Here is a 56445-nt window from a genome sequence, read left to right on the forward strand (position 1 = left end):
TGCTTCTCGCTTTAGTTCTTCTGTATATTTTTGAAATGATTGTCCTTTTCTTGCCATAAAAAAATCCCCTCCAGATAAAACAGTATTGAGTCCATCATATCAGATGGACTCTTTTTTTACTGTCTACCTATAGGGGATAATACCAGTTCCCTCTTTTTTTATAAAGTAAAACTTTAATTAGTGGAGGAGGGCATCACCCACTAATTATTAGCCCACACCAATCGGGATAAAAGTAAGGAGAATGAGAGATGGCTATATACTTATTAATCGTCACGTTACTTGCGATCACAATTGTTATTTTAGGGGTATCATGGTGGAAATGGCATGCATTTATTAGTTTAACAGTTGCGAGTTTATTTTTAGCTATTATGTCTGGACTGAACTTAACGAAAATAGTGGCTGCCTATGAAACTGGTGTTGGTAGTGTACTAGGACATTTAGTTGGTATTTTGGCACTTGGAACTATACTCGGGAAAATGATGTCTGATTCAGGAGCAGGCATGCAAGTTGCAGATTTCTTTATTCGATTTTTCGGCGTAAAAAAATTACCTTGGGCTATGTTATTTGCAGGGTTTGTTATAGGGATTCCCGTCTTTTTTGAAGTAGGTATTGTCATTTTATTACCACTTGTTATTTCAATTCGAAAAACGACGAAGCAAAACATATTATTAATTGCTTTACCTGTTATTGCGGGATTATCTATCGTACATGGGCTAGTACCTCCGCATCCAGGTGCCATGACTGCAATCGGTATTTATAACGCGAACTTAGGAAAGGTGCTTTTATATTCATTAATTATCGCGTTACCAACGGCTATTATAGCAGGTCCAATATTTGCAAAGTGGGTACATAAGAGGGTTATACCTGAAAATGAACCGGAGCTTGTTCGAGTTACGACAGTATCAACTGATTTGCCAAGTCGTAAAGTTTCATTCTTTATTATTTTATTACCAGTTGTATTGATGATTTTATCAGTAGTTGCACCATATATTTCATTACCGAAAAAATTGACTGAATTTTTCGTGTTTATAGGAAGTCCAGTAATCGCCTTACTTATTTCATGTTTCGCAGCATTTTATTTACTTGGTATCAAACAAGGTATTAATAAAAAGATGATTAAAAAATTAACAGATGAAAGTTTATTGCCTGTCGGTTCTATTATTTTAATAATTGGTGCAGGCGGTGGATTTAAACAAATATTAATTGAAAGCGGCGTTGGAACAGCTATTGCACAAATGGCAGAACATATTTCGTTATCACCAATCGTATTAGCTTTCATGGTAGCTGGTTTAATTCGAATTGCAACAGGTTCAGCTACAGTAGCATTAACGACAGCAGCAGGGATTGTTTCACCAGTTATTCAGCACATGTCTGGTGTGAATTTAGAGCTTCTCGTTATTGCAACCGGTGCAGGTTCATTAATGTTTTCTCACGTAAATGATGCAGGGTTCTGGCTTGTAAAAGAGTATTTAGGTTTGACGGTGAAGGAAACATTTAAAACGTGGACGGTGCTGGAAACATTGTTATCATTTATTGCATTTGGTTTTGCTCTTTTGTTGAATATGTTTCTTTAAAGGATACCTGAATAGGTATCTTTTTTTTTGATTAAGCCCAATTCCTAAAACAAGCCCGTTTTTAGGTAAGCCAAGCTTCCTATTCGCCCTGAAAACATAATATAAATGGAATCCCCTCATTTAGAGCAAGGTGAACTTGTTATGAATGATACTAAAGGAGGAATAGGGTAATGAGCGAAAAGTGTGAACACAGACATGATGATTGTAACCGCAGACATGGTTGCGGAGGCGGTTTTGCGCTTCTAATCGTATTGTTTATTTTATTAATTATCATCGGTGCTAGCTGCTTCGGCGGAGGCGGCGGTTGTGGCTATGGTGGTTACGGCGGTTACGCAGGCGGCTACGGTGGATATTGCTGCTAATTATTAAAAACTATTGAAAATAGCCTTGTGCATATTGCACAAGGCTATTTTATTCATATTTTTATATGCTGTGATAATTTATTAATGTACAGAGAACGGATTAAGAAGAAGAAAATGATCTCGATAACCCCGAAAAAGGTGAGTACGATACATGTCTCTTTTAGTAAGGAGAAAGAAAACATGCTTTGTAAAAACTTAACCGCAAATAATGTGTGAACACCAGCAACGATGTAAGGAACGAAAAATAAAATTCCTAATTGAATCGTTGCAGAGCGAAACATTTCTGATTCAGTTAAGCCAAGCTTTGTAATCGTAATATACTTTTGTCTTTCAGTTGTTAAGTCATTATACATACGGAAATATAAAACACTAGCTGCTCCGATAAAGAAAATAAAGCCGAGAAATGCCCAAATAAAGAATTGAGCGACTGCATTTCCTTTACTATGAACGAGTTCATCCGTAGCTGTATAAATATAAAATGGTTTAATGAAATTTTCTTCATTTTTATGTGCTTCATACAAAATTTCTGCATCATGATCTAAGCTTTTTAATATATTTTTTGTTGGGACAATTGCATTTTCCCAATTTTCCACGAAGTAGTTATAGACTGTAATTGTTTCAATATGAGGAATCATATTTTCAATTACTTCATCTTGCATCACAATTAAGTGAGGTAATGCAAAGGGAGGCTCAATTCCTCTATTAATAAAACCTTTAATTTGAAATTCCTTTTTATTAGAGCCAAGTGTAATTGTGTTCTGCTTCGCAAATGGGTTAGACACGAGATTTAATAACGCTGGTGAATAGCGAGAAATATTATAAACTTGTGAAGAATCGAGAGTGATTTCTGGTCTGTTTAATTGCTGTGCTATTGCGTTATAATCACTCATTTTCATAATGGCAATTGACTCTTTTGAAGCTGTATCTTTTAAAACGGTAAACTTATATTTGTCATATTGAAAATTAGCATTTGTAAGTTCAGTTTCAATCGTAGTAATATGCTTTTGTTCAAATGCATTAACACCTTCTGATGTATAGGTGAATGGTATTGGATATCGTTCTAGTATGGGTGCTTTCGTATTATTGTTTGCAGCAAATAACCCGATAATAATTGTAAATGCAAGTGCAGATAGCATAGAAACAATAAAGAGTACATTAATATTACTGCGTGTACGAGAAACTAAATCTGAAATCCATAACATATTTATTTGTTTTAAGTAAAACTTTCTTCGTTTCTTTAAAATATAGATAAAGAGAAGAAATGTTTGTGAAAAAAATAAATACGTCCCAATCACTACAAGCGGTAAAATAGATAGCATAATTAAGAATACAGATCCATTTTGTGCATTTTTTTCCGTTATGTAGCCTTGCGGATAACCGGCAATATAATAACATAGTCCTAAACAAGTTAAAGCAAATAGTGAAATGAGTATAGATGGTTTTTTTTCGCTCTTCTCTTTGTTAACACCCTTAATAAGCTTCGTTGTTTTTCGAGTACGAATAAACATTGGTGTAAATGTAGAAACGATTAAAAATAAAATGATAAACGTTACGGTTGTAACGATAATCGCTTCTGTTGGCCAATATAAATAGAGACCTTTCGCGTTTGTTAATTTCGAAGTGACTAATAAGAAAAAGTTAGAAAATACAAGTCCACCTTGAATGCCGATAAAGATGGATAATATCCCAATTATCATGTTTTCGGTAAATAACAATCTTTTTAATTGTCTCTGTGAGATACCAAGAATAGTGAGTATCCCGAATTGCTGCTTCCGTACATTTAAAAATGTTCCAATTGAATATAAGAGAAAGAAGAACGAGAACATAACAATCACAAGCTGTGCTGTACTAGCTAAATTCATTAGAGGATCACGTTCTTGAAAGCTTTGTACACTCTGTAAGCGTGGATGATACGCGTATACAGTAAATGAAAAGAAAACCATGATAGAAAACGCACTACTTACAAAGTAGGCGAAATATGCTTTTGAATTACGTGAGACATTTTTAAATGCGAATTGCCAAAACGTCATCCACGTCTTCCTCCTAATAAGGCTAGAACATCTAATATTTCTTGATAAAACTTCTCGCGATATAATCCGCGGTGCAGTTCATTGTAAAGCTCTCCATCTTTAATGAAAATAACACGGTTACAATAACTTGCTGCAAACGGATCGTGCGTAACCATTAAAATCGTTGCATCTTCTTCTTTGTTTAATTTCGTAAATAACTCCATTACATCAATAGCGGCTTTTGAATCCAGGTTCCCTGTCGGTTCATCGGCTAGTAAGAGAGAAGGGTGATGAATAACAGCACGTGCTACTGCAGTACGCTGTGCTTGTCCTCCAGAAACTTCAAAAATACGTTTGTCCAAAATATGATCAATTCCAAGCTTTTTTGAAATGTTATCAAGCTTTTCATCCATTTCTTTTAATGGAACATTATCTAATGTTAAAGGTAGTACGATATTTTCACCGATTGTTAGTGTATCTAGTAGGTTAAAGTTTTGGAAAACAAATCCTAACTCTTGGCGGCGGAAAATAGCTAACTTCTCTCTACGAAATGTGTGTGGTTTTTTTCCGTTAATAACGACGTCACCAGAAGTAGGAGAATCAATTGTAGAAATAACGTTTAAAAATGTAGATTTCCCGCTACCAGATGGACCCATAATGGCAACGAATTCCCCTTTATCTACGTGTAAATTTATATTTTTTAAAGCAGTATGAGGGACTTTTCCCTCATATACTTTTGAGACGTTTTTTATGTGTAATACTTCTTCCATAGTAATCACCTTTCTACTTTTAAAACTTAATATGTTGTGATAATTTTTGCATATAAAAGGAACGAATTAAAAGGAAAAATAAAATTTCAACTGTTCCAAAAATCAACAGTACGACTGTAATCTCAGCGAAGAACGAGAGATGTAAAACTTCTTGTAGCATCTTTGTCGCAAACATCGTATGGATTGACGCCATGATGTAAGGCACGAAGAAAAGAATCGCAAGCTGAATTGTCGCTGAACGTTTCATTTCAGTTTCAGTTAAGCCAATTTTCGTAATCGTTATATATTTTTCTTGCTCATTTGTTAAATCTGTATACATTCGGAAGTAAAGAACACTACCAGCACCGATAAAGAAGATAACACCTAAGAAAGTACCAATTAAGAAGAACGAAGCGACATTTAGTTTTGTCTTATATAGGGAATCGCTCGCTTCACTTGCATGGAAAGGTGGATGCTCTGCTTGAATTGCTGCATTATCGTTATCAATTTTTGTTATAAACGATGAACCGATATTATGTGCTTTTTCCCAATCTGTAACTTTGAAGTTATATACACTCATTTGTTTGGAAACTGTGGATAAGGATTCTACATTTTCATCAGATAGTATGAGTAATTGGTATATTAAGCTGTTTGGGAATGGGCTATAACTTTTATATTCTTTCACTTGTAGTTGTAAATTGTTTTGAGTAAGTGTAAGAGTATTTTTCTTTTCTTCATTGTGAAGTGTTCCAATAACTTGATCATCTAAGTCTTTCATAAGAATATAAGATTCATTCTTATTTACCGTGAGTTTTTCCCAATTTAATGCTTTAGCAAGTACATTATAGTCACTTTGTTTAATTGCGTAATAGAGCTGCGTGTTATCTTCAGCTGAAGATACCTCATATATATCTGTTTTAAATTTTGTATAAGTAAAGTGCTCTTCATTAAATTTCTGCTCTAACCAGTTTAAATGTTCATCAGCTAATGTATTTTCAGTATGCGATAAATACGTAAACGGGAAAGGGTTCTGTCTAATTGCATCAAACTTTGTAAATTTCCCAAAACCGTATAAGAATGTAATCATTGTAAAAGCGAGTGTTGATAGCATCGCTACAATAAAGAGCATGTTAATGTTTGTCCGAATGCGCGCTGCTAAATCCGAAATCCAAAGCATATTAATTCGTTTCATATAAAACGTTCTTCGCGTTTTTAAAATACGAATAAGTAAAAAACTAATTTGTGAAAAGAAAAAGTATGTTCCAGCTGCAATAAGCGATGGGATGACAAATATACTAGAGACGGCATATAAAAGCCCAATGATGTCACCTAGCGACATAAAATACAACGGATTTGCGGCTAACGCATATCCACATATTAAACACGTCGCACCAAATAGAGAGATGAGCACGGATGCTTTTCTTTCTTTTTGTTGTGTACCTTCTTTTAAAAGACGTACGGCTTTTCTCGTACGAATGAGCATCGGTGTAAAAGATGATACGAGAATGAAGAGCCCAAGAAAGATGATGATAGTTAAAACGATAGCACTTGTAGGCGGATATAAATATAAACCAGGTACGTGTGTAATTTTGGCGGTAACTAATAAAAAGAACTGTGAAAAGACAACTCCAAGTTGAATGCCAAAAAATATAGAAAGAGCACCAATTAACATATTTTCTATAAATATGAGTCGCTTTAATTGTTTTTGAGATATGCCAAGTACTGTTAAAATCCCGAACTGTTTTTTTCGTACTTTTAAAAAGGTCCCGATTGAATACAGTAAAAAGAAAAATGAAAAGAACACAATGACAACTTCTGAAATTGTCATTAATATGTTCAGAGAATAATTCACGTCTGTCATATGCAATTTAGGATGAAATAAATAAACTGCAAATGAGAAAAAGATTGCGATGGAGAACGCACTGCTTACAAAATAGGCGAAATAAGCTCTGGCGTTCCGCGTCACGTTTTTAAATGCAAACTGCCAAAATGTCATTCACCTGAACCTCCTGATAGGGTGAAGATGAGAAGAGCATAAGAAATACTCTTTTCATCAAGTTTGTTTTAAATATTTTGTCCACTCGTGTATTGTGATAATTTTTGCATATAAAGTGAACGAATGAATATGAAAAATACGATTTCAACGAATCCAAAAATAATAAGAACGGCTGAAACCTCTTTGAACAGAGATAAACCAATTACATCTTGTAGCATTTTTGTTGCGAACATTGTATGAATGGATGCCATAATGTACGGAATGAAAAATAAAATACTAAGTTGAATGGTTGCAGATCGTTTCATCTCTGTATCTGTTACACCGATTTTAGAAATCGTTATATATTTCTCTTGTTCGTTCGTCAAATCCGTATACATTCTAAAGTAAAGAACGCTACCAGCTCCAATGAAGAAAATAACTCCTAAAAATGTCCCAATTAGGAAAAATGCAGCACTGCCTGATGTTATTTTGTATAACGATCCTGCTGATTCAAAGGAACGAATAAGAGGTCCTTCATACTGGGATTTATTTCGATCTTTTTGCACTTTTTCTATAAAATTATCAGCAATTTCATATGTCTGTTCCCAGTTTTGAATTTTGTAATTGTATGCTGATATATGCTTTACGGTGCTAGGTAAGTTATTTACGATAACATCAGGCAAAACTATCGTTTGATATGAAAAGCCAGATGGAATTGCATTCACATGCTCATAGCCTTTCACTCGTAATTTCGTATTTGTACTAGAGAGTGTAATGTAATCTCTTTTGTAGCTTTGCTCAAATTCGTTGAATATGGTGTTATAAGATGTCCCTGTTAGCACATATGCTTCGTTATCATCCATAAATAGTTGTTTCATTCGTAAAGAATCTGCAAGTTTGTTATAGTCACTTTGCTTAATTGCGTATACGTCATTATAAATAGCTATATCTTTATCTTCTTTTAGTGGTGTTTCATATATATCAGCTTTTATTTTTTGATAGGGGAAATGCTCTTTTTGTAATTGTTGCTCAAGCCAATTTAAATGCTCTGTAACAAAAGGGTTCGCATCATAAGAAAAATAAGAAATTGGAAAAGGAGAAGTTCTATTCACCTCTAGCTTAATAAATTTCCCGAATCCATATAGAAACGTAATCATTGTGAAAGCAATTGTAGATAGCATCGCTACAATAAACAGCATATTAATATTCGTTCGAATACGGCTTGCTAAATCCGAAATCCAAAGCATATTAATCCGTTTCATATAAAACTTCCTTCTTTTCTTTAAAATATAAATAAGTAAGAAACTAATTTGTGAAAAGAAGAAATATGTTCCAATTGTAACAAGCGTTGGGATAACGAAAATACTTGAAACCATATATATAACACCGATTTGCGGGCTTACTGATACGAAATATTTAGGATTTCCAGCTAACGCATAACCACCAAATAAACAAATCGCACCAAATAATGAAACAAGTATGGATGGTTTTCTTTCTTTTTGTTTTCCACCATTTGTTTTTAAAAGGTGTACTGCTTTTTTTGTACGAATAAGCATTGGTGTGAATGCAGATACAATGATAAAAAGACTAAGGAAAACAATGGTTGTTAAAATAAACGCGTTAGTAGGCCCGTATAAATATATTCCTGGAACATGCGTAAGTTTGGCTGTTACTAATAAGAAAAATTGAGAAAAAACAACTCCAAACTGCATGCCGAAAAAGATAGATAAAATCCCGATTAACATATTCTCCATAAAAATAAGACGATGTAATTGTTTTCTCGATATTCCTAAAATGGTCAAAATACCAAATTGTTTTTTTCTAACTTTTAAAAAAGTACCAATGGAATATAGTAAAAAGAAGAAAGAGAAAAATACAATTACTACTTCTGAAAATATCATTAATGCTGAAATTTCAGAGGTCATGTCAAAGTTTTGTAATTTCGGATGGAATAAGTAAACAGCAAACGAAAAGAACACAGCAATGGAAAAGGAACTACTTACAAAGTAAGCAAAATAAGCTCTCGAGTTGCGCGTGACGTTTTTAAATGCAAATTGCCAAAATGTCATAGATTATACCTCCGGCTAGAAGATATAGAAGTAGTTGTATTGCAAAAAATGTATGAGAGTGAGTTCTCATACATTTTTCTTGCATATGTTACGATCATACTTCGGTCACCTTCTCCGTATGTTCTGCTTGATTATTTGCAGCATTGTGGAAGATGATTTTAATGGTCGTTCCTTTACCAACTTCAGAATCTAGTTTGACAGAGTGACCTAAATAATCACAAATTTTACTTACAATATAAAGTCCCATACCAGTAGATTCTCCGAAGGCGCGACCGTTTTTCCCAGTGTAAAACGGTTCAAATACTCTTCGAATATCTTCTTGTGGAATACCAACACCTTCATCACGAACTTCTAAAATAATATCTTTTCCGTTTCGGTAAGCAGATAAGAAAACTTTCTTTCCGCGCTCACCGGAGTAACGAACAGCGTTTGTCATTAATTGATAGATGATAAATTTTAGCCATTTCGCATCAGAAGCAACTTTTAAATCAGAATGGACTTCTAAAACAGGGAAGACACCATTACGAATGAATAGTTCTTTTAATCCATTAATATTTTTTGTTACCGTATCTTTTAATGAAATCGTCTCGACATGGAAATCTTCATGGAAGTTATTTAACCTAGCCATGTATAAAGCCATATCAAGCCCTTGGTTTAGACGCTCTAATTCTTTTTTAAACTTTGGAATTAAATGCTCGTCTTCCATTTCTAGCACCATAAGCTGCATAACAGAAACAGGTGTCTTCATTTGATGTACCCAGTGGTTAATGAATAATTGATGTTCTTGTTGTTTTACTTCATACGATTGTAGTTCTTTTTGGAAGAGGCGGTACTGCGTACGCACGAGTTCATTGACACCGTGAGGCATCGGAGCAGTTGCTCTTTCAATAAACGCATCTTCCATTTTTTCTGGTTGCTCGCTTAATCTATGGTACATTCTACGATTGCGAACGTAACGGTAAGCGAGGAAACAAATAAATAAATATAAACTTAAAACGACGAAATAAAATTTATTATTTTGAAATCCATCTACTGCATCATAAAGAACGAAAATGATACCGAAGTTTAAAACGTACAGTAGGAAAAATGCAAAATGATCACGTAAAAATAGCTTCATGCTTATTCACTCCAAGTTGCGTTAAAGCGATATCCAAGTCCACGTACTGTTTCAATAGAGTTCTCAATACCAAGCTCATTAAACTTTTTACGAAGACGCGTAATGTTTACGTTTAATGTATTTTCTTCAACGAAGCTTTCGTCATCCCAAAGTGCAGCTAATAAATCTTCACGGCTTGCTGTACGAGGGAATTTAGATAATAACATTTCAGCTAAAATAGCTTCTTTTTTCGTTAAAAGAACTTGTTCAGATCCGAAGTGAATTTCAGGACGTTCTGGGAATAGTTTTAAACCTTCTACTTCAACGATACGTTCAGAAATATTTGGTGCATAATCACCGTAAATACGGCGTAATTGTCCTTTGATTTTTGCCATTACAACGTCGTAGTGGAATGGTTTTGTAATGTAATCATCCGCACCGCTTTCAATTGCCATAATTTGTTCCATCTCACCAGCACGCGCTGAAATGAAAATAATTGGACAAGTAGATTCATGACGAATTTGACGGCACCAGTAGAAACCATCGAATTTCGGTAAGTTTACATCAAGTAAAACAAGATGTGGTTTCACAGCGTTAAACGATTCCATAATATCATCGAAATTCTCTGCAACAACAGCTTCATAACCGTACTTCTGAATGTGAGATTGCAGTAATGATGAAATATTTGGATCGTCTTCAACGATTAAAATTTTATACATATGTATATTCCTCCTCAGAAAAACAATTGTAGCTATAGTGTATCATGTGTTTCAAGTCTTTTCATTATGTTGAAAGATAAGCTAGTAAACAGTATAGGTTAAAAGTGAGAAAAGTAAAAAGGACACTGGATACAATTGACAAATAACAGTAATCGGTTTAACATTTAGATAAATATCTAAATGTCTAATTATCGAAAGGAAGAAAGACATTGAATCAAGCATTCAAAGCATTAGCAGATCCAACAAGGCGAAAAATTTTAGACTTATTAAAAGAAGGTGATTTAACCGCTGGTGAAATCGCTGAACATTTCAATATGACAAAACCAAGTATTTCACACCACTTAAGCGCACTTAAAAATGCTGAACTTATTCAAGATGAAAAGAAAGGGCAATTTGTTGTGTACTCTTTAAACACAACTGTCTTTCAAGATTTATTAACTTGGGTGTTTACATTTACGAATAAGGGGGAAGAGGGGAAATGAAAAAACATCTTTTTGCAATCTTATTAATTGTTATAACTTGTTTAGCTTGGGCGTTTGCTTGGCCACATTTGCCGGATACAATTGCAACGCATTGGAGCGGAGGTAAGGTAGATGGATATTCTTCTAAATTTTACGGAATGATTTCTATGGTCGGAATTATGATTGCATTATATATATTTCTAAATGTGATACCAAAGATTGATCCAAGAAAAGCAAATTACGAGAAATTTTCTAAAGCCTTTATGATGATGAATAATGGTGTACTATTGCTACTATTTGTAGGAAATATAGATATTATTACAAGTGGATTAGGATATAACTTATTCATTAATCGGGTGCCTGAATTATTAGTTGGTGTTTTATTTTTAGTAATGGGTAATTATTTACCACAGTGTAAGCCAAACTTTTTTGTTGGGATGCGTAATCCATGGACGTTAAGTAATGAAGAAGTATGGCGGAAAACACATCGGTTTAGCGGAAAAGTATTTGTGGCGTTAGGAATTATTATGATTATAAGTGTTTTCGCTCCGGCTGATTGGAGAACTTATATGATGCTTGGGATTATAGTAGTTGCTGTCATTATAACGAATTTATATTCTTACGTTTTGTATAAAAAAGAAATACAAATGTGAGCTATATTAGTCAAATTTTATATTTATAGTTTCTATGTGTTAAGAGATTTTAATACTCAGTGGGAATAATGAAAAGCTCACTGAGTAAATTTTTCGTTTTAAGGTCTGAAAATTCAATCGAAAAGGTGATTTGGGGGGATTTACATGTTAGAAATTATAAATTTTAGCAAGACATATAAAGACGGTAAGAAAGCAGTTGATCATTTGAATATTACTGTTAAAGCAGGGGATATCTTTGGATTTATTGGACATAACGGTGCGGGGAAAAGTACAACAATTAAGTCGTTAGTAGGAGTTATAGATTTTGAAGAGGGTGAAATTTTTGTTGATGGACATTCAGTAAAAAAGGATCCGATTGCATGTAAGAGAGTAATGGCGTATATTCCTGATAATCCAGATTTATATGAGCAATTAACAGGAATTCAATATTTGAACTTTGTTGCGGATGTGTTTAAAGTGCCTGCGAGGGATCGGGAAGAACAGATACAGAAGTATGGGGATGCTTTTGAGATTACACCGTACTTAGGGGACTTAATATCTTCTTATTCACACGGTATGAAACAAAAAGTAGCGATTATATCGGCGGTTTTACATAAACCGAAATTATTAGTTTTAGATGAACCTTTCGTTGGTCTTGATCCAAAGGCAGCCGTAGTATTGAAAGGTATTATGAAAGAGCTTTGTGAAAAAGGAAGTGCGATTTTCTTTTCTACACACGTTTTAGATGTAGCTGAGAAGTTATGTAATAAAGTAGCGATGATTAATAGAGGGAAATTAGCACTTTCAGGAGAAGTAAATTCTTTAATAAAGGAAGGCTCATTGGAAGAGCTCTTTATGAAGGAGCTTGCTAATGAATACTAATAGTTTAGGTCTTTTGAAAATTCGGTTGATAACGCAGCTCGGTTTAAACACCTTTAAATACGAAAAAGATAAGAGAAAGAAGCAGAATAAGATTTTGCTGACAGTATCTATTGCTCTAGTTGGTGTCATGTTAATGTTATATTGCGGAGCTTCGGCATATGGATTGATAAAAATAGGAATTAGTGAAATTATTCCTGTCTATGCACTAGTTATTAGCAGTATATTAACGTTGTTTTTCACTATATTTAAGGCAAATGGAGAAATTTTTGCTTTTAAGGATTACGACTTTTTAATGTCATTGCCGATTCGCGTAAGTACTGTTATTGCAAGTAGGTTTTTGTATTTATACTTGCTGAATACAATCTTTTCAATCATAATCATGCTACCAATGGGAGTTGTGTATTGCATACATGAAAATCCATCAGTTTCTTTTTACTTTATGTGGTTCATCAGTATGTTTATCGCATCTTTAATCCCAACAACAATCGCAGCAATCTTTGGAGCTTCGATTACGGCAATCGCTTCTAAATTTAAAAATACGAATAAAATAACTACGATTTTAAGTTTTATAGTAATTATTACATTCGGTTCCTTTATGCTAAAAAACGGAAATGCTCAATATAGCCTTAATGATATGAACGGAATTGGTGCAATTGTTTCGGAGCAATTAACTAAAGTGTATCCATTAGCTAACATGTTTCAAAAAGCAATTGTTAATGCTGATATGGTAGCTTTCATCTTATTCGTGGGGATATCAGTGATTTGGTATTATCTTTTTGTAAAAATACTTTCGTTAAAATATAAGCAAATAAACACAGGGATCACCACTTATCATATGCTTTCAAATTATGAGATTAATAGCATGAAAAAAGAGAGTGTATTGGTCGCATTGTATAAAAAAGAGCTGAAACGTTTCTTCTCTTCTACAGTGTATGTCATAAATAGTGGAATGGGAGTCGTGATGGCGCTAGCTTTCTCGCTAGCTATAGTTGTAGTAGGACCAAGCCAATTAATAGCGTATCCTGGAATTGAGCCCCTGTTGCAAAAGATTGCTCCATTTGCTATTGCAGCAGCGATTTCGATGACATGTACAACATGTGTTTCATTGTCTTTAGAAGGAAAAAATGTATGGATTATTAAATCATTGCCTATAGCGCCAAAGATGATTTATGATAGTAAAATTCTTATGAATCTTTCATTGAGTATACCTGCATCACTTATTAGTGCTGTATTACTGATAATCGGGTTAAAGCTAGATGTTTGGACCTCTCTTTTCATCGTAATAACACCGATAACATATTCATTATTTTCAGCAGTATGGGGGATTTTCATTAATAATCGATTTGGTTATTATGATTGGGTATCAGAAACTCAAGTAGTAAAACAAAGTATAGGATCGTTTGTTGGTATGTTTGGTGGCTTAATTGTGGCGGTTATACCTGCCTTGTTAATTGGTACTGCTACTATCTCGAACTACAGAGTATTTACTTTTGCAGTTATTATAGTGCTTACGATTATTACTATTTTCTTGTATAAGAACGAGTCAAGAAGAAGTATAAAATAAAGAAGCTGCTCTTCCTTTAAAAAGGGAGAGCAGCTTCTTTATTTTGAAAAGGTTAGACTCTTATATTACTTTTTTAAAACAGGTACCCATATTTCGCTTCTGAAATTCGGAGAGGGTACGTCTTTACTTTCATTCCACAATATCTCCGGTCCTTCCGCTAGTTCATAGTTCGAAGAAGGGAACCATTCAGAATAAATACGTCCCCATACATTTTGTAGTGCATCAGGAAATGGACCGACAGCTTCGAATATAGCCCATGTTGAAGCAGCAACTTCAAGCCGTTTAAACTCCTCTGGACAATCCTTTGTTGTGGCTACTCCAATATAGTGATCAAGTTCTCCTTTTTCCTCCATTCTTCCTTCAGAAAAATTAGTAGAAGCACTAATAATTCCAGTAGGTTCAATGTTTGAAAGGGACTTTAATGTTTGAATAGACTCTGGGTTTAAACTTTTCCACATAGAAGCAATTTCTTCATTTACACCGTTAAAAACGATTGGTACTCGTTTTGTAATACCTATAATTCGAAAGGGCTCTTTTTCTTCAATTCGATAGTTCATTTCATTTCCTCCTTGAATGGATAATTGGAAGGTCATTGGTGAATAAGCCTTCAAAGAATGGCTACTATTTCGGGCCTCTGAAGGTGTTATACCGTGCAAGTTTTGAAATGCACGAGCGAATGAATCTGGTGAGTTGTATCCATATTTTATAGCGATATCAATGACTTTTACATTGTTGTTTTTTAGTTCAAAGGCAGCGAGAGTAAGACGTCTACAGCGAATATATTCTGATAGTGATATGCCAGCTAAAAAAGAAAACATTCTCTTGAAATGATATTCGGAGCAGTAAGCTATTTTTGCAACTTCTTTAAAATCAATTTCATTCGTAAGGTTATCTTCAATATAGCGCATTGCAGCATTCATATTTTTAAGTGAATCCATATTATGACCTCCTCTGTACATAGAATAGCAGGAACGAAATGGCCCCATCCGACATTTCGTGCACAACTTTGTAGGTAAATTTTTCACCTTACAAAATTGTAATGTTCCTGTAAGGAGAATGAATGGATGGTATGATATCCCAATGTTATAGTAACAAAGTACTTTAATTCATTATGTTAACTTTTTGATTTCTTTACTTATGTGCCTTACATAACTGTCATGTTTGTGTAAGAAACATCGATAGTGGCAAGAGTAGAGAGTGTATATAGTTGAAAATAGAGAATAGAAGAAATGAGGGATGTCGAGATGAAAACAGTGTTAGAAGCAAAAAATATTGAAAAAGTGTACGACACGGGTGGGAATAAATTTGCAGCGTTAAAAGGTATTAACTTACAAGTAAAAGAAGGTGAGTTCGTTGGAATTATGGGACCTTCTGGTTCTGGTAAGACGACTTTACTAAATGTTCTTTCTACAATTGATAATGCGACGAACGGTGAAATTTTAATTGATGGAAAAGATATTGTAAAGATGAATGATGATAAGTTAGCGTTATTCCGCCGTGATCATTTAGGTTTCATTTTCCAAGATTATAACTTATTAGATACGTTAACGGTGAAAGAGAATATCGCTTTACCACTTGCGTTATCAAAGGTGAAAGCGAGTGAGATTGATCGCCGCGTTCTTGAAATCTCAAAGAAATTCGGTATTGATCATATTTTAAGTCAGTTCCCATATCAAGTATCTGGTGGGCAGAAGCAGCGCTGTGCAGCATCGCGTGCAATTGTTACGAATCCAAGTATGATTTTCGGAGACGAGCCAACTGGAGCACTTGATTCTAAATCTGCAACAGATTTACTTGAAAGTATGAAGTCGTTAAATGAATATGATAACTCAACAATTTTAATGGTAACGCACGATGCATTTGCAGCAAGTTATTGTAAACGAGTTATTTTCATTAAAGATGGTGAACTCTATAAAGAATTACACCGCGGTGAATCGACGCGTAAACAGTTCTTCCAAAAAATTGTTGACGTAATGTCTTCTATTTCTGGAGGTATGGCTGATGACCTTATCTAGCATTGCCCTCCGCAACATACAGCGGAACTTTAAAGACTACTTTGTATATTTTGCATCTATGATTTTTAGTATCGTTATTTATTTCACATTTAAAGCACTGCAATATAATTCACAAATGGAAAAAGCAGCAGAAGCTTCTAAAAAGATTAGCGGTGCGTTTCAAGTTTCCAGTGTGATGCTTATCATTTTCGTAGCAGTGTTTATTATATATTCGAACGGATTCTTTACACGTAAACGTAAAAAAGAAGTTGGATTATATTCTTTACTAGGTATTCGGAAAAGACAAATTGGTAAGATGCTCTTTTATGAAAATATGTTAATGGGATTAATGTCATTAGTAATTGGGATTACGATCGGTAGTGTCCTTTCAAAATTATTCCTTGAGTTATTAGTAAATATGATGGGATTAAATTTAAACGTTCATTTTGAAGTACCGGTGGCTGCCATTATTGATACAGCAATTATTTTCTTTGTGATTATTTTATATACATCACTTCAAGGATATCGTTTAATTTATCGCTTTAAGTTAATTGAACTTTTCCGTGCAGAACGTGAAGGAGAAGCAATGCCAAAAGGATCTGTCATCATGGCATTAATTTCAGTTTTCTTAATCGGTTCAGGTTATTTTTTAGCATTAATGTACATGAAAGCAGTTATGTATGCAGACTTTATGGTCGTTGCATTATATATTTTATTAGCGACAGTAGCAGGGACTTATTTACTGTTCATGTTCTTCACAGTATTTGTATTGAAACGTGCAAGAAATAATAAGTCAGCATTTTATAATGGTATGAATATGGTAACGACATCGCAGTTACTATATCGTATTAAAGGAAATGCGAAATCACTGGCGACAATCGCTATTTTAAGTGCAGTTACATTAACAGCGGTTGGTACGTCAGTTACGATGTATTACAACACATTTACGCAATCAAAAGTTGCTGCGCCGTATAGTTATTCCTATGAGAAAAAAGATGCAGCATTAGATAAAAAAGTAAATGAAATACTTGCTGGAGAGAAGAATAATCACCCAGTCACATATGAATCAGAAGTTGAAATGATTCCTGTGAAGGGAACATTTAAAGGTGAAAGAGCTGATCAAGTTCTGAACACACACTATAATGTTACGAATCAGTACCAGCTTATTTCTCAATCAAACTTTAATACACTTGTGAAACATTTAGATGTAGAACCTGTAAATTTAAGTGCGAATGAAGCTTTCGTATATGATAGCTTATATATTGAGAAACTTGATTTTGGTCCTCTTTATACAGGAAATACAGCTGTATTCCCTGTTGGAAACGAGTCAAAAGAATTAAAAATTAAAGGTGTAAATAATAGAAGCCTTACAAATTTAAATGAACTATTTGTAATCGTTCCTGATAAAACATATGAGCAAGTGAAACAAGTAAACGAAACGCGTACTGTAAAAAATATTGATGTAAAAGGTGAGCGAAATAGTAAAGAGTTAACAGCAAAATTAGCAAGCATTATGCCAGCTGGAGAATCAGAAGTTTTAAAACCATTTAACGATTTCTATACAGGATTCCAAATGGGGCTTGAAACAACAGGCTTAATGATGTTTATTGGGTTATTCTTAGGATTAGTATTCCTATTAGCAACAGGCTCAATCATTTACTTTAAACAATTAACAGAAGCAAGTGCTGACCGTGATCGCTACGTTGTTCTTCATAAAATTGGTGTAACGAAGCAAGAGATGAAGAGAGCTATCGCAAAACAAGTGAGCTTTATCTTTGCTATTCCATTAATTATTGGTATTTTACACAGTTTATTTGCACTAAAAGGTTTGTCAAATATATTACCATTTGAAATTATGATTCCGCTTCTCATTAGTATTGGAGTATACGGTGTCATCTATATTGGATATTACTTCTTAACGGTTCGTTCTTATTATAAGATCGTGAGTGCGAAGTAATAAGGGACAGCTATCGCTAGAGACGATAGCTGTTTTTTTATTCTTCATAAAATCTTAAGAAATCTCCTCAATTTTTGTTAAGAAATAATAGTTATACTTAGAAACAAGTTAGAAACTATTGAACGAATGAGGAGAGGTTTATATGCAACTCATAACATTCTTACATGAATTTATTAAACATCCGAAACATACTGGTGCAATTGCGCCAAGTTCAAAAATATTAGCGAAGAAAATGGTCGATGTAATTGATTTTAATAAAGCGAAATGCATTGTAGAGTTAGGTCCTGGTACAGGAGTCTTTACGAAAGAAATTATGAAGAGAAAGAAGAAGGAAACAATATTTCTTCTTATTGAAATTAATGAAGTGTTTTGCAAGGAGCTAAAGAGAAAATTTAAAGATGAGCAGAACGTCATTGTTGTACACGGTTCAGCCGAAAATATAAAAAAGTATATAGAAGATCTCAATATAGAATGCGTGGATTACGTTTTATCGGGATTACCTTTTACCTCTTTACCAGAAGAAGTTTCAAAGCGTATTTTAAACAATGTAATGGAAGGGATACATGAGAATGGTGAATTTATTACATTTCAATATTCACTTGTGAAAAAAGGATTTATACAGCACTTCTTTCCAGAAATTACGCTAGAGAAAGTGTGGCTCAATTTCCCACCAGCGTACATCTTTAGCTGTAAAAAAGAGCTAAGGAGAGCATATGCATAATGGAATTACATGAATTATTATCTTATATTGAACAATACGGTTATTGGGCATTATTTTTCTGTTTATGGTTAGGTATTATCGGTATGCCAATTCCAGACGAAATGATCGTAATGAGTGGTGGCTTTGTATCTTCACTAGGGATATTAAGTGTCATTCCTGCATTTTTATTAACATATTTAGGTGTTGTATCTGGGCTTTCTTTAGGTTATATATTAGGGAAAATATTTGGTACGAAAGTACTTGATAAGCTAATGAAAAAGAAAAAGGCGAAATATCTTTTGAAATCTCAACAAATGGTAGAGAAGTATGGTCATTATGCGTTAGTCACAAGTTACTTCATACCAGTTGTAAGACATATCGTACCGTATTTAGTTGGAATGAATAACATGTCATTTAAGACGTATGCTTTGTATTCTTATACGACAGGATTTGTTTGGACACTCGTTTACTTTGTGCTCGGTGCTTTATTTGGAAAACATATTGAAAGTATTGTAGCGATCGCGATAGAATATGGCGTGTATTTTGGCGTGATTGTTTTTATAGTTACAGGTATTCTTTATTTATATAGACAAAAAAGAATCACGCTGATGAGTAAATAGAAGTAAAGAAAGTTTCTTCCAGTATGAAGGACAAGATAGGATTATAAGTATAAAATTATCTTTATTTAATGGTAAAATATAGGTAAGTAGTTAAGGAAGGAAGAGCGTTGTGCTACTCATTTTTAGCCTTATCTTAATTGGAATTATGTGCAGTATGAAAATAGTATCCTTACACATGATAGAACGACAAAAGGTAGAGGAACGATATGTATATTGTCCAAAATGTGATACGAAAATTAGAAGAGGAAATTCAGCTCCTTTTTGTTCGAAATGTAATTTAATATTTTAAAAATAAAAAGTCCGAATATATAGTTTCGGACTTTTTATTTTTAAGTAAACATTAATCCACCTAGTTCTCTTTCGTTTGTTTATTAGCTAAAATGGATTATGAATAACAACTTTTTGTTCGAAATGTAATTTAATATTTTAAAAATAAAAAGTCCGAAATCACTTTATATAGTTTCGGACTTTTTATTTTTAAGTAAACATTAATCCACCTAGTTCTCTTTCGTTTGTTTATTAGCTAAAATGGATTATGAATAACAATAGTATGTAAACGAAAATAGATATAAATGTACACATGGAGTGTTATATTTGGAGATTTTAATCATAGTAGGATGCCTAAACTGTATGGATGTTAACCTTTTTAGAGAAAGATATCCCAGCTAATTTAGTTTGGAAGATTGAAAGAATAGATTGAAAATAGATGAGAAGTGGAGTGCATATGATGGAGACACAAATCGTTATTGGAGTACCTGGTTTATGGAAAGATAGAACAGAATTAATACAAGAAGTTGTGAGTAAAAGTAACTATATATTAGCGGGAAATGTTATGCACCATAAGGAGAAAGAGATTGGCTTTGAAATTGATATATATGAACAAGACCCTTCTTTGAGAGAGGCTTTCTTCTATGCAGGTGGTGAGCGTTTTGATGAAGAATTGCTTCAGGAGTTGGAGAAGCATACTTATACAGTGTATGTTATTGCAAAAGTTGACGATACAGAGAGATTAAAAGAAGTAATTGACGTAGGAATGGAACTTTTAAATGCAGGTGGACTTGCTTTAAAAGTTGAAACAGCAGGTGTAGCTTATTCGAAAGAGGAATGGCAAGAGCTTGCAGAGGATAAGGAAATCTTCCCTATGTATTCACATCTTGTAACTTTAGTCGGAGATGAAGAGGACGGTTATTATTCATGTGGAATGCAGGCATTTAATCTACCAGACGTTGTTTTAGACGGAGGAATAGATCCGGAAGTAGCTGTAGATTTATTAAATGATTTTAACCTACATAATATATTGGAAAAACCTAATTTAAAAGATGAAGATACAATTAGTTTCACAGAAGATGCTCCAGTGTATCTTTTATCTCATTATATAGATGAACGTTATGAACAAGAGGATCCATTTTATAATCCATGTGGGGTATGGAAGTTAGAGAGTGCTTCGCCAAAGAAATCTATATTTCAAAAATTGAGGAGTGTGCTAAAAGGATGGAAAAATACATAAAAGAACAGATGAGTATATGTGACAAATATAAAGTAGAGTATGTAGAATCTCCGAATGACTTGAAATTAGGAATATCGCAAAATGTGAAAGATGGTATCGCTCCGATTAATGGGTTACGAATGCCTATAGAAAACGGAACGACAGGTTGGTACATTTGGGCTGGTGAAGAAATGGGGACAGAGGAAGATTTCTTTCTTCCTTTACACGTTCAACATATTGATGAATGGGCACCTGAAATAAAGAAGTATTTAGGGTTACCACCTGGTTGGAGATTTTTAATTGCTGGAGATTACGAGGACGTGTGGTATGATTCGGATTTGTTTGATGAAGATTTAGAAGAGGATGCAGATGAATGGGAAGAAAATATGCTACAAGAGTATGGATGGTACATGCATAGCATATTAGCAGAAGATATTGATGGCATCCATGCTAATTATCATACGAATGGTCTAAGAGAGAACCTTAATCATCAAGATTTACAAATAACATTAAATATGGATCCTGAAGTCGCGCATAGTGTTTTTTGTTCCATAATAGAAGAAATAAAGAGCGGAAAAAAGTTTGAACAAGGGATTGAGTATACGAATATTATTGAAGGATATCCCATTATTATGAAGTCTTTCGCAGAGATGGATCGAGAAGTTTTGAGGGTTTTATTACCTGATGAAAGAGGGATTCTTCCTACGAGGCCAGAGTGTGATGAGTGTTATAAGACTCAATTGGATGATATTGAGGAGAGTTGATAAAAAAAGAGCTTGAAACTATTCAAGCTCTTTTTTTATGACTATTTATGTCCTAAAATATGCTCAATCTCATGCAAACTTAATTTACTTGCCTTAGCAATCGTTTCAAGTGGTATACCAAGATCATACATATTTTTAATCATTTGAATTTTCCCCTGTTGAATACCTTTTTCAATGCCTTTTTCAAGCCCTTTTTTAATTCCTTGTTCCATTCCTCTTTTAATTCCTTCTGTCTCTGCATGGGCGAATTTTGCTGCTTCATCCATTAAAACTTTCTCCCTTGCGTCATAGGCTTGTCGGAAAGAAGAATCCTGACTCATACGTTCCCATTTATTTATTGCTTTTTGTAAAATAGGGTCTTGGTTCATAGCAATATCCTCCAATAGTTTAGTTAAGTGCTCATCCTCATTTGCTGAAAGCAATAAAAGCCAACGAACAAATGGATCTTTCCACGGATTTACTTTTTCTTCATGCCATTGTTCAGTTAACTTTGGAATTTCTATAATGTGGATTTCTATGTCTTCACTCAGGATTTTTTGTTGTTGTGTATTCCATAATATGCTTGTTGTATGGAAGGCTGGGTGTTCCGAAAACATTGCGAAGTTTAGTAAGTTTATGGTGATGGTTTTGTGAAGTGCACTGTAGGGCATCCCTTTTTGTAGTTGAGATGTGTATAGTCTTCCCCAATAATATAAACTGCGTTTAACCATATCGTGATTATTATTGAGTTGTATTTCTACATTGACTTTTGTTCCTGTGTCTAATGTTGCTGAAATGTCTAAAATAGATAACTTATCCTCTTCATATTCCCTGTGTAAATGTGGATCTTCTAGTTGTAGAGAAGCAATGGGCGACTCTAAAGAATCTTGTAACATAGCATTTAAAAATGCAATTAGAATATCTTCGCTACCATTCGTACCAAACAATTGTTTAAATGCAAAATCAATGCGTAAATTAACTAATTGTTGGTTGAACAAAGTTTGTCCTCTCCCTTATATGAAGGTACTTCTTTCCTTCATTGTACATAAAAAGAACTAGAGTATGCAAACAAGCCATTCTTCTATTTTATTAGAGGATGTTTAGAGATTCCTATCATTGATTACCACGAAAATTTTATTTGGACTGTGTGGGTATCACTTAGTAAAGAAAGTTATGATGAAGTATTAGAAGAGTGGGATGAAAGAGGCAGGGAAAATAGTGATCCTTATTTTGGATGGTTATCTGTAGAGATACCAGTTTATCCAGAAACATTAAATTTAAAAACAAATGTACATATAAGAGAAGTTGGAATGGCACCGTATGTTGAATTAGAGCCAACCGACCATCCTTTAGCAATTGAACAAAGAAATGGAATTACTTTAGACACAGTTAAAGAAATAGAGGAAATGATTCAACGACATAACTAGATTAGAAGAGAAAAAACGAGTGCTAGCACTCGTTTTTTCTTTACACAACCGCAGGATTATAAATCATTGTAAAGTGTCCTGGTAATAATTCAATGTGACAAGGTGTATGAAGCGAACTTTCTCCATCTGTATCTACTTCTTTTTCTTCCTCTGTTTCGATATGAATGGATCTCGCTTTTACGTGGAAGATGTCATTTTCATTTGAGTCTTCAAATAGTTTCTTTCCGATGTAATCTTTAAATGCTTGAATACCTGTTGATTTGACTACGAAAATATCAAGTGTTCCGTCATCACATTTAACGTTCGGAATAAAGGATGGAATACCACCAAGATATTCACCATTTCCAACCATGACAAGGACAGCTTCGTCTTCATATACTTGTCCGTCATAAGTAATTTTTACTGGGAATGTTTCAGCATTTTTTACAGTTCGAATTGTGCTTAAATAGTAACCGATTTTACCAAGCTTTGCTTTTTCTTCTGCATCGATATTGTTTGATACTTCAGATACGAGACCAATGCCCCAGAAGTTTAAGAAATGTTGTCCATTTGCTTTTGCAACGTCAACTGGTTTTATATGTTCTTTTGTAATAAGTTTTGCCGCTTCTGCAATGTTTTGCGGAACACCAAGTGTGCGAGAGAAGTCGTTGCAAGTTCCGCCTGGAATGATTGCAAGTGTAGGTCTATTTTCGAGAGGTGCTAAGCCATTTGTGCATTCAAATACTGTTCCATCACCACCAAAGACGATAATTAAATCTACTTTACTAGCAAACTCTTGGCAATATTTTGTTGCATCACCTTGTTTTTTCGTATGAAGGATATGTAGATCAGGAAAAGCTGCGGCAAGAGGTGGTACGATTTTCGTTAAATTTGTATGTAAGTCACCTTGACCAGCTTTCGGATTTACGATAAGGAGTACTTTTTCAAATTTTGTCTTTGTCATTTTTCATCTCTCCCTGTAGTTTGTAATGGCAAGAAAGGAGCTGTTCCCATGTATTTTAGAACAGCTTCTCCCTATTAATTGGATGCTAACATTGTCAGTTATTGTCGGTAAGTCGATATATTTAAAAAATCGCCGATATACATTTTATGTACTATCAATTTTTTAAGTTATACGATTATTCCGTTACAACTGAAGCAATGAATGGTAAGTTACGATATTTTTCCGCACAGTCGATACCGTATCCAACGATGAATTCGTCTGGAATTTGGAAGCCAACATACTCAGCTGTTAAGTCTACTTTACGGCGTTCTGGCTTATCAAGTAATGTACAGAACTTGAGTGCCTTTGGTTTATGCATAAAGAAGTGGTCTTTTAGGAAATGAAGTGTTAAACCAGAATCGATAATATCTTCTACAACAATTACGTTTTTCCCAGTAATGTTTACGTCGATATCTTTTAGTAGTTTCACTTTTCCTGTTGTTTCTGTTTGATTTCCGTAGCTAGATGCAGAAATAAAGTCAATTGTTACATCATTTTTGATGTGACGAATTAAATCAGCAGCAAATACGAATGAACCTTTTAATACTGCGATAACTACGATTTCTTCTCCTTCAAAGTCACGTTCGATTTGAAGTGCTAATTCTTTAACTTTTGCTTGTAATTGTTCTTCAGAAATTAAAGTGTCTTTTATTTCAATATTCATTGTAATCCTCCTACAGTGTAAAACTTGCGAACATTTCGACTGTAAAGGATAGAATAGAAAAAGTCAAAGGAGATAGTAATTTTTTACAAAGATAACGACAAAATCATCTGATGATATGATATACTAAGTATATTAAGAAAACGCTTCCATAAAGGGTGAATATGATGAAGAAGAAACAGTACACAATTGTAACATTTATAAAAGCATTACTTTTAACAATTGTTCTTGGCCTGTTGGCTTACGTAATTGATGTACCTGCGATTCGTATGTCATTAATTGGAATGACTTTAGTGTTAGGAGCAATTTCGCACGGTATGATGTCGCAGCTAAAAGAAGCTGGACTTGATGATATGAGAGATCATATAGATAAAAAGTAAGAAACCTTCATTACATAGAGTGAAGGTTTTTTTTGTTTCTTACAAAAATGTAAGGTAGTTGTAAGGCAAATCGATAGTTGCATAATAGCATTTTGGATAAACTATGGGTGTAAGGTAAAAGGCAAGCATATTTTAGGTAAATTAAGTTTTAGGCACTCTATATGTGAAAAAGGAGTAGGAGGGCATGGAGAAACGTTGGACGACCTTTTCTTTTTTAGCGACTAGTAACACCGTAATGCTAGATGGAAAAATGGACTTTTTGCACTTGTTTGATCGTGAAGATGATCATTCTTCTTCTAAATTTACAATGAAATGGAATAAATGGAGCGAAAGTTGTAGGTTTGAAGAAGAGGCCCCTAACGAAGAGCAAAAGATTATTTTAACAAACCCTATTAAAGCGTGGGTTGTTCAACGTCGTAAGTGTAACGTCAAAAATCACTTCAAGAAAACTGAGCCGAGACAATTAGTTATCGCTCCGGCCCGTTCTACTTCCAAATCACGCGAAAGTAACATGTAAATATTGAGACACACACCCGAAAAAACATCGTACATATTGCGATGTTTTTTCTTTTTCTACAATGAAATCTTTAAATGAAATATATTTCATCTGCATCTTATATTTATATCGCTTGCTTATTCTAGTAATACATCCGATGCGAGTTGGTGTGAATAAAATATAAGGAGAGAATGAAAATGAAAAAGAGACTATTACCAATTTGTGCAATGGCACTTTTAACAGTAGGATATTCTTCAGTAGCGAGTGCGGATACTGGAACAGTAACAAAGGAAGAAGAAGCGCAAGTGCAACAAGATAAAGCTAAAAAAGAAGAAGCAATTAAGGAACAGCAAAAAAATGAAGTAGAGAAAAAACAAGCGGCCCAAGTACAAGAAAAAAATGATATGGCTAAAAAAGAGGAAGCAATAAAAGCTGAGAAAAAGAGTGAAGAAGAGAAAAAGAGAATAGCGCAAGAACAGTTAAAAAATGATATGGCAAAAAAAGAAGCAGCGATAAAAGTCGAACAAAAGAATGAAGTAGCTAAAAAAGAAGTAGTAAAGCCAGTTGTACAAGGTGAAAAATTACCAAATACAGCATCAAATAATGTAGCAATGATGGGATTAAGTGCATGTCTTGTAGCGATAGGTACATTATTTGGTTTGAATCGTCGTAATAAGGTTAAAGCGTAAATAAAATATTTTCCTATAAAGAATGGGATAATTTCATATATTAAAAATGGTAGGTTACTCCTACCATTTTTGGCATGGAGGAATGAAGAATGAAGTTACTCAATTATATCGGTATCATATTGATGGCTATAGGGCTATTCATGGGATCCTATTACGCTGTGGAATGGTATAAAGGAAAAAGCTCTGCCGGGCAATTAACGGCAGAAGAAATAAAGAGCCTTCAAAATATACAAGATACTCAACTTTCTCATGAAACACCTGTAACTTCTCAAGTGCCTTCTTCTCAAACAGAACATAAAGAAGGAGAAAAGGTAGCGATGTTAAACATACCGAAAATAAAGAAGAAGTTTTCTATATATTGGGGAGCGGATGATACGACTTTGAAAAAAGGAGTTGGTATGTTTGTTAGTGATTTAACGACAACCCCATCTGGAGGAGGACATACTGTACTGAGTGGACATCGAGATACTGTATTTACAGATTTAGGAGAGTTGAAAGAAAAGGATACCCTTGTTTTAGAGTATGATAATAAAACGTACACATATGAAATTCAAAAGACATGGATTACTCATGCGGATGATCGTACTGTTATTATAAAAAAAGAAGAACCGATATTAACACTGACAACTTGTTACCCATTTAATTATATAGGGGATGCACCAGATAGATATATTATCGAGGCGAAGTTAACTGGAAGTTATTCGAAGTGAAATTATAGTTTCTGAAAGCGGGAGGGGGATATAAGTTATGTCAAAAAACATTTTAATTGTTGAAGATGAAGACATATTACGTGAAATATTAAAAGATTATTTTTTAAGTGAGCAATATGTAGTGTTTGAAGCGAGGGACGGGAAAGAGGCTTTAGTTGTATTTGAAGAAGAAGAGGTTGATTTAGTTATTTTAGATATTATGTTGCCAGAACTAGATGGATGGTCTGTTTGCCGAAGAATTCGAAAGACGTCCGAGGTGCCTATTATTATGCTGACGGCGCGCGTAGATGAAGACGATACGTTACTTGGTTTTGAACTTGGGGCAAATGACTATGTGACGAAGCCGTATAGTCCGCCAATTTTATTAGCAAGAGCGAAAAGGTTGTTAGAAAGCAGAAAAGTGACAAAGCAACTTTTAGAGAATGAAGATGATACATTATCAATCCACGATATTCACGTTCATTTTCCGTCGCGCACTGTTACGGTAAATCGAACTGATATTAATTTAACGCATACAGAATTTGAAATATTAGCGTATTTCATGAAAAATCAAGGAATCGTTTTAACGCGAGAGCAACTCATTTCAAGAATTTGGGGATATGAATTTGCTGGCGATGATCGAACGGTGAATAGCCATATTCGTAATTTAAGAAATAAATTAGGAGAGAAAGCAAAGTATATTACAACTGTAGTACGAACTGGTTATAAATTTGAGGGGAATATATGAGACAAGGGATTGTACTAAAATTATTTACTCTTACAACAGCATTATGCATGTTAATTTTAGCGACGATATTTATTGGACAAACGATATTTTTCAAACAATATTATGCGAATCGAAAAGTGGAAGATATTAAAGTGAATTTAAATTCCTTTGAGAAGAACTATTTAAATCATGCAGGAAATGCAGAAGAAATTCAGAAACTAGAGCAAGACTTTTTAAGAGAAAATAATACGTGGATTACGACATTAGATAAGAATGGGAATTTAAAACATGCAGATGATTTTTATTTTGAAGTAACGATAGATCGTAGGCAACAAAAGAGCTTTGGACAACAAATATTCAAAATTCCCTTAGGTAATCTCGTCAATATAGAGGAGATTGATAATAAATTATCAGAGCATTTTTTAGGGCAAGAAATTTATTTTTCTGGAGTGAGAAAAGAAGATAGTTTTATTCCATTCTCTTTTTCTTTATCTAAACAGAATTTAAGCGGATCTAATAAACCGCTAGAAAAAGCATTTAATGAGAAAATGAGAAAATTATATGAGGAAAAAAAGAAAGCAACCGGGGAACAAGTTGTTAAGGAGAAGAGGCCAGCCGTTCAGGAGCAAGCTGCCCCAGAACCAGATGTTTACATAGGAGGGCGTGTTACGAAAGTACAGTTTCCAGATGTAAAAGGCCCCGTAAATCCAATTTATAAAAATACTTTATTTTTGGATAGTATAAAAGAATTTCAAACGGATGTATTACTAAAAGAGAGTAATCAAATAGAGTATTCAACAAAGACAATGGACTATGAAAAGAATGATATAAAATATAAATTATTAATTAAACCAATAAAAGAAAAAGACGGATCAGTAACATATATTTATGCTATGGCTTCTTTACAGCCTGTAGATGAAGCTGTACAAATGGTGCAAGATTATTACATATACATCATTGCATTTGTAGTCGTTCTTATTTTTTTAGCTTCGTTTTATTATTCAAAACAAATTGCCAAACCGTTATTAAAAATAAATGATACGACGAAGAAAATAGCACAATTAGATTTTACAGAAAAAATACCGATTACTTCAAAAGATGAAATTGGTGATTTATCGAAAAATATTAATATACTTTCTAACAAATTAAATTCTCATATCGGACAGCTTGAACACGATATTGAAAAGGAAAGAAAGTTAGAAAATACACGGAAAGAATTCATTTCTGGTGTTTCACATGAATTAAAAACACCGCTAAGTATTATGAAAAGCTGTATTTTTATTTTAAAAGACGGGGTAGCTGAGCATAAAAAGGATTATTATTTTCAGGCGATGGAGAGAGAAGTAGACAAAATGGATACGTTAATTTTGGATATGCTTGAGTTAGCTAAATTTGAATCTGGTACGTATAAAATGAAAAAGGATTCGTTTTATATTGATACAGTAATTGAAGACATATGTGAACATCTATCTGTGGAAATAGAGAAAAAAGAGCTTCGTGTTCATAAAAATATATGTTCATTTGAAGTGATTGCAAATCAAGGTCGGATTGAACAAGTCATCGTGAATTTCATTACGAATGCCATACGTTATACACCAAATAAAGAAGATATTATTATTTCTACAATAGATGAGAAGGATCGTATAAAAGTGTGCATTGAAAATAAAGGTACTCACATTGAAGAAGAACAATTAGATAAAATTTGGGATCGTTTTTATCGAGTGGATACAGCTCGTCAGCGTTCACAAGGTGGGACGGGGCTTGGGCTTGCCATTTCAAAGAATATTTTAGAACTACATGATACTGAATATGGGGCAGGAAATACAGAAAATGGTGTGTTATTTTATTTCTATTTACCGAAAAAAGCGTAGAAAATATGATCTACGTTTTTTTAAATTATTTTCATATTATCTTTACCTAATCTTTATTTTTAATCAGTATAATTTGTTTAGAATATGAGGTTATGTAAGGAGTCGATGAACCGTGCATAGCAATTGGCTAAGTATAATGGTATTTATTTTCTTTTGCGCATTTATTGTATTTTTAATTAATATTACGATATGAAAAAAGAGCGCTCATTAAGCGCCCTTTTTTTGTGTATTCATTTGATAAGCACTGATGCTTTTGAATAAGCGTGGTGAAGTGATAAATAAAAATATAAGTAAAACGGTACATAGAATATAGGAACCAATCATTGTACTACCGTTAAATATTAAAGAATATAGGAAAGCCGATTGGCCTTTTGGTGCATATTGTCCCCAGAAAATGATACCAGCGATAAAGTGACAGAAGTAACGAGCTAGACTACCGATAAAAGTAGCGACGATAATGTATCCAATTACTTTCTTTCCTTGGTTTGGTTTTGATGAAGGTTTGTCTTTACGGCTACCTAAATTTGATTGTTCTTCGCTATTTTCATTTGACGCTAAAAGCGCCTTTTGAATTGGCCGATAGAATAAACCAGCAAATCCAATGAATGCGAAAGCAACAAAGTATTCAATTAATACTTGAATTGGTGTGACGATAATGGCATCGCCTACGACAATTTGTAATAATCCCCAAATTAAGCCTCCTAAGAAAGCCATTTTGAAGCCCCAGCGGTATGCGATAATAAAAATAGGAATCATAGCAAATGAAATGGAACCGCCTGTTGCTGATATTTTTATTGAAAGTGGTAAAATGTCGATGACCAAGGCGAAGGCTGCAAGAATAGCAGATTCGATCATCGCTTGTAAATTGGTGTTACGCATGTTGTCTCCCCCTAAATCCAAGTTGTACAAAAAAGAATAGATATCATAGGAGGATACGAAATACGTAAATAAAAATGAGGTATGTATTTCGGACGTTTGCACAATCCCTGCGTTAGCATTAACTAACAGGTTCGAAGGGTCGGAACGAAGTGTTCCCTCTCAGCGGCATGGCTCCCCCAGTGATAACGAGATTCTTTATTTGCTATTGTTTATTGTAAGCGAAATGGATGAGAATGGCAAACAAATGCTGTATGACAATAATTGAAATAGAATTGTAGCGAAATGTTAATAAATATGAAGCAAAAGGGTATAGTACAAGAGAAATTGGGTGTGGTATAATTTTTTTGAAAATAATTATCATTCTCTTCTGAGGGGGAAGGTTATGAGCTTAGTAGATATTAAAATTGGAGAGAAAGTGTTAGTAAAAAGTATTCAGTCTTTAGATCAGCTATTAAAGCGTAGACTAGCTGCTTTCGGTCTTGCGGAAGGAAGCGAACTTCGCTTGAAACAGAAAGCGATGTTCAAAGGTCCTTGTACATTGGAGTGTCGTGGACAGTTAATTAGTATTCGTCATTGTGACGCGAAAATGATAAAGGTGGAATTAGCGTGAATAAGGTAGCTTTGCTAGGGAATCCGAATACAGGGAAGACATCATTATTTAATGCACTTACTGGTTCTTATGAATACGTAGGAAACTGGAGCGGTGTAACAGTAGAAAAAAAGGTTGGTAAATTAAAAGATAGACAAGGAACATTAATTGATTTACCAGGTGTGTATGATTTAAATCCAGTTTCACGTGATGAAGGTGTTGTAACAAACTTTCTATTAACAGAAGAATTTAATCATATGTTAAATATCGTAGATTCTTCGCAGTTTGAGAGAAATATGCATTTAACGTTGCAATTACTTGAATTTGGTAAGCCGGTCTCAATTGGTTTAAATATGGTTGATGTGGCGAAGCAAAGAGGAATTGTCATTGATGTAAAACGATTATCAGAACTATTAGGTGTAACAGTCGTTCCTGTCGTTGCAAGAAGTGGAAAAGGTTGTGAAGAACTACTTGCGACTCTTAAAGAAAATGACAAAAAGGAGAAAAAGCCATTCCTTATTTCATATGGTGTACAAATGGATGAAGGAATTGGAGAAGTAATTGCTCTTTTAGAGACAGCGAATTATGAGCATCCGAGATGGTTAGCACTTCAATTTTTAAGCAATAACGAAGTAGTAGAAAAAGAAATGAAAGCATTACCAATTTATAAGGAACTCATAGCCATTCGATCTCGCTTAGAAGGAAAACTTGATTGTACGTTAGAAGAGCACATTTACAAAACTCGTGAAGCGTATATTGAAAAGTTAAAAACAAATGTTATGAAGCATGAGAAAGAAGGAAAAATTCCTTTTTCAGAAAAAATTGATAGATTAATTACACATAAAATTTTAGGACTTCCAATCTTTTTAGCAGTTATGTTTTTTATTTTTCAGGTTACGTTTACGTGGATTGGTACACCTTTATCGGATATGTTAGATGAGTTTTTTGGTGGTCAGCTTACGGATTGGGTGACGGCTGGACTTACAAGTATTGGAGCTTCTGATTTTATTCAAGCACTCGTTACAGAAGGTATTATTGCCGGTGTTGGTGCTGTATTAGTATTCGTACCACAAATCTTTGCACTATTCTTTTTCATTTCATTATTAGAAGACTCAGGATATATGGCGCGAATTGCAGTTGTTATGGATAGAATTATGGAGTTCTTTGGCTTAAACGGTAAAGCTTTTATTCCGATGATTATTGGTTTTGGATGTAACGTTCCAGGTATTATGGCAGCGAGAACCATTGAACAGGAGAAAGAACGTTTACTTACCATTTTAGTAACACCGTTTATGTCTTGTTCAGCACGATTACCTGTATATGCATTATTTGCGGGCGTATTCTTCCCTAATAGTCAGGCGACTGTTGTATTTTCTTTATATGTCGCAGGTATTGTTCTGGCATTACTCGTTACAAAAATTATGTCTCTTACGATTTTGAAAGCAGAAAAATCTATTTTCGTAATTGAACTACCGCCTTATCGTGTGCCACAAGCGAAAACGTTATGGCTGAGCACGTGGGAGAAAGGAAAGGGATTTGTTCGTAAAGCTGGTACATTCATCTTTGGTGGTTCGGTTGTTATTTGGTTATTAAACTATGCAGGTCCATCAGGATTTGGCGTTGATATGGGAGATAGCTACTTAGCGATGATTGGTGGATTTATCGCACCATTATTTGCACCGCTCGGCTTTGGAACGTGGCAAGCTGCGGCATCCCTTTTAACAGGATTTTTAGCGAAAGAAGTTGTCGTTTCTACAATGGCAATTATTTATGCGGTTAAAGAAGATGTGCTTGGAAATGTAATGGGAGCACATTATACAGCATTATCAGCTTATGCATTTATGTTCTTTATTTTATTATATGTTCCGTGTTTAGCGACCGTAGCTGTTATTAAACGTGAAACAGGATCAGCGAAATGGACGATTTTTTCAGTCGTTTATCCACTCGTAGTTGCTTATGTATTAACGCTCATTATATACCAAGTTGGATCCTTACTCGGATTCTAGAAGGAGATGTATTGTGATGATGGTCAATATTATAATTGGAGCTATCATTTTTGGTTATGCAGCATATACGTTAGTTAATTTTGTAAAGAGAAGTAAAAAAGGAAAATGCGCGGCATGTTCTTTAAATAAGTCATGTCAGTCGCAAACTTGTAGCCCGGATATGGAGCAAATTGCTCATAATAAATAGAAAAAAGCTTTGCGAATTTCGCAAAGCTTTTTTGTTTTACTTTTTAATTTTTACAAGTTGAGAAGCTTCTACGCCTTTGTAACCAGGGAATTCTTTACTCGGGTCTTTATCAAATTTTAATACACCTACAGATTTTTCATCACCTTTTACATTGCTGTAAGTTGCGTCATCAACAATCGCATACATATCTGTATATGCACGGCCACTTCCGATAATTGTGTTGCCTTCATATTTTAATTTCGCTCCATCAAGTGTAGCATTTTCTACTTTCTCTTTTGCGAATAATACACCTTGTTCTGTTGTTACAGCTGGTAATTTATCAAGTGGTTTCGTGTTGTCTTTTTCATCAACTTTGCTAAGTAACTCTTTTTTCACTAGTTCTTCACCAGTTTTCTTATCCATTACAAGAACTTTTTTACCATCTAATGTTGTCATTTTCATTTTATAGAAGTCTTTTTCTTTCACTTCTTTTTTGTTTTTATCTGTAATTTGTTGAACTTGTTCTTCTGAGCCGTACAGTACAAAACCGTTCGCTTTCTCTCCTAATAAAGAACAACCTGATAATGCTCCAAATGAAATTGCTGCTGCTAATCCGATTCCTACTAATTTTTTCATGATGATTTCTCCTTTTATATGTTTTATAGTAAATACAATTTTTGTATTAGTGCTTACATGTGAAGAAGCTTGTTTGTTGCTTCTGGTATTAGTGTATAAGAAATATCGGAATGCAACTATCGAGTTAGCTTACAGTAACATTACACTTATGTAATTTAGTGAAATTGCACAAAAGTAAGTTAATTTCAAAGAGGGATAATGAGAATATATTAGAAATGCAATATTGTATATAGAATGTCATATTATAATGGATGTATTTTGGAAATAACATGTAAGGACATATTAGTTTTGTTATAATAAACACATAGGCTGTAAAAATGAATATTCTTTACTGTAAAGGGAGATTTTTCAGTTTTCCAAGTAGTGAATTTGAAATATGAGGTATATCATAGGAGGAATTTAGATGTCTGTATTTAAACGATTAAGAGATTTAACAATGTCGAATGTGTACTCGTTAATTGAAAAAGCGGAAGATCCAGTTAAGATGACGGATCAATATTTACGCGATATGCAAGCCGATGTACAAGAGGCTGAGAAAAGTGTAGCAGCTCAAATCGCACTTGAGAAGAAATTCAAAATATTATTTGAAGAGCAAGAAGCACTTGTGAAAAAACGTGAAGAGCAAGCTCATATGGCTGTTCAAGCTAATAACTTAGATCTTGCGCGTCGTGCATTAGAAGAAAAACAAAATGCAGAGCAAAAAATGAATGAGTATAAAACAAGCTATGAGCAAAATAAAGCTGCTGCTGATAACCTGCGCCTTAAGCTAGAAGAAATGCGCAAGCAATTAAATGAGCTGAAAAATAAACGTGAAACACTTGTAGCACGTGTAAATGCAGCGAAAGCACAAAAAAATATTAATCAGGCGATGTCTGGATTTGATTCAAATTCAGCAAAAGCTGGTTTAAGCCGTATGGAGGAGAAAGCTCTTCAATTAGAGGCTGAAGCGGAAGCAAGCGGTGAAGTTTATAAGAAAGAAAAGTCATTAGATGATGAATTCGCAAGCTTAAACAAAAATTCTGCTGTTGACGATGAATTAGCTCGTATTATGAAGCAGTATGAGAAATAATATAGAATAGAGACAAATGAACCGACATGTCTAAACAAATTCATGTCGGTTTTCTATTATATTTTTGAGGAGGTTTTGCAATGACATGGATGAATGTAGTTGCCATGCTTGTATGGACTGGAGCGAGTGCAGTACTTTTATTTGCAATTATGTGGGTTGATTCGATTTTTACAAAATACAATGATTTAAAAGAAATCAAAAATGGAAATACAGCTGTAACAACTCGTTTTATTATGAAATTATTTGCACAAGGGTACATTTTATCTCAATCGATAACGAAAGCAAATGATTTATGGCAAGCACTTCTTGCATCAGCAGTTTCTTTCGTTATTTTATTAGTGGTAGAAATGTTTATCGAATTCGTATTAAAGAAAATGTCTGGTCTTGATTTAGAAGAAGGTACGAAAGAAGGTAGCGTTGCACATGCGATGTTAGCCGGATCATTACATATTGTTGGTGCACTTATTTTAGGTGCTTGTTTATAAAGAGAAAAGGAGGGGTAGATCATGAGTTTATTTAAACGAATTAAAAATATAATGAAAAGCCCAGAGCCACCGAAGCCGGAAAAGAGTCTTTTAACGTTAGCTCCTGGTGATATGATTGAAGTTTCATTAGTCATGTACGAATTAACTGGGAAAACGAGTATGCATTCTCGCAAGGAAATTGTTTTAACACTGCAAGACGGGAAAGACATTCGTTATTTAAAAATTGAAGATCGTGAAAATACGTATTACAAATTATATACACCAATTGATGGTCGCTTAGATTCAATTGAGGAAATTCCGACGACAATTGAAATGGATGATACAGAGTACCATATGGAAGAACAATATAACGGACGTGTTGTTGTGATGGGGAAAACACCATTCTCAGCTTCAGAGGAACAGTACGTCTGGGAATTCCAATCAGATAATCGAAAATTATTGCGTATTGAATGGCAAAATGGTCGTACAATGATGTATGAGGGAGAAGCAATCATTCCTGCTGATGTACAAATTATAAGAGCAACGTAAGGGGGCGTAATCATGTCAAACCGATTGTTTACCATGATTAAATCGTTTGTGATCCCTATACTTGCTATCGTTACATTACTTGTTGTTGCTGGTTATGCCTTATCAGGTTGTCAAGGCGGGCAGACAAAGTCGATTCAAGACCGTTATCCGCTTGAGTCTGTCGCAAAGGAAGGTAAACAAGAATCTTACGTGTATAGGGCCGCCAATCGGTCAGTTCCTGAAGTCGCGAAGGAACTTATAGCCGAAAGGAAACCGAAACAAGCATCTAAAGAAGACGAAAATCAAATGTTTCTCGTTTATTCGGATAAAATGTATAACCTTCAAAAGGATAAAGAGAAACCATCTGATACGTTAATTGAAGTAAGTAATGAAGAATTTGTCCGTCAAAACTACCAACCGTCCTTCTTGCAAGGATATATTATGGGTAGCATATTAAACGATATATTCGGTTCACGAAAATCATCATATGGTGATTATCGAGGATATAATGACAGACAAAATCATAAACCAGTTATTCCAGAGAGACCACCTACGAAAGAAGAAAAGAAAACCCCACCTCCAATTACGAAGGAAGGGAAAGGGTCTATCATTAAGCGAGGCGATAATGTAGATTCGAAACCATCAGTAGGTGATAAGGGAAGTATTACTGAAAAAGGAAGTAATACGACGCCCCCACCTTCTACTGGAAGCAAGGGTAAAATTACAAAAACACCAGGTGGTTCAAGTGGATCAGATGTGAAGCCGAAATCATCTATTAAAACGCCGCCAAGAAATACATCTCCTCCGAAAACGAGGGTCGGTGGTTCAGGGAAAATTACGAAGAGAAGATAGTAGAGAGACCGAAAAGTGTAAGTTGCTTTTTGGTCTTTTTGTGGAAATTAATTCCTTATAACTGGTACAATTGAAGTATAAGGAGGGGATAGTATGACTACGTATAAAAGATTTAGTGTAATTATGTTCCTTGTATTATTCCTCAGCTTGTTTATTAGCACGACAATGAAATTTCATTTTGTAGTAGGTATTCTATGGATACTGTGTACATGCACTTTATTGTTGTATATCCCGCTGCGTTTTCAACATGAAGTGACGGCTTTTCAAAAGTATGTAGCGTGGATTAAACGTGGGAGTCGGTGGGGCGAGTAAAAATATATCTACTTACTGAAAAAAAACTGACAACTATAGCAACTTAATAATAAAAAGAGGGTGTGCCAAATTGTTGGCACACCCTCTTTTTCATAACGATTAATGAATATCGCGTTTCTTGAAATTACCGCCTTTTACTTCTGCTACGTCATAAACTGTAATAAAGGCGTGTGGATCGATTTCATTAATAAGTTCTTTCATTTTACTTTCTTCTAAACGATTAATTACGCAAGAAATTTCTTTGAATTTCTCTCTTGAATAACCACCGTATACTTCGTTATATGTTGCACTTCGGCCTAAACGATCGCGAATTGTTTCTACCATTAATTCAGGCTCTTTTGTGATAATTTTAAATGCTTTTGAACCACTTAAACCAACTTCAACGATATGAATTACTTTCGAAGCGATAAAGTAAGCAATTGCCGAGAGGATAGCTCCTTGAAGACCGAATACTGTTGATACGAAAATAAATACGAACATGTTTAAGAATAAAATAAGGTCACTCGTTCCAAATGGTAACTTACGAGAGAGCAATACAGCTAGCATATCGATTCCATCTAATGCGCCACCGTTACGTAATGCTAGTCCCATACCAAAACCGATGATAATACCACCAACAACTGTAACTAATAATGTATCGCCTTCAATAATAGCTGGTATTCCGTGCATGACAACGGTACCTATTGCTAATGAAGCAATTCCAATAATAGAATAAATCGCAAAGCTTTTACCGATTTGCTTATATCCTAACCAAACGAAAGGAATGTTAATAACTGCGATTAGAGCTCCTAATGGCAATCCAAATAATCTTGAACTAACGATACTTAAACCAGTTACACCACCGTCTGATACGTTATTTGGAATTAATACTGCTTCTAATCCGTACGCTGTGATAAATGCCCCAATAATAATCATCAAAGCTTTCGAAGCAATTTTTAGCTTATTGGGCTTGTTTTTGATAATTTTCTCCATGTAATTTCCTCGTTTCAAACTAGTTTCTTGTTTGTTACATAATTCACACCTAAATTTTATTTTAACATTTAATTTGAAAAATTTCTCCTTTAATGGATGTATGCAGGGAATATTATGACCATATTATTATTTAAAATACAACAGTAGAAGATTAGAGAGTGGTCATAATTTTAATATGAAAAAGTAGAATGAATAGTATGGATATATACATTTGGGGCACTAACCTTAGGGAGGGGATTCTGTGGGATACTGTACGAAATGTGGAAATGAAACGAAAGAAGGCAATAAATTTTGCGGACAGTGCGGGGAGAGTCTTAGCTATAAAACGGTAGAGGGAAGTTTTCCAAATAGCAGTTCTAATAGTAGTATAGAAGTTTTTTCTTTAGTTGGTTTCATCACTGGATTAATATCTTGGTTTATAAACTTATGGGGGCTTATTGGTAGTATAGCTATCGTATTTTCTATATTGGGTTTAAACAAAAAAGTGACAGGTACGAGTAAAACATTTGCTATTGTTGGATTGGTTTCTGGAATAATTAATGTGTTGTATGCTGTTATGTTACTTATTTAAATCTAATGAACTGAAAGATATAAAAAAGGCCCCCCTTGTATAAAGCATTCAGGGGACCTTTTATTTAATAGCTATTAAGAAACAATAAAACTAAGGGCTGTTAGGAATAAAGCGAAACCTAAAATAGTTCCACATATTTTCATATGGCGCTTACGTCCCATTACGACAATCGCAACATATTCACGGATCATTGCGTTAGGCCAATAATAAAATGCAGTTTTTGATCCGATCCCTTGGCTGTTAAGACCAGCTTGTCTTGCATATATACCAGCGCGGAAAAGGTGAAAATTATTTGTGGTAAAAATACTTTTATATTTACCTTCAGGCTTTAAAGAATCCATAATTTCTTTAGAGAACAACATGTTTTGATATGTGTTTACAGAGCGATTTTCTTGCACTGTATGTTCAATCGGAATGCCTTTTTCAACAGCGTAATTTTGCATTGCTTCTGCCTCAGGAAGTCCTTCATCTGGACCTTGACCGCCAGAGAAAATAATTGTTGGTGGTGTATTCACAGCAGCTTGTTTCCAATAAAAGTCGATAGCTTTATTAATTCGGCTTGCAAGTAAAGGTGGTACTTTATCATTAATTAAGCCGCTACCGAGAACGATAATGAAATCTTGATTACGTCTTGGTCTGTTGAATTGGTATAAAAAATATGCGCTTAAGAAGTTAGATAAATGCACAAAGAAATACATAGTTATAAGAGAGATAGCAGCAAAGATAAATTGAAAATGCTCTGAGAATAAATTTGCTGGATTTATGATAGGGAGCATTATAAAGAATAAAATCCCTAAAGCAGCAATTAAAGTTAAAGAGTTTGTGAAGCGTCTTCCTTCACGTTGCATTAAAATTTTTGCATTAAGAAAGAGTCCAAACATTAAAGCGACTATAGCAAAAGGAATCATTACAAGTAGTGCTAGCATGGGGATGATAACGATAAAATGTAAATCGTTATTACCAGACTCAAATGAGGCTATAGCGCAAAATAATAGAAATGAACAGATAAAGGCATTAAATAAAAAGCCGTTTATTATTTTTCGCGGATCTTTTAAATAGGAAATAAGAAAAATAATAAATAGTATAAGAGGAATAATTCCGAAATACATCATAAATATAGTACACCTCAATTTGTATAAGAATTTGACATACCTTTTATATTACATGATTTTATAAGTAAAAATGAAAGAAAAAATGATTTTGAATTTTCTCAATAAAATATATAGATACGTATGTTACAATATATTCAAAGCGATATATTAAAAGTAAAATGGTTGAAAAGGCACTCAGTAGAGTGCTTTTTCTTTTTGTATGCAATTGTGCATATTATATTTTTTTTCAAATGAAGAGGATTACAATATAAGTTGTAGACAGACTTTATAAAGCAGAATTTCATACAAACATTTCCCTCTACTTTTTGTATCTAACAATCGTATAACAATAAATAATTCTGTTTTATAGTGTCTGTTTTTGAAAGGTGGCTTCTTTGAAGGCACCTTTTTTTTTATTAGTATAGATAGTTTTCACTGTTAGCATAGTGTAAACTATCTATACTAAACATTAGCAATCTTCCGTATAAATATTATCAATTTACTATATATTCCAGTAGTGTTAACCTACATATGAAAGGCTTTCTTTTTCAAAATATTACCCCTAATAAAATTTTGAAGAAGTCAACTGTCTCCAAACTTGTCTTTATGCTTAAAGAAAAAGCACTCAATTTGAGTGCTTTTTCTTATTGAAACATGCTATTTTTCTAGGCGATTTTCATAAAATAAAAGTAAAGAAATGAAAGTGGGTGACAAAATGCCGGCAGTTGTGGAAGGTGTTATTATTGAAAACTGCAATGGAACAATTAATGTAGGTGACAAATATAACGTACAGCCGATTGAAAAGACGAAGGCTTATAATGGATCGGGATCTTCAAATACAGGAATGAAAGTACAAACGTTTAGCGGGATTAGTACAGCTGATGTATGGGATAATGATGCGAATGATCAGGGGATACAGTTTACTTTATAGTACAGTATGTAAAATTGCATAAAATGATGAAGTTGCCCTATGATACAATCTAGCTGTGAGCTGTTAATGATTCTTCTATAGTGTAGTTGTTAGATTAGAAATATAACATCTTATCGAAAATCATACGTACAAAAAAAGACACTTCAAACGAAGTGTCTTTTTTATTTTAGTGATATCCTTTAGCAGAGTCTTTATGAATTTTATTTTTAAAGATACTGTAGCTCCAAAGCTGATATCCAATAACGATTGGTACCATGACCATTGCAACGAAGAACATAATTTTTAAGTTTAATTGACTACCGGCTGCGTTGTATAACGTTGTACTGTATGCATCGTTAATACGAGATGGTAACATTCTTGGGAACATACCTGCAAAGCCAGTTGTCATAAATATTGCGATTGTTAGGCAAACGAATGTGAAGGCAAGGCCAATTTTATGTTTGTACACCATAATAAGTGCGAGTACACTCATTAGCATTGCAAGTACTGGAAGAATGAATAGTACCGGATATTCCGTAAAGTTTTGGAATAAGTTTGTCCGATTAGCAGTTGCTACATAGAAGATAGCTAAAATAATAGCTGCTGCCATTGAAAATGGTCTTGCGATTTTATAAGCACGGTCGGATACTTCACCAGTCGTTTTAATCATGACCCAAAGGGCACCGGATACGACAAATATAGCAGTGAAGAACAACCCTCCTAAAATACCGTAATGGTTTAGTAAGCTAAGTAAATTTCCTTCATAGCCATTTTTTCCGATTTGTAGTCCGTAATAAAGATTAGCGAACGTAACACCGAATAGGAAAGCAATTAAAAAACTGCCAATTGCAAATGCCCATTTACAAGTTTTTTGCCAAATCGGTGAATCATCTTTATGCATGAATTCCAGTCCAGCGGCACGAGCAAACAGTGCAAGTAATACTAAGAATAACGGTGTATATAGATAACTAAACATATTTGCATATGTGACTGGGAAGGCAGCAAATGTTGCGCCACCAGCTGTAATTAACCATACTTCATTACCGCCCCAGAATGGGCCAATTGCTTCTTGTAATTGATTTCGTTCTTGTCGATCTTTCGTAACGAAAGGAAAGATCATTCCGTTACCAAGTGCATACCCGTCAAGAATGAAGTAAACTGTCCAAATCACGCCCCATAAACCAAACCAGATGATTGCAAGCATATCATGAGACATGGGCCACACCTCCCTCAGTAGCAGGTTCTTCTAATGCTGCAGGTCCTTTTTTCGCGAACTTCAGCATTAAGTATACGTCTGCGATTAAAAGTAAAGTGTAGAACAAAATTAAACTAATTAATGAGAACCAAATTTGCGGGACAGATATAGGTGATACAGATTCTGCTGTACGCATTAGTTTATATACTGTCCAAGGTTGGCGACCTACTTCAGCGACAATCCATCCTGCGTTAATCGCGATATAAGGAAGTAAGACAGACCATATTGTAATTTTTAAATAACGTTTTGAGTTTTCTAGTTTTCCTTTTCGGTTTAAATAGAAGCCATACCAAGTTAATGCCATAAAGAACATACCAAGTGCAACCATTAAGCGGAAGCTATAATACACGAGGTTAACATTTGGACGTTCATCTTTCGGAATATCTTTTAAACCAACAATTTCGCCATCAAATGAGTTTGTATAGAAGAAGCTTCCGAGTTTTGGAATCGTAAGGAATTCAAAGTTTTTCTCATTTTTTACATCAGGAATTTGAACAATTGAGAAGCCTTGTCCTTTTCCAGTTTCCCAAACTGCTTCCATCGCAGCTCCTTTTGCTGGTTGATATTTAGCTGCTGATACACCAGATTGATGTCCCATAAACGGTGTAATTGTTGCGGCGAATAAGCCTAACATTAAACCAAACTTAAATGATTTTTTGAAGAATTCCACTTCATTTTTACGTAATAAGTGATAGGCACTAATTGCCATAACGAAGAAAGCACCTACGATATAACAACCAATGACAGTATGGAAGAACATATTCCAAGCATATGGATTTGTAACGAGTGCCCAGAAATCATTTAATTCAGCGCGGCCATTACGTACTACGTAGCCAACAGGGTTTTGCATAAATCCGTTTGCTGTAATAATCCAAAGTGCGGAAATGTTTGTTCCAAGTGCAACCATCCACATACAGAAGGCACGGAACTTTGGTGAAATTTTGTCTTTACCGAATAACCATATTCCCATGAAAGTAGATTCTAAGAAGAAGGCAACGAGTGCTTCGATTGCGAGAGGTGATCCGAAAATATCTCCCATATATTTGGAGTACTCAGACCAGTTCGTTCCAAATTGGAATTCCATCGTAATCCCAGTTATAATCCCCATTACGAAGTTAATTGTAAATAATTTACCCCAGAAATTTGCCATTTTACGGTATGTTGGATTCAATGTGCGGGCGTATTGAGTTTCCATACATGCTACTAAAATGACAAGTCCGATTGTCAAAGGTACAAATAAAAAGTGATAAAAAATAGTAATTGCAAATTGAAAACGACTCAGTAACAGAACGTCGGACATAATAAATATTCACTCCTTTTTTACATTATCTACAATCAGTTTATAGTGAAAATACGTTTAAAGTATGTGAGACTTGTTACAAAGCTGTGTGTATATTTTGAAAGAATTATGTCGATTATCTGAAAATATCTTATTTTTACTATAAAGCGATATCCTTTTTGAGTTTTTCATATTTTGGTACACTATATAAGTAATGTAAATGAGAGAAAAGAGGGTTTTTTACTATGAAGTCATTAGAAGAGATTTTACAATACAATGAAAAATTTGTTGAAGAGAAAAGATACGAAGAGTATGAAACGGGAAAATTCCCGAATAAAAAAATGGTAATTATCTCTTGTATGGATACTCGTCTTGTTGAATTATTACCAAAAGCAATGAATATGCGTAACGGTGATGTGAAAATTATTAAAGTAGCAGGAGCTGTTATCTCACATCCATTCGGAAGTATTATGCGTAGTATTTTAGTTGCTGTATATGAACTTGGTGCTGATGAAGTTTGTGTAGTTGGTCACCACGATTGCGGTATGGCAAAAATTCAAGCAAGCAGTACAATTGAGAAGATGAAAGAGCGGGGTATAACAAATGAGAAATTAGATACACTCCGTTATTCTGGAATCGATTTAGAAAGATTCCTACAAGGGTTCTCTAGTGTAGAAGAAAGTGTAGAACATAGCGTATCGATACTTCGCAACCATCCATTACTTCCAGAAGAAGTACCTGTTCACGGTCTTGTTATAGATCCTGATACAGGAAAATTAGATTTAGTTGTGAATGGTTACGACAATTAAGAATTTACTTTGTCATCCTTTTTATCTGGGACAGGATCAAATCCTCCCGGGTGGAAAGGGTGACATTTTAATATACGCTTACAAGTAAGCCAAAAGCCTTTGAGGGCACCATGTTTTTGAAACGCCTCTAATCCGTAATGAGAACAAGTCGGATAAAAGCGGCAAGTTGGTGGTGTCATCGGAGAAATGAACTTTTGATAAAAGCGTATAATCCCAATAAAAATCTGTTTCATAATGGTCTCCTTTTCAGCATAGTCTTAAAGTATTATAGCACGACTGTACATAATACTTTACTAATGTGCATTTCCGTTATATCATATTGGATATAACGGAATTAAATTAAAAGCGGGAGAGATGTTGTATGCCATCAGTAGAAAGCTTTGAATTAGATCATACGATTGTAAAGGCACCTTATGTAAGACATTGCGGAGTTCACAATGTAGGTAGTGACGGTATTGTAAATAAATTCGATATTCGTTTTTGCCAACCGAATAAACAAGCAATGAAACCAGATGTTATTCATACGTTAGAACATTTATTAGCATTTAATTTACGTAAATATATTGATCGTTATCCGCATTTTGATATTATCGATATTTCACCGATGGGCTGCCAAACAGGATATTATCTTGTAGTAAGCGGAACACCGACAGTACGAGAAATCATTGATTTATTAGAACTAACATTAAAAGATGCGGTTCAAATTACAGAAATTCCAGCTGCAAATGAAACACAATGTGGTCAAGCGAAGCTTCACGACTTAGAAGGAGCACAACGCTTAATGAACTTCTGGTTAAGCCAAGATAAAGATGAACTTGAGAAAGTGTTTGGATAAAATAAAAAACTGCCTGTGAAAGGGCAGTTTTTTATTTTATTAAGAGCGAACATGTTCTTTTTTTATGAAAGTATACTAGACACTCCAACATATAAAACAAAGGCAGAACAGAGAAAATAAACAAATGCTTTCGTTTTTTGCTGCTTCTTTATTTCATCGATTCCAAAAAGGATACACATAATACTTAAAAGGATAAACACGTAAGGTAAAAGAATAGTGAAGTTTGCAAAGAAGCTAAATAGGGCGAGAGAAAGAGCGATAGTGGCGATTATAATTTGAATGTTTTTTAACATGGAATCCCCCTTAAGTAGAAAGAAATAGTTACTGAGAGAAAATAATTATAAATGCTAAATTGGTCAAAATTTCATTCTACATATAACGAAAGTAGTTTGATATTAAAAAGAAGAATATGAGACTGGAAACGAAAAAATACGGGATACTCATTGATTTTCGTCCGGATTTCAATTCATTAATTCCTAGAAGAATAAAGAAACAACTGAGAATAAATTGTACGTATGGGAGAAGTGAAAAATTATCGGTAACATGGATATAAGTGCTTAGAATGAGTAAGAGAAGCATGAGAAATGCTAAAAAACTCCGTAATATAGTTAGAGTTAGCATTGTATAGCCTCCTTTAGACCATTTATCGGAATATTTCTGTGAAACCAATAAATAAAGCAGCGGCTCCTGCTAGTAGAGCGAGCACACTACCTCCTGTTTGCCTTTTTAATATTTCCTCTAAACTTATGGTGAGGGCCATAACTCCTAAAGAGATAAACATATACGGCATTATTTCTCTATTACTAGTAAAAAATCCATAGATTGCTATAGATAAAGCAATAAGTGATAAAGTAATCCGTACTCCTTTTAGCATGCATGTACCTCCTTTTATTTGATATAGCTAATGATGAGAACAATCCAAATGAAAGCACCGGCAATAATACAAATAAATCCAGTTGCTGCCTCCTTTTTCTTTATTTGTTCAAATGCGATGAGAAACATTAAAGCCCCTAATAGAAATTGTGAAAGAGGTAAAAAATTATTTTGACCTGTATATAATCCAATTGCCGACATAACGATCACAGTGAGTGCTACTATGATGCGAAGTATACGAAGCATATTAGGAATTCTCCTTATTCTTTTTTGTATAAGGATTGTCTTCTAGTTTATCGACGGAATGTTTATAAGCATAGCCTTTATTAATTGTCATGATGGAGAGTACGAGGATGATTAGGACGATGATAATACCGATAATTAATATTTTGAACATAAAATCCCTCCTTTTCTTTATTTTACATAATTTTGTAATTAATGAAAACAATAGAAAATAAAAGGATGAAAGAAGGGTGTTACATGGAGACGAAAAAAACATATTATATATCAATAGGAAATGGTCAAATTTCACAAGTGAAGACGGCGGATACGTATAATTTTGAGATTTCCGCAAATGATGAGGAAATTACGGAATTAAGAGAGCACTTTGATCAAGCATATGTAGAAGATTTAGGGTCATTTGTACGCTCCCACGTTCCATTTGTTGAGTATCATCACGATTCAAATAATGACCGATATGATGAACAACTACAAAAAGCATATAAAATGATTTACGATTTAGGAAATCATGAGACGAAAGAATTAGTCGCACAAATGGGAATAATCAATGGATTGTAATTGGATAATATTATGCAGAAAAGCGAGAATATGCTACAATTTGTGGTAGGAAAAACTTGTAACCATCAATAGGGGAGTAATGGCATGTACAAATTTAAAGATTATTACCACAACACTGTACAATTATCGTTTGAACGTTATCCATTTTCTCCTGAGCCAAAGCATGTTTGGGTTGTATGCCGGTACGGGGATCAATGGTTATTAACACATCATTTACGTCGCGGTCTTGAATTTCCAGGTGGTAAAGTAGAAATAGGGGAAACACCGGAAGAAGCGGCAGTTCGAGAGGTTCATGAAGAAACCGGCGGCATAGTTTCTGATTTAACTTACTTAGGACAATACAAAGTATCTGGAAAAGACAAAATAATCATTAAAAACATTTATTTTGCAACAATTAGTGCGGTAGAAGAACATACGCATTACGAAGAAACGAAAGGGTCTGTTTTATTAAAAGACATTCCTGACAACATTAAAACGAATAGAAAATTTAGCTTTATAATGCGCGATGACGTATTAGCGCGTACGATGAAACATATAGAAGAAATCGGCTGTTTTACGAAGTAAAGTGGCCGGTTTCTTTTTTTTGTATGTAAGAATAAATGTAAATATATCTTCACATTATTTTGGGTATATTATACAATTTTGTAAAGATATATTTACATTTTAGGAGGGGGAAGATGGATAAAAGAAAAGAAACGACTGTTACTGTTTCGATGGTTAAATTAAACTTTTCTTTATTTTTTATAATAATTGCTTTGTCGTTTGGAATTGGTTATTTGCATATATTTCTTTCAGGTGGGGTTCAAGTTGAAGTTACATTATTAACGATGTTTCTTTTTATTATCGCAATGATTGTTCTCGTTTGTATTCATGAAGCGATACATTTAATTGGCTTTCGCTATATCGGAGGTGTTCCGTGGAGTGAACTAAAATGGGGCGTTAATTGGAAATTAGGTGTTGCATATGCTCATTCTAAACAGGCGGTTACAGTAAAGCAAATGAAGAAAGTGTTAATGCTTCCGTTTTTACCAACTGGAATTTTGCCAATTGTATTGGGATTAGCTATGAATCTGGAGCCACTCTCATTTTTAGGAATTCTACTAACAGCAGGTTGTATCGGTGACATTGCCGTATATCAAAAAGTTTCAAAGTTTCCAGATGATGCGCTAGTAAAAGATCATCCGAGTAAACCGCAGTTTACAGTGTATGAATAATAAGAGGAGGCTTTTGTGAAAAACGCCTCCTCTTATTATTGTTACTTTTGGTTGGTGAATTGATATATTGTGAAAATCGCTGATATAATTTATTTGTTATTATTGTGTTGATACCTCCACCTCTAAAAACGAAAGCACCCCCAACAAATCATCTACGATACGTGAATGCTTAAAATCACCCCAAAACGAATCTTTTTTCCAAACACCAAGAATTCCTACTTGTTCAGAACCAAGCACATCGTTTTCTGGATGATCTCCAACATAAAGACATTCTTCTGCCTTAACATCTAGTCTTTGCAAAGCACGTTCGAAAATTTCAGGGTGAGGTTTTTTAATTCCTTCAGCTTCTGAAACGAGAATGGTGTTTGTATACGTATGTATATGTAGTGCTCGAAGGTTGCTCATCTGAAATTCAGTAAAACCATTTGTGATAATACCAATTTTAATGTTTCGCTGTTTTAACTGTTGAAGTAGTTCATGCGTGTTTTTGAAAGGAATACAATGATGTTGGAAGTTTGTAATATAGTCGTGTAGCAGTTGCTCTTGCGTTAAAGTAGTAATGTTGTATTCGGAAAGGAGAGTAGCATATACTTTATCCTTCCACGTATAGCCATTATTATCGAGTTCAAGAAATCGAGAACAATACTCTGATTTCTCTATACTCATCAAATGTGAGGAGAAGCGATTATATTGCTCACAAATAAATTGTTCTAAAGATTGGCGCCGATCTAATAGTGTTCCATCTAAGTCGAATAAGATTGCACGAATCATGAGAAGCCTCCTTGCAGTTTTTATAATTAATTATCGCATATTCGTAAAAAAATGATTATGATATTTTGTAGAATGGAATAATGGGGGATTGTATGAAGAAACTGTATGGCAAGTTAGTGTGTTGTATTATAGCAAGCAGTTTAGTTGCAGGATGCGATAGTGCTATCGAGGTTACGAAAGAAAAAGAAATTTGTAAAACAGAAGAAGAGTGCACGCAAATAGGAGATAAAACATTACAAAAAGTATATAAAAAGATAGAGGGACTTTCAGAACTTGAAAAAGTAGAAGATTATGACATAGAAGAGTATGAAAGTGTGAATATGAAAGAGGCGGAACAGAAAAAAGAAGAGGATGACAATTATTTCTTTTTAGCTTCTTATTATATCGATGGTGATGAAATTGTAGATCCTTATTTTGAGAAATTGGATCGTAAGAGATTGAATAAAGCTTTTACAGATGACGAAGTAGCAAAAGATGATTTGTTAAGCCACCGGCAAGATAGAGAGTATCATGAAACTTTATGGGACATGTATCGCACTCTCATTCCAGTGAAATATCGTGAGAATATAACAGGGTTTGATCTAATAACGGATGGTTATGATGGCGTTGTTGCTCATGTCATGCCAAGTATGGATGACCCGAGAGATTGGTTGCTTAGTTTAGACGTGCTCGATTCTGGGGTGAATATAGATGAAGTGATGAAAACATTAATTCATGAAACGGCTCACGTATTAACGATTGGGCATAAACAAGTACCAGTGGATAGGAAATATTTAGAGGCGTTTGATGAAGAGAAAGACATTTCATCATATCGAAATAAATGTAAAACGGTGTTCTTGAAAAATGGATGTGCGAGAAAAACTTCGTATATTAACCGATTTTATAATGAATTTTGGAAACCAATTGAGCAAGAGTGGACAGAAAAGAAAGTAGAAGAAAGTGAAGAGGCACAAATTAAATTTTATAAAGAAAAGCATGATGATTTTGTATCGCTGTATGGAACAACAAATGTAACGGAAGATATCGCAGATACATTTACAGCGTTCATTTTACAAGATTCAAAAAAGGTGAAAGAAGGGACAGAGTTAAAATATAAGAAAATTGCTTTCTTCTATCAGTTCCCTGAGCTTGTAAAAATGAGAGCGGAAGTGCTGTCAGGATTATATGATGTTTCGAAAACGATAGAACAACAAAGTGGAGACTAATGTGAGTTATGCGTTCGATATAGTTTCGTTAAAGTAAAGCGTGAAGAATTTTTAATTCTTTGCGTTTTTTCATGTTGATAAAATTGAAAATTCTGTATTTTCATTAAAAAGAAGAAGGAACTGGCGGTATAAAATAGAATTAGTATAAAAATGTCACAATTTAGACACAATTATAATGCGCGTGTTGTAGGGACTATAAGTTTACTCTCGAGGAGGTAATGAAACGTATGAAAACGATTCTTGCTGTTGCTGGTCTCATTTGGGTAATGTCTCACGGTTTTCCGATTTTTGAAGGGGAGCAAATTCGTAGTGCTTTGAATGAAAAGTTTAATGATTATCATGTGATAGATCGAAAAGATAATGTCGTTACAGTACGTGTGAAAGACTGTTTCCATACAGTTACGGTTGCGGATGGAAACATTACAAATGAAACGAAAATGTGTGATAAAAGGTAAAAGAAAGAAGCTGACTATAGCGCACTGTTTTGAGTCAGCTTCTTTTTCTTTTTCCAATTAGAATTTTTTCAAATGCCTCAACAAATACATACATAAGAGTTGCAAGAACACATGTGAGTAGTACGCTAAGTAAGACGAGTGTGAAGTTAAAGACTTGGAATCCGTAGCTAATTAAGTAGCCAAGTCCTTGTTTGGAAACGAGAAGTTCTCCGAAAATAACACCGACCCAGGATAAACCAACGTTTACTTTTAACGTTGAGATAATTGCTGGAAAGGATGCAGGGAGAACGACTTGCTTATAACATTGCCATTTATTTGCACCAAATGTGTCCATCACTTTTATATAGTTAGAATCGACTTCTTGAAATGCACTGTAAATAACGAGAATGGTAATGATGATGGAAATGATTACTCCCATTGCGATAGAAGATGAAATGTTTGGGCCGAAAATAACGATGATGATTGGACCGAGTGCAACTTTTGGCATTGCATTTAGGACGACGAGATAAGGATCAAGTACGCGGGCTAGAAGTGGCATCCACCAAAGGAACGTGGCAATAATAGCACCAAGTACTGTTCCGAGAATGAAGCCTACTCCAGTTTCCAGTAATGTCGTCCATATGTGGACCCAAAGTGAACCGTCGATCCATTTCGTTAAGAAGAGATCCCAAATACTCGAAGGAGAGCTAAAGAGTAAAGGATCAATCCATTCTTTTTTACTAGCTATTTCCCATAGTGCAAAGAAAAGAATAAGTAGTAAAAGTTGTAGCGAGCGAGCAATCCAAGCGCGTCTGCGTTCGTTCTTTCGAAATTGTTCATGTAGTTGTTTTATATTATCCAAGTCGTTCCAGCTCCTTCCATATATCTTGAAAGAGGGCTGGGAAATCGTAGTGATGGCGTGCTTCTAACGGTGATAAAGAACGGATACTTTCCGGGACGATAAAGGTTTTTGCGATTTTTCCGGGATTCGCTTGCAGTAAATAAATACGATCACTCATCGCAATCGCTTCTTCAATATCATGAGTAACAAGTAGTGATGTTTTCTTATATTTATTTAGTAAGTTGAAAACGAGTTCTTCTAGTTTTAACTTCGTTTGATAATCGAGTGCGGAGAATGGTTCATCTAGTAATAAAATTTTCGGATCAGTCGCTAATGTTCGAACGAGAGCGGCACGTTGACGCATACCGCCGGATAGTTCACGAGGATATTGTTCTTCTACACCATGCAGACCGACTTGTTTTAAAAGGTTTAAAGTATGTTCTTTCATCTGCTCATCATAAATCTTTCGAATATGAAGTCCGAGCATAATATTTTCTTCAATCGTTTTCCAAGGGAATAAGTAATCTTGTTGCAACATATATCCCATAGATGATGTTTTCGTTGTAATCGGTTCACCATCTAAAAAGACGATACCGTCAATTGGATCAAGTAGTCCAGCAATGATTGAGAGGAGCGTTGTTTTACCGCAACCACTTGGACCGAGTATAGAAATAAATTCGCCTTCTTCCACTTGTAAGCTCATATCTTCGAGAATAAGTTTGGCATTCTCTTTTGCAAAAAAACAGTGAGAAACGTTACGTATTTGCAAAAAACTCATACACTTCGCCTCTATTTCTTAATAACGCTTTCGGCAATTTTTGTATTGACGAGCGCTTCATGTGGGACTTCTTTTTGTAATTCACCAGCGTCTTTCATAATAGTTTGGAGCTGTTTCCATTCTTCTGCATCTAATAGTGGATTTGTCGCATAAGAATGTTGCTTTTTATACCGTTCAATTACTTTTACTGTAATGTCTTTTGAAGTGTCTTTAAATAGCGGGGAAACAGTATCAGCAATCTCTTCTGGACTATGTGTATCAACCCATTGCTGTGCTTTATAGAGAGCACGTGTGAACTTTTCAGCAGCAGCTTTATCTTTCTTTAAGAAACTTTCTTTTGCCATGAACGTTGTATAAGGAACAGTACCAGATTCATTTCCGAATGAAGCGACGATATAACCTTTACCTTCTTTCTCAAGTATACTTGCAGTCGGTTCAAAGAGCTGTACAAACTCTCCAGTACCAGATGAGAAGGCATTTGCAATATTAGCAAACTCGATATTTTGAATTAAGTTTGTATCTTTATGAGGATCAATGCCATTTTTCTTTAAAACGTATTCTCCAACCATTTGCGGCATGCCGCCTTTACGCTGTCCTAAAAATGTAACACCTTTTACGTCATTCCAATTAAAAGAGTCTAGTTTTTTACGTGAAACTAAAAATGTCCCATCTGTTTGTGTAAGCTGTGCAAAGTTAATGACAGGGTCTTTCGCTCCTTGTTGATGAACGTAAATAGACGTTTCAGAACCGACGAGAGCGATATCAATTCCGCCAGATAATAGGGCGGTCATCGTTTTATCGCCACCAGCTGTTGTTTGTAGGTCAATATTTAGTCCTTCATCTTTAAAAAATCCTTTTTCAATCCCAACATATAATGGGGCATAGAAGAGAGAATGGGTAACTTCGCCGACGCGAATGTTTTGAGTTTGTTCTTTCGTACCTTCTTTTTTACTACTACAAGCAGCAAAAGTAAAAACAGCTAGTAACATGATGCAAAAAATCGCGATTAATTTTTTCACTATATAACACCTCCTAGAAGTCACTCTACAAGCATGATATGTAGGTAATCGCCCATATGTGAGTGTAGATAGCAGGAATTTTTTTGGTGGTAAAGAAGTACAAATATAAGGGGTGATAAAATGGAGTACGAATACGATGATAGCGTACATTTACATCTTGATTATTTCGGGACAGAATGTGATATGGAATCGATTGCTTATAAGAGAAAGAATGAAGACGTATGGGATGTGTATTTTAATTTTGGAGTATACGGTATTCAGAAAGACGATGTAGAGTTAGGGAGATTTATGGACGAATATGCTGGTCATTACGTTTTTTCTGTACATGCTCGCGATCTTAGCTGGGAATTTGGAAGTGCCCAGTTTGAAGAGTGGGTTTTGAAAAATCGGATAGTAGAAAAAGCGCTACAAAAATAGGAGGAATTTTGTGATTGGATTTCTCATCTTATTATTTATTTTTGTGGCCGGATTTTTAATCATGCAAATGCTTATTTACCGATTTGCAAAGAAAAACATCCATAAATATACAAAAATAAAATGGTTTCATATGTGGCTACATATGAATATGAAAAAAGGTCCGAGATTAGATTTTTTTGATTTTGTAATTATAGTACTCGTATGTATCGTATGGAAAATATGGCTGCTTCCTTTTATATAATACACATGCTAATCATTTTCTCTTTTCGTTATAGTAATAGTTGTAAAAAACTTGCATTTATACGTAAAACAGTGAGTGGTGTTGTGAAAGATATTTTAACAAATACAGACACACATACATACGGAATTAAAGTGTGATTACAGAATGGACAAATTGGCCGTGTGTAAAGTGTGGGGGAATAAGAAAGAGGTCGTCCAACGGTGGACGACCTCTTTCTTATTATGCTTGATTAGTGCGGAAGAATGGAAGCTTCTGCACAATGTGAATTAATCCGTATGCAAGAATTAAGCACATAAGAGGATTAATGAAAAATCCATAGCGATTAATTGCTAAGAATAAGTTTGAGAAGATAATGTAAATAATTGAACTTGCTACTAGCATCATAACGCGTTTATGTTTAAATGAATTTAGCATGAAGCAGAAGCTGCTCAAGAATGTACCGATGATAAACACTCTATGACATAGTTGCATAAAGTTGTGAATACGATATTGGTCTACAGCAGGAGCTGTTTTGAATAATTCAATTGTTTTACCGACAGTGAACCAAGAGAACCAATAAGTGAAGTCCGTCTTAAATCCGTTCTTAATTAATTCTTTTGCGTATGCACCTTTGTCATCTAAGCCTTTAGCTCTCATTTCATTTACTATATTTTCATATCCAATTTTATTAAATGGATCTGCACCGGCAATTAGTGGATCTGCACCTTGGGTTGAGAATAAAATAAATTGGTTGAGTGCTAAGTAGTTACGAACAACCCATGCGCCAATAATAAAGAAAGGTCCGATAAACCATAACAATCCGATTCGAATGGATTCTTTAAATCCATATGTAAATAACACAACAAGAACAGGAATGAGCATCATTGGAGCTGGATTTGGACGGAACATAAGTAAAATTGAAACGACAATTCCAAACCATATATGGAATTTCACTTTATTGTATTTCCATGCGAGAACAAATACATATACACATAACGCCAATAAGAATATGGATGGAACTTCTGTTAGCAATGTACGGAAGTATGTATAGTTACTTGGATAAATAGCATATAAAATACTTGCAACAATTCCATAAATGTTTTTTTCGAACAATTCTTTTCCTATTAAGAATACTAATAGCACTGTGCAAAGGTTCATGATCATGTTAATAACAGTTGCTACGTAATAGTAAGGAATTGATGTAATATCAGAAATAATCATAGCGCCAGCTAATAGTAATGGCTGACCTGGTGTAATATATGCATTTTTCCCTGGAACTTCACTAGGTTCTAAATACACATAACCAAATACACCATGTTTTAATAGTTGTTCAGCTGTTAACGAATAGTTAAAGGCATCATTTGCACCATATGTTACTTTGACTAACTCTCCATCTAATCCTGGCTGTTTTACTAAACAAAAAACGTGCAACAGGAAAGAAAGCGCCAAAATTGCATATACCGCTTTAGGCAAACTCTTAAACTTAGTAAGCAAAAATGAGCAACTCCTTTTTTATTAATTCTTTCGTATTTTTATGTGAAATCTTTAATAGTATTAAGGATTTCCAAAACATAGTTATTATATCATAAAGTGGAGTGCTGAAATTAAGCTTTTCAAGAATGAGTAATTTGTATACCACAATTTAACGGTTGATTAAGGGAATATTAAGACAAAACATTTATGATAGAAGCAAGTATGCAGACGAAATATGTAATATATGTTATTTTAATAGAAATAGTTCTTTCGATGCGGGGGAAATTAAGACATAGAAACGAGGGAATGAATTGAAGTATGGTCCTACACTTTTTCATCTTCCAAAAAGAAATATATTAATTTCTAGCATTATAAGTAGTATGGTGACTTTATTAGTAATAACTATGCTGTTTATGATTTTAAAGGTTTTTAATTTAGACATGATGAAAGATCATTTAAATCAAAAGTTTGTTTTAAGTGTTATGATGATTTTCATATGGGGCATAACATTTTATATTACGCATTTCAATAAAAAAGAGATGTCTATACTTAGAGCATCCCTGCGAGTGCATTTTATATTATTTTTGCTAGCTCATACAGTAGCGTTATTTTATATTGTCATGCAAGGTAATATGAGTTTCATAGAGGCAATGAATTGGATTTACTTTTATAACATGCAGTTTATATTAAGTTTTGTAGTAATTTATGCAATATATATTCTTGTATATAATTTAATAGGTAAGGTTTTTCTAAGTATGGTTTTAACGAGCTGTACGTTAGTCATTTTAGGTATTGTGAATTATTTAAAGCTTATTTTCAGAGGCGATCCGCTATATCCTTCTGATTTCACACAAATTACGCATATGCAATCTGTTATACCGATGGTGATGGACTATTTTAGCTGGAGCTATATTATTGTCATTATCTTAAGTATCGTAGCTTGTATTGTTGCAGGGATATATATGAGAAGCTATATTCAAAATGTAAAGATTCATCTAGGAATAAGAGCCTTATTAGTAGTAGGATCTATTTTTGTTCTATATGCGTACGGTAATTTTGCGAATACATTTATGAATAAAGTATTTCAAAAATCAGGTGTAGATTTTGTTTTGTGGAATCAAAATGAGAACTATGCTTCAAATGGTTTTGTACTTGGGTTTATTAGCAATTTAGATACAACAGTTATGGAAAAACCCAAAAATTATTCTAAAGAAAATATGCTTCAAATAGCAAACGATATAAAAAAACAATATAGTGGAAATATAGGGAGCCAAAAGAAAAAAGAGAAACCGAATATTATTTTTGTAATGAGTGAATCGTTTTGGGATCCGACGAAAGTAACTAACCTTTCTTTTAGTGAAGATCCTGTACCAAATTTACATCATTATATAGAAAACTTTCCTGGTGGACAAACTATTTCTCCTACATTTGGGGGAAATACGGCGAACGTTGAATTTGAGGCATTAACAAGTTATTCAATGAGTTTGTTAAAGCCAGGTTCTATACCATATCAGCAGGTTATTACAAATAAGAAAGAAATTCCATCAATCCCTACGGCGTTGAAAAAAGAAGGTTATTATACAAGTGCAATTCATTCATTTGGTCGCACATTCTTTAAACGTGACGATGTATATAAGGTGTTAGGATTTGATAAGTTTAATGCAG

At 34.3% G+C, this 56445-nt stretch carries 65 protein-coding genes, 2 pseudogenes and 1 riboswitch (1 of these 68 only partly in view); of the genes and pseudogenes, 41 read left to right on the forward strand and 26 right to left on the reverse strand.

The window, feature by feature from the left end:
- The first annotated feature begins 248 nt into the window (after positions 1-248).
- Positions 249-1574, forward strand: a complete 1326-nt coding sequence (gene gntP, locus DN400_RS11175) for a gluconate permease GntP (RefSeq protein ID WP_098211254.1) — start codon at positions 249-251, stop codon at positions 1572-1574.
- A gap of 170 nt (positions 1575-1744) precedes the next feature.
- Positions 1745-1936: a YjcZ family sporulation protein gene (locus tag DN400_RS11180; protein ID WP_001290392.1), complete on the forward strand. Its 192-nt coding sequence runs from the start codon at positions 1745-1747 to the stop codon at positions 1934-1936.
- Positions 1937-1989: 53 nt separating this feature from the next.
- Here DN400_RS11180 and DN400_RS11185 read toward each other — a convergent pair whose 3' ends face one another.
- The 6 genes from DN400_RS11185 to DN400_RS11210 form a co-directional block, all read right to left on the reverse strand.
- Positions 1990-3966 (reverse strand): FtsX-like permease family protein, encoded by a 1977-nt coding sequence (locus tag DN400_RS11185; RefSeq protein ID WP_000144949.1) that lies wholly within the window; start codon positions 3964-3966, stop codon positions 1990-1992.
- Positions 3963-4715: an ABC transporter ATP-binding protein gene (locus DN400_RS11190; RefSeq protein WP_000393250.1), complete on the reverse strand. Its 753-nt coding sequence runs from the start codon at positions 4713-4715 to the stop codon at positions 3963-3965. The genes DN400_RS11185 and DN400_RS11190 overlap by 4 nt, the downstream gene beginning before the upstream one ends.
- Before the next feature lie 19 nt (positions 4716-4734).
- Positions 4735-6690, reverse strand: a complete 1956-nt coding sequence (locus tag DN400_RS11195; protein ID WP_000145007.1) for an ABC transporter permease — start codon at positions 6688-6690, stop codon at positions 4735-4737.
- Between the two features lie 68 nt (positions 6691-6758).
- Complete coding sequence (locus DN400_RS11200; RefSeq protein ID WP_088322482.1) at positions 6759-8738, reverse strand: ABC transporter permease; 1980 nt, start codon at positions 8736-8738, stop codon at positions 6759-6761.
- Between the two features lie 94 nt (positions 8739-8832).
- Positions 8833-9855, reverse strand: a complete 1023-nt coding sequence (locus DN400_RS11205; protein WP_000765342.1) for a sensor histidine kinase — start codon at positions 9853-9855, stop codon at positions 8833-8835.
- 2 nt (positions 9856-9857) lie between these two features.
- Positions 9858-10553 (reverse strand): response regulator transcription factor, encoded by a 696-nt coding sequence (locus tag DN400_RS11210; RefSeq protein WP_000276738.1) that lies wholly within the window; start codon positions 10551-10553, stop codon positions 9858-9860.
- A 209-nt stretch (positions 10554-10762) separates the two neighbouring features.
- On the opposite strand from DN400_RS11210, the gene DN400_RS11215 reads away from it, so the two are divergent.
- The 4 genes from DN400_RS11215 (at position 10763) to DN400_RS11230 (ending at position 14092) form a co-directional block, all read left to right on the forward strand.
- Positions 10763-11035 carry an autorepressor SdpR family transcription factor gene (locus DN400_RS11215; protein WP_001070531.1) on the forward strand — a complete coding sequence of 91 codons (273 nt, stop codon included), beginning with the start codon at positions 10763-10765 and terminating at the stop codon, positions 11033-11035.
- Entirely contained in the window at positions 11032-11667 is a 636-nt protein-coding gene (locus tag DN400_RS11220) for an SdpI family protein (protein WP_000716347.1), read from the forward strand. The genes DN400_RS11215 and DN400_RS11220 overlap by 4 nt, the downstream gene beginning before the upstream one ends.
- A gap of 144 nt (positions 11668-11811) precedes the next feature.
- Positions 11812-12528 (forward strand): ABC transporter ATP-binding protein, encoded by a 717-nt coding sequence (locus DN400_RS11225; protein ID WP_000889756.1) that lies wholly within the window; start codon positions 11812-11814, stop codon positions 12526-12528.
- A complete protein-coding gene (locus DN400_RS11230; protein ID WP_098255521.1) occupies positions 12518-14092 on the forward strand; it encodes a permease in 1575 nt (524 codons plus the stop codon). Before DN400_RS11225 ends, DN400_RS11230 begins: the two co-directional genes overlap by 11 nt.
- A 65-nt stretch (positions 14093-14157) precedes the next feature.
- Here DN400_RS11230 and DN400_RS11235 read toward each other — a convergent pair whose 3' ends face one another.
- Positions 14158-15030 (reverse strand): AraC family transcriptional regulator, encoded by an 873-nt coding sequence (locus DN400_RS11235; RefSeq protein WP_097997144.1) that lies wholly within the window; start codon positions 15028-15030, stop codon positions 14158-14160.
- A 306-nt stretch (positions 15031-15336) separates the two neighbouring features.
- On the opposite strand from DN400_RS11235, the gene DN400_RS11240 reads away from it, so the two are divergent.
- The 7 genes from DN400_RS11240 to DN400_RS11270 all read left to right on the forward strand — a co-directional run bounded on the left by DN400_RS11240 (position 15337) and on the right by DN400_RS11270 (position 21613).
- Positions 15337-16107, forward strand: a complete 771-nt coding sequence (locus DN400_RS11240; protein WP_000859655.1) for an ABC transporter ATP-binding protein — start codon at positions 15337-15339, stop codon at positions 16105-16107.
- Positions 16094-18043, forward strand: a complete 1950-nt coding sequence (locus DN400_RS11245) for an ABC transporter permease (protein WP_097997145.1) — start codon at positions 16094-16096, stop codon at positions 18041-18043. The genes DN400_RS11240 and DN400_RS11245 overlap by 14 nt, the downstream gene beginning before the upstream one ends.
- A 142-nt stretch (positions 18044-18185) precedes the next feature.
- Positions 18186-18764 carry a class I SAM-dependent methyltransferase gene (locus tag DN400_RS11250; protein WP_001176052.1) on the forward strand — a complete coding sequence of 193 codons (579 nt, stop codon included), beginning with the start codon at positions 18186-18188 and terminating at the stop codon, positions 18762-18764.
- The gene (locus DN400_RS11255) at positions 18764-19363 is read left to right on the forward strand and encodes a DedA family protein (RefSeq protein ID WP_000418924.1); all 600 of its coding nucleotides are present in this window, start codon (positions 18764-18766) and stop codon (positions 19361-19363) included. Before DN400_RS11250 ends, DN400_RS11255 begins: the two co-directional genes overlap by 1 nt.
- A gap of 109 nt (positions 19364-19472) precedes the next feature.
- Positions 19473-19652: a hypothetical protein gene (locus DN400_RS11260; protein WP_001986677.1), complete on the forward strand. Its 180-nt coding sequence runs from the start codon at positions 19473-19475 to the stop codon at positions 19650-19652.
- A 438-nt stretch (positions 19653-20090) separates the two neighbouring features.
- Entirely contained in the window at positions 20091-20870 is a 780-nt protein-coding gene (locus DN400_RS11265; RefSeq protein WP_142325880.1) for a DUF4261 domain-containing protein, read from the forward strand.
- Complete coding sequence (locus DN400_RS11270; protein ID WP_097912878.1) at positions 20855-21613, forward strand: DUF4262 domain-containing protein; 759 nt, start codon at positions 20855-20857, stop codon at positions 21611-21613. The genes DN400_RS11265 and DN400_RS11270 overlap by 16 nt, the downstream gene beginning before the upstream one ends.
- A 41-nt stretch (positions 21614-21654) precedes the next feature.
- Here the strand turns inward: DN400_RS11270 and DN400_RS11275 are convergent, their stop codons facing one another.
- On the reverse strand, positions 21655-22590 hold the full coding sequence (locus DN400_RS11275; protein WP_147801682.1) for an Rpn family recombination-promoting nuclease/putative transposase: 936 nt from the start codon (positions 22588-22590) through the stop codon (positions 21655-21657).
- An 84-nt stretch (positions 22591-22674) separates the two neighbouring features.
- Here DN400_RS11275 and DN400_RS11280 point away from each other — a divergent pair.
- Positions 22675-23019 (forward strand): annotated as a pseudogene (locus tag DN400_RS11280) (DUF2199 domain-containing protein); the annotation flags it as partial.
- Positions 23020-23059: 40 nt separating this feature from the next.
- Here DN400_RS11280 and DN400_RS11285 read toward each other — a convergent pair.
- A complete protein-coding gene (locus DN400_RS11285; protein ID WP_097912874.1) occupies positions 23060-23962 on the reverse strand; it encodes a diacylglycerol/lipid kinase family protein in 903 nt (300 codons plus the stop codon).
- Between the two features lie 175 nt (positions 23963-24137).
- The gene (gene hpt, locus DN400_RS11290; RefSeq protein ID WP_001019295.1) at positions 24138-24665 is read right to left on the reverse strand and encodes a hypoxanthine phosphoribosyltransferase; all 528 of its coding nucleotides are present in this window, start codon (positions 24663-24665) and stop codon (positions 24138-24140) included.
- Positions 24666-24826: 161 nt separating this feature from the next.
- On the opposite strand from hpt, the gene DN400_RS11295 reads away from it, so the two are divergent.
- The 6 genes from DN400_RS11295 (at position 24827) to DN400_RS11320 (ending at position 29514) form a co-directional block, all read left to right on the forward strand.
- Positions 24827-25042, forward strand: coding sequence for a hypothetical protein (locus DN400_RS11295; protein ID WP_142325879.1), 216 nt, complete (start codon positions 24827-24829; stop codon positions 25040-25042).
- Between the two features lie 184 nt (positions 25043-25226).
- A complete protein-coding gene (locus DN400_RS11300) occupies positions 25227-25559 on the forward strand; it encodes a hypothetical protein (RefSeq protein WP_000415613.1) in 333 nt (110 codons plus the stop codon).
- Between the two features lie 176 nt (positions 25560-25735).
- Positions 25736-26227, forward strand: coding sequence for an LPXTG cell wall anchor domain-containing protein (locus DN400_RS11305; RefSeq protein ID WP_075717299.1), 492 nt, complete (start codon positions 25736-25738; stop codon positions 26225-26227).
- Between the two features lie 89 nt (positions 26228-26316).
- Positions 26317-26937: a class D sortase gene (locus tag DN400_RS11310; protein ID WP_000771575.1), complete on the forward strand. Its 621-nt coding sequence runs from the start codon at positions 26317-26319 to the stop codon at positions 26935-26937.
- Positions 26938-26974: 37 nt separating this feature from the next.
- Positions 26975-27664: a response regulator transcription factor gene (locus DN400_RS11315; RefSeq protein ID WP_000041862.1), complete on the forward strand. Its 690-nt coding sequence runs from the start codon at positions 26975-26977 to the stop codon at positions 27662-27664.
- The gene (locus tag DN400_RS11320; RefSeq protein ID WP_097912870.1) at positions 27661-29514 is read left to right on the forward strand and encodes a sensor histidine kinase; all 1854 of its coding nucleotides are present in this window, start codon (positions 27661-27663) and stop codon (positions 29512-29514) included. Before DN400_RS11315 ends, DN400_RS11320 begins: the two co-directional genes overlap by 4 nt.
- 207 nt (positions 29515-29721) lie before the next feature.
- Here the strand turns inward: DN400_RS11320 and DN400_RS11325 are convergent, their stop codons facing one another.
- Positions 29722-30393 (reverse strand): energy-coupled thiamine transporter ThiT, encoded by a 672-nt coding sequence (locus DN400_RS11325; protein ID WP_001246567.1) that lies wholly within the window; start codon positions 30391-30393, stop codon positions 29722-29724.
- An 86-nt stretch (positions 30394-30479) separates the two neighbouring features.
- A riboswitch (TPP riboswitch) is annotated at positions 30480-30581 on the reverse strand.
- A gap of 194 nt (positions 30582-30775) precedes the next feature.
- On the opposite strand from DN400_RS11325, the gene DN400_RS11330 reads away from it, so the two are divergent.
- The 3 genes from DN400_RS11330 to DN400_RS11340 are packed head-to-tail and all read left to right on the forward strand — an operon-like array spanning position 30776 to position 33175.
- Positions 30776-31003 (forward strand): FeoA family protein, encoded by a 228-nt coding sequence (locus tag DN400_RS11330; protein WP_000060512.1) that lies wholly within the window; start codon positions 30776-30778, stop codon positions 31001-31003.
- Positions 31000-32988, forward strand: coding sequence for a ferrous iron transport protein B (gene feoB / locus DN400_RS11335; protein ID WP_053563489.1), 1989 nt, complete (start codon positions 31000-31002; stop codon positions 32986-32988). The genes DN400_RS11330 and feoB overlap by 4 nt, the downstream gene beginning before the upstream one ends.
- 16 nt (positions 32989-33004) lie before the next feature.
- A complete protein-coding gene (locus DN400_RS11340) occupies positions 33005-33175 on the forward strand; it encodes a FeoB-associated Cys-rich membrane protein (protein WP_000989598.1) in 171 nt (56 codons plus the stop codon).
- 36 nt (positions 33176-33211) lie between these two features.
- Here DN400_RS11340 and DN400_RS11345 read toward each other — a convergent pair whose 3' ends face one another.
- Complete coding sequence (locus DN400_RS11345) at positions 33212-33790, reverse strand: lipoprotein BA_5634 family protein (protein WP_048565089.1); 579 nt, start codon at positions 33788-33790, stop codon at positions 33212-33214.
- Between the two features lie 403 nt (positions 33791-34193).
- Between DN400_RS11345 and DN400_RS11350 the strand changes: the two genes are divergently transcribed.
- From DN400_RS11350 to DN400_RS11370, 5 genes are all read left to right on the forward strand, one after another.
- Positions 34194-34859, forward strand: coding sequence for a PspA/IM30 family protein (locus DN400_RS11350; protein ID WP_065229476.1), 666 nt, complete (start codon positions 34194-34196; stop codon positions 34857-34859).
- Between the two features lie 80 nt (positions 34860-34939).
- Entirely contained in the window at positions 34940-35344 is a 405-nt protein-coding gene (locus tag DN400_RS11355; RefSeq protein ID WP_000220087.1) for a DUF350 domain-containing protein, read from the forward strand.
- A gap of 21 nt (positions 35345-35365) precedes the next feature.
- Positions 35366-35872, forward strand: a complete 507-nt coding sequence (locus tag DN400_RS11360) for a DUF4178 domain-containing protein (RefSeq protein WP_000051755.1) — start codon at positions 35366-35368, stop codon at positions 35870-35872.
- 12 nt (positions 35873-35884) lie between these two features.
- Positions 35885-36703 carry a DUF4247 domain-containing protein gene (locus DN400_RS11365; RefSeq protein WP_065229475.1) on the forward strand — a complete coding sequence of 273 codons (819 nt, stop codon included), beginning with the start codon at positions 35885-35887 and terminating at the stop codon, positions 36701-36703.
- A 93-nt stretch (positions 36704-36796) separates the two neighbouring features.
- A complete protein-coding gene (locus DN400_RS11370) occupies positions 36797-37015 on the forward strand; it encodes a hypothetical protein (protein ID WP_016123492.1) in 219 nt (72 codons plus the stop codon).
- A gap of 99 nt (positions 37016-37114) precedes the next feature.
- Here DN400_RS11370 and DN400_RS11375 read toward each other — a convergent pair whose 3' ends face one another.
- Entirely contained in the window at positions 37115-37987 is an 873-nt protein-coding gene (locus DN400_RS11375) for a YitT family protein (RefSeq protein ID WP_000411240.1), read from the reverse strand.
- A 241-nt stretch (positions 37988-38228) separates the two neighbouring features.
- Between DN400_RS11375 and DN400_RS11380 the strand changes: the two genes are divergently transcribed.
- Positions 38229-38558 (forward strand): zinc ribbon domain-containing protein, encoded by a 330-nt coding sequence (locus DN400_RS11380; protein ID WP_097912868.1) that lies wholly within the window; start codon positions 38229-38231, stop codon positions 38556-38558.
- A 74-nt stretch (positions 38559-38632) separates the two neighbouring features.
- On the opposite strand, the gene DN400_RS11385 is transcribed toward DN400_RS11380, so the two are convergent.
- Positions 38633-39667: a YdcF family protein gene (locus tag DN400_RS11385; protein WP_042969141.1), complete on the reverse strand. Its 1035-nt coding sequence runs from the start codon at positions 39665-39667 to the stop codon at positions 38633-38635.
- A gap of 679 nt (positions 39668-40346) precedes the next feature.
- Between DN400_RS11385 and DN400_RS11390 the strand changes: the two genes are divergently transcribed.
- Positions 40347-40580, forward strand: coding sequence for a spore germination protein (locus tag DN400_RS11390; RefSeq protein WP_002001299.1), 234 nt, complete (start codon positions 40347-40349; stop codon positions 40578-40580).
- Positions 40581-40746: 166 nt separating this feature from the next.
- Here DN400_RS11390 and cydB read toward each other — a convergent pair whose 3' ends face one another.
- Positions 40747-41775 (reverse strand): cytochrome d ubiquinol oxidase subunit II, encoded by a 1029-nt coding sequence (cydB, locus tag DN400_RS11395; protein ID WP_147801683.1) that lies wholly within the window; start codon positions 41773-41775, stop codon positions 40747-40749.
- Positions 41765-43114 carry a cytochrome ubiquinol oxidase subunit I gene (cydA, locus tag DN400_RS11400; protein ID WP_001286166.1) on the reverse strand — a complete coding sequence of 450 codons (1350 nt, stop codon included), beginning with the start codon at positions 43112-43114 and terminating at the stop codon, positions 41765-41767. The genes cydB and cydA overlap by 11 nt, the downstream gene beginning before the upstream one ends.
- A gap of 224 nt (positions 43115-43338) precedes the next feature.
- On the opposite strand from cydA, the gene DN400_RS11405 reads away from it, so the two are divergent.
- Positions 43339-43902: a beta-class carbonic anhydrase gene (locus DN400_RS11405; protein WP_000838173.1), complete on the forward strand. Its 564-nt coding sequence runs from the start codon at positions 43339-43341 to the stop codon at positions 43900-43902.
- Here DN400_RS11405 and yidD read toward each other — a convergent pair.
- Positions 43899-44135 (reverse strand): membrane protein insertion efficiency factor YidD, encoded by a 237-nt coding sequence (gene yidD, locus DN400_RS11410; protein ID WP_000809334.1) that lies wholly within the window; start codon positions 44133-44135, stop codon positions 43899-43901. The genes DN400_RS11405 and yidD overlap by 4 nt on opposite strands.
- A gap of 128 nt (positions 44136-44263) precedes the next feature.
- On the opposite strand from yidD, the gene luxS reads away from it, so the two are divergent.
- Entirely contained in the window at positions 44264-44737 is a 474-nt protein-coding gene (luxS, locus tag DN400_RS11415) for an S-ribosylhomocysteine lyase LuxS (RefSeq protein ID WP_001141371.1), read from the forward strand.
- Positions 44738-44799: 62 nt separating this feature from the next.
- Here the strand turns inward: luxS and DN400_RS11420 are convergent, their stop codons facing one another.
- The 4 genes from DN400_RS11420 to ytzI all read right to left on the reverse strand — a co-directional run bounded on the left by DN400_RS11420 (position 44800) and on the right by ytzI (position 46007).
- Positions 44800-45030: a YczI family protein gene (locus DN400_RS11420; protein WP_048565086.1), complete on the reverse strand. Its 231-nt coding sequence runs from the start codon at positions 45028-45030 to the stop codon at positions 44800-44802.
- A 350-nt stretch (positions 45031-45380) separates the two neighbouring features.
- Positions 45381-45611 carry a DUF3953 domain-containing protein gene (locus tag DN400_RS11425; protein ID WP_000912059.1) on the reverse strand — a complete coding sequence of 77 codons (231 nt, stop codon included), beginning with the start codon at positions 45609-45611 and terminating at the stop codon, positions 45381-45383.
- A 14-nt stretch (positions 45612-45625) separates the two neighbouring features.
- On the reverse strand, positions 45626-45856 hold the full coding sequence (locus DN400_RS11430; RefSeq protein WP_000944455.1) for a DUF3953 domain-containing protein: 231 nt from the start codon (positions 45854-45856) through the stop codon (positions 45626-45628).
- Between the two features lies 1 nt (position 45857).
- Positions 45858-46007: a YtzI protein gene (gene ytzI / locus DN400_RS11435; protein ID WP_000472791.1), complete on the reverse strand. Its 150-nt coding sequence runs from the start codon at positions 46005-46007 to the stop codon at positions 45858-45860.
- Between the two features lie 83 nt (positions 46008-46090).
- On the opposite strand from ytzI, the gene DN400_RS11440 reads away from it, so the two are divergent.
- The 3 genes from DN400_RS11440 (at position 46091) to DN400_RS11450 (ending at position 47622) form a co-directional block, all read left to right on the forward strand.
- Positions 46091-46408, forward strand: a complete 318-nt coding sequence (locus DN400_RS11440; RefSeq protein ID WP_000448409.1) for a hypothetical protein — start codon at positions 46091-46093, stop codon at positions 46406-46408.
- An 84-nt stretch (positions 46409-46492) separates the two neighbouring features.
- Positions 46493-46972, forward strand: coding sequence for an antimutator 8-oxo-(dGTP/GTP)ase (gene mutTA, locus DN400_RS11445; protein WP_000276382.1), 480 nt, complete (start codon positions 46493-46495; stop codon positions 46970-46972).
- 113 nt (positions 46973-47085) lie between these two features.
- Positions 47086-47622 (forward strand): DUF3267 domain-containing protein, encoded by a 537-nt coding sequence (locus tag DN400_RS11450; RefSeq protein WP_000361288.1) that lies wholly within the window; start codon positions 47086-47088, stop codon positions 47620-47622.
- A gap of 99 nt (positions 47623-47721) precedes the next feature.
- Here the strand turns inward: DN400_RS11450 and DN400_RS11455 are convergent, their stop codons facing one another.
- Positions 47722-48393, reverse strand: coding sequence for an HAD family hydrolase (locus tag DN400_RS11455; RefSeq protein ID WP_016512212.1), 672 nt, complete (start codon positions 48391-48393; stop codon positions 47722-47724).
- Between the two features lie 92 nt (positions 48394-48485).
- Between DN400_RS11455 and DN400_RS11460 the strand changes: the two genes are divergently transcribed.
- Positions 48486-49598 (forward strand): hypothetical protein, encoded by a 1113-nt coding sequence (locus DN400_RS11460; RefSeq protein WP_061138898.1) that lies wholly within the window; start codon positions 48486-48488, stop codon positions 49596-49598.
- A gap of 227 nt (positions 49599-49825) precedes the next feature.
- Positions 49826-50053 (forward strand): hypothetical protein, encoded by a 228-nt coding sequence (locus DN400_RS11465; protein WP_000849112.1) that lies wholly within the window; start codon positions 49826-49828, stop codon positions 50051-50053.
- Positions 50054-50087: 34 nt separating this feature from the next.
- Here the strand turns inward: DN400_RS11465 and DN400_RS11470 are convergent, their stop codons facing one another.
- From DN400_RS11470 to DN400_RS11480, 3 genes are read right to left on the reverse strand one after another with little or no spacing between them, the layout of a single operon-like run.
- A complete protein-coding gene (locus DN400_RS11470) occupies positions 50088-50894 on the reverse strand; it encodes an ABC transporter permease (RefSeq protein WP_000368798.1) in 807 nt (268 codons plus the stop codon).
- Entirely contained in the window at positions 50887-51651 is a 765-nt protein-coding gene (locus tag DN400_RS11475) for an ABC transporter ATP-binding protein (protein WP_000009022.1), read from the reverse strand. The genes DN400_RS11470 and DN400_RS11475 overlap by 8 nt, the downstream gene beginning before the upstream one ends.
- Positions 51652-51662: 11 nt before the next feature.
- Entirely contained in the window at positions 51663-52670 is a 1008-nt protein-coding gene (locus tag DN400_RS11480; protein WP_000733142.1) for an ABC transporter substrate-binding protein, read from the reverse strand.
- A 120-nt stretch (positions 52671-52790) separates the two neighbouring features.
- On the opposite strand from DN400_RS11480, the gene DN400_RS11485 reads away from it, so the two are divergent.
- The 3 genes and pseudogenes from DN400_RS11485 to DN400_RS29845 form a co-directional block, all read left to right on the forward strand.
- Positions 52791-53087: a DUF3986 family protein gene (locus DN400_RS11485; protein ID WP_097912866.1), complete on the forward strand. Its 297-nt coding sequence runs from the start codon at positions 52791-52793 to the stop codon at positions 53085-53087.
- Positions 53088-53097: 10 nt separating this feature from the next.
- A complete protein-coding gene (locus DN400_RS11490) occupies positions 53098-53328 on the forward strand; it encodes a hypothetical protein (RefSeq protein WP_000578986.1) in 231 nt (76 codons plus the stop codon).
- A 65-nt stretch (positions 53329-53393) separates the two neighbouring features.
- A pseudogene (locus tag DN400_RS29845) lies at positions 53394-53465 on the forward strand (DUF2196 domain-containing protein); the annotation flags it as partial.
- A gap of 82 nt (positions 53466-53547) precedes the next feature.
- On the opposite strand, the gene DN400_RS11500 reads toward DN400_RS29845, so the two are convergent.
- A complete protein-coding gene (locus DN400_RS11500; RefSeq protein ID WP_000956220.1) occupies positions 53548-54801 on the reverse strand; it encodes a glycosyltransferase family 39 protein in 1254 nt (417 codons plus the stop codon).
- A 290-nt stretch (positions 54802-55091) separates the two neighbouring features.
- Here DN400_RS11500 and DN400_RS11505 point away from each other — a divergent pair, with 290 nt between their 5' ends.
- Positions 55092-56445, forward strand: partial view of an LTA synthase family protein gene (locus DN400_RS11505; protein WP_147801684.1) — the 5' portion only. 716 nt of this gene lie beyond the right edge of the window; 1354 of the gene's 2070 nt are visible here — the first part of the coding sequence; the start codon lies at positions 55092-55094; its stop codon lies off the right edge, out of view.

The sequence above is a fragment of the Bacillus sp. AR8-1 genome (genome assembly GCF_008042345.1).
In the GTDB taxonomy this organism is placed as follows: domain Bacteria; phylum Bacillota; class Bacilli; order Bacillales; family Bacillaceae_G; genus Bacillus_A; species Bacillus_A cereus.

What these genes read in the sequence shown, in the direction of transcription:
- DN400_RS11425 (WP_000912059.1), bottom strand. Translation starts at nt 45,611, where the DNA reads ATGCTAAAAGGAGTACGGATTACTTTATCACTTATTGCTTTATCTATA.
- yidD (WP_000809334.1), bottom strand. Translation starts at nt 44,135, where the DNA reads ATGAAACAGATTTTTATTGGGATTATACGCTTTTATCAAAAGTTCATT.
- DN400_RS11405 (WP_000838173.1), top strand. Translation starts at nt 43,339, where the DNA reads ATGAAGTCATTAGAAGAGATTTTACAATACAATGAAAAATTTGTTGAA.
- DN400_RS11375 (WP_000411240.1), bottom strand. Translation starts at nt 37,987, where the DNA reads ATGGAGAAAATTATCAAAAACAAGCCCAATAAGCTAAAAATTGCTTCG.
- DN400_RS11190 (WP_000393250.1), bottom strand. Translation starts at nt 4,715, where the DNA reads ATGGAAGAAGTATTACACATAAAAAACGTCTCAAAAGTATATGAGGGA.
- DN400_RS11440 (WP_000448409.1), top strand. Translation starts at nt 46,091, where the DNA reads ATGGAGACGAAAAAAACATATTATATATCAATAGGAAATGGTCAAATT.
- DN400_RS11365 (WP_065229475.1), top strand. Translation starts at nt 35,885, where the DNA reads ATGTCAAACCGATTGTTTACCATGATTAAATCGTTTGTGATCCCTATA.
- DN400_RS11360 (WP_000051755.1), top strand. Translation starts at nt 35,366, where the DNA reads ATGAGTTTATTTAAACGAATTAAAAATATAATGAAAAGCCCAGAGCCA.
- DN400_RS11330 (WP_000060512.1), top strand. Translation starts at nt 30,776, where the DNA reads ATGAGCTTAGTAGATATTAAAATTGGAGAGAAAGTGTTAGTAAAAAGT.
- DN400_RS11390 (WP_002001299.1), top strand. Translation starts at nt 40,347, where the DNA reads ATGAAAGTGGGTGACAAAATGCCGGCAGTTGTGGAAGGTGTTATTATT.
- DN400_RS11250 (WP_001176052.1), top strand. Translation starts at nt 18,186, where the DNA reads ATGCAACTCATAACATTCTTACATGAATTTATTAAACATCCGAAACAT.
- DN400_RS11195 (WP_000145007.1), bottom strand. Translation starts at nt 6,690, where the DNA reads ATGACATTTTGGCAGTTTGCATTTAAAAACGTGACGCGGAACGCCAGA.
- DN400_RS11340 (WP_000989598.1), top strand. Translation starts at nt 33,005, where the DNA reads ATGATGGTCAATATTATAATTGGAGCTATCATTTTTGGTTATGCAGCA.
- DN400_RS11285 (WP_097912874.1), bottom strand. Translation starts at nt 23,962, where the DNA reads ATGACAAAGACAAAATTTGAAAAAGTACTCCTTATCGTAAATCCGAAA.
- cydB (WP_147801683.1), bottom strand. Translation starts at nt 41,775, where the DNA reads ATGTCTCATGATATGCTTGCAATCATCTGGTTTGGTTTATGGGGCGTG.
- ytzI (WP_000472791.1), bottom strand. Translation starts at nt 46,007, where the DNA reads ATGTTCAAAATATTAATTATCGGTATTATCATCGTCCTAATCATCCTC.
- DN400_RS11455 (WP_016512212.1), bottom strand. Translation starts at nt 48,393, where the DNA reads ATGATTCGTGCAATCTTATTCGACTTAGATGGAACACTATTAGATCGG.
- gntP (WP_098211254.1), top strand. Translation starts at nt 249, where the DNA reads ATGGCTATATACTTATTAATCGTCACGTTACTTGCGATCACAATTGTT.
- DN400_RS11420 (WP_048565086.1), bottom strand. Translation starts at nt 45,030, where the DNA reads ATGTTAAAAAACATTCAAATTATAATCGCCACTATCGCTCTTTCTCTC.
- DN400_RS11235 (WP_097997144.1), bottom strand. Translation starts at nt 15,030, where the DNA reads ATGGATTCACTTAAAAATATGAATGCTGCAATGCGCTATATTGAAGAT.
- DN400_RS11485 (WP_097912866.1), top strand. Translation starts at nt 52,791, where the DNA reads ATGGAGTACGAATACGATGATAGCGTACATTTACATCTTGATTATTTC.
- DN400_RS11220 (WP_000716347.1), top strand. Translation starts at nt 11,032, where the DNA reads ATGAAAAAACATCTTTTTGCAATCTTATTAATTGTTATAACTTGTTTA.
- DN400_RS11265 (WP_142325880.1), top strand. Translation starts at nt 20,091, where the DNA reads ATGGAGACACAAATCGTTATTGGAGTACCTGGTTTATGGAAAGATAGA.
- DN400_RS11180 (WP_001290392.1), top strand. Translation starts at nt 1,745, where the DNA reads ATGAGCGAAAAGTGTGAACACAGACATGATGATTGTAACCGCAGACAT.
- DN400_RS11300 (WP_000415613.1), top strand. Translation starts at nt 25,227, where the DNA reads ATGGAGAAACGTTGGACGACCTTTTCTTTTTTAGCGACTAGTAACACC.
- DN400_RS11350 (WP_065229476.1), top strand. Translation starts at nt 34,194, where the DNA reads ATGTCTGTATTTAAACGATTAAGAGATTTAACAATGTCGAATGTGTAC.
- DN400_RS11245 (WP_097997145.1), top strand. Translation starts at nt 16,094, where the DNA reads ATGACCTTATCTAGCATTGCCCTCCGCAACATACAGCGGAACTTTAAA.
- hpt (WP_001019295.1), bottom strand. Translation starts at nt 24,665, where the DNA reads ATGAATATTGAAATAAAAGACACTTTAATTTCTGAAGAACAATTACAA.
- DN400_RS11460 (WP_061138898.1), top strand. Translation starts at nt 48,486, where the DNA reads ATGAAGAAACTGTATGGCAAGTTAGTGTGTTGTATTATAGCAAGCAGT.
- DN400_RS11315 (WP_000041862.1), top strand. Translation starts at nt 26,975, where the DNA reads ATGTCAAAAAACATTTTAATTGTTGAAGATGAAGACATATTACGTGAA.
- DN400_RS11240 (WP_000859655.1), top strand. Translation starts at nt 15,337, where the DNA reads ATGAAAACAGTGTTAGAAGCAAAAAATATTGAAAAAGTGTACGACACG.
- DN400_RS11465 (WP_000849112.1), top strand. Translation starts at nt 49,826, where the DNA reads ATGAAAACGATTCTTGCTGTTGCTGGTCTCATTTGGGTAATGTCTCAC.
- DN400_RS11270 (WP_097912878.1), top strand. Translation starts at nt 20,855, where the DNA reads ATGGAAAAATACATAAAAGAACAGATGAGTATATGTGACAAATATAAA.
- DN400_RS11355 (WP_000220087.1), top strand. Translation starts at nt 34,940, where the DNA reads ATGACATGGATGAATGTAGTTGCCATGCTTGTATGGACTGGAGCGAGT.
- DN400_RS11320 (WP_097912870.1), top strand. Translation starts at nt 27,661, where the DNA reads ATGAGACAAGGGATTGTACTAAAATTATTTACTCTTACAACAGCATTA.
- DN400_RS11310 (WP_000771575.1), top strand. Translation starts at nt 26,317, where the DNA reads ATGAAGTTACTCAATTATATCGGTATCATATTGATGGCTATAGGGCTA.
- DN400_RS11210 (WP_000276738.1), bottom strand. Translation starts at nt 10,553, where the DNA reads ATGTATAAAATTTTAATCGTTGAAGACGATCCAAATATTTCATCATTA.
- mutTA (WP_000276382.1), top strand. Translation starts at nt 46,493, where the DNA reads ATGTACAAATTTAAAGATTATTACCACAACACTGTACAATTATCGTTT.
- cydA (WP_001286166.1), bottom strand. Translation starts at nt 43,114, where the DNA reads ATGTCCGACGTTCTGTTACTGAGTCGTTTTCAATTTGCAATTACTATT.
- DN400_RS11450 (WP_000361288.1), top strand. Translation starts at nt 47,086, where the DNA reads ATGGATAAAAGAAAAGAAACGACTGTTACTGTTTCGATGGTTAAATTA.
- DN400_RS11225 (WP_000889756.1), top strand. Translation starts at nt 11,812, where the DNA reads ATGTTAGAAATTATAAATTTTAGCAAGACATATAAAGACGGTAAGAAA.
- DN400_RS11385 (WP_042969141.1), bottom strand. Translation starts at nt 39,667, where the DNA reads ATGTATTTCGGAATTATTCCTCTTATACTATTTATTATTTTTCTTATT.
- DN400_RS11370 (WP_016123492.1), top strand. Translation starts at nt 36,797, where the DNA reads ATGACTACGTATAAAAGATTTAGTGTAATTATGTTCCTTGTATTATTC.
- DN400_RS11295 (WP_142325879.1), top strand. Translation starts at nt 24,827, where the DNA reads ATGATGAAGAAGAAACAGTACACAATTGTAACATTTATAAAAGCATTA.
- DN400_RS11200 (WP_088322482.1), bottom strand. Translation starts at nt 8,738, where the DNA reads ATGACATTTTGGCAATTTGCATTTAAAAACGTCACGCGCAACTCGAGA.
- DN400_RS11205 (WP_000765342.1), bottom strand. Translation starts at nt 9,855, where the DNA reads ATGAAGCTATTTTTACGTGATCATTTTGCATTTTTCCTACTGTACGTT.
- DN400_RS11185 (WP_000144949.1), bottom strand. Translation starts at nt 3,966, where the DNA reads ATGACGTTTTGGCAATTCGCATTTAAAAATGTCTCACGTAATTCAAAA.
- luxS (WP_001141371.1), top strand. Translation starts at nt 44,264, where the DNA reads ATGCCATCAGTAGAAAGCTTTGAATTAGATCATACGATTGTAAAGGCA.
- DN400_RS11255 (WP_000418924.1), top strand. Translation starts at nt 18,764, where the DNA reads ATGGAATTACATGAATTATTATCTTATATTGAACAATACGGTTATTGG.
- DN400_RS11305 (WP_075717299.1), top strand. Translation starts at nt 25,736, where the DNA reads ATGAAAAAGAGACTATTACCAATTTGTGCAATGGCACTTTTAACAGTA.
- DN400_RS11230 (WP_098255521.1), top strand. Translation starts at nt 12,518, where the DNA reads ATGAATACTAATAGTTTAGGTCTTTTGAAAATTCGGTTGATAACGCAG.
- DN400_RS11475 (WP_000009022.1), bottom strand. Translation starts at nt 51,651, where the DNA reads ATGAGTTTTTTGCAAATACGTAACGTTTCTCACTGTTTTTTTGCAAAA.
- DN400_RS11430 (WP_000944455.1), bottom strand. Translation starts at nt 45,856, where the DNA reads ATGCTTCGTATACTTCGCATCATAGTAGCACTCACTGTGATCGTTATG.
- DN400_RS11325 (WP_001246567.1), bottom strand. Translation starts at nt 30,393, where the DNA reads ATGCGTAACACCAATTTACAAGCGATGATCGAATCTGCTATTCTTGCA.
- DN400_RS11345 (WP_048565089.1), bottom strand. Translation starts at nt 33,790, where the DNA reads ATGAAAAAATTAGTAGGAATCGGATTAGCAGCAGCAATTTCATTTGGA.